We start from the raw sequence: 56220 nt of genomic DNA on the forward strand, positions 1-56220 counted from the left end.
GCCAACCCCTTGCCTTGCGCCGTGGAGACCAGTGCCCAGCCGGCTTCGGGGACATTGCCCAGCGGCGGGGTGATTTCGCGTTGATAGTCGGCAAAGCCGGTATCGCCCAGATATTCGCCGGTCTGGCGATCCTCGACAGCCCAGTAGCCAAAGCCGACAGCTTGCCAATGACCGATGTAGCGCAGCAGTCTTGACCAGGTTTCAGACGGTGCGGATGGCCGGCCGAGAATGAAACGTACAACGGCCTCCTCCGCCCACATGGCAGTCATCGCCGGGAAATCCTCGACCCGATGCGCACGCATTCGCGTCCGTTCGGTCAGAATTTCCGGTGGCGACTTCAGTGGCTGCGCGACGAGATGCTGAAACAACCGCCTGTTCCTTTCCGCGAGGATGGCTTGCTGCAAGTCGCCCTCAGGTATTGATTCAACACATTGGTAAACTGATTCCGCAAACGGACCGAAGTCCCTGATGCGGAATATTTTTCGCTCATTGCCTCAATGATCAACCAAGCCATCCGGCGAGACGGTCCGTCGCCTCGATCATCTCCGCCATGGTGCCTGCATAAGACAGGCGCAGCGCCAGATGGCCATCGACAGGATCGAAATCCATGCCCGGCGTCGTCGCGACATCGATCTCGGCCAGCATTCGTTTTGCAAAGGCCATGCTGTCATTGGTGTAGCGGGTCGCATCGACATAGGCATAGAAGGCGCCATCCATCGGCGACAGCAGCGGCAGGCCGAGTTCCGGCAGGCGGCGCAGAAGAAAGTCGCGATTGGCGCGGCAGCTTTCCTTGTAGTGCTCCAGCTCTTCGGTTGCACCCAAGGCGGCGATCGCGGCGATCTGCGACAGTTCGGGCGCGGAGATGTATAGGCTCTGGGCGAGACATTCGATCGGGCGCACGAGTTCCTCCGGCAGCACCATCCAGCCGATACGCCAGCCGGTCATGCAATAATATTTGGAGAAGGAATTGATCACCACCGCCTGCTTGCCGATGGTGAGGGCGGATGCTTCTTCGGCGCCATAGGTCAGGCCATGATAGATCTCGTCGGAAATCAGCGCGATGCCATGCCCCTCGCAATAGTCGTAGACCGCCTTGAGCTGGGCGGCAGAGGTCACCGTTCCGGTCGGATTGGCCGGGCTTGCCAGCAGCACGCCTTTCAGGCGGAGACCGGCGGAAGACTGGGCCTGTTCCAGACTTTCGGGCGTCAGGGTATAGCCGGTCTCGGCGCTGACCGGCACTTCGATGACAATCAGCCCCAGGGCCGACAGGATGCTCCGATAGGCGGGATAGCCTGGACGGGCAATGGCGACCGCATCGCCGACATCGAAGAGCGAAAGGAAGGCAAGGTTGAAGCCGGCGGAAGACCCCGTGGTGATCATGATGCGACCGGCATCGACATCAATACCGTGGCGATCGCGATAGTCATCGGCCAGACCCTGGCGCAGTGCGGCAAGTCCCAAGGCATCCGTGTAGCCAATTCGACCCGCAACCAGGGCCGCCTGGGCGGCTGCCAGCGCGGCCCTGGGTGCGGGATGCCCGGGCTGGCCGACCGCCATGGAGATGACCGGCTTGCCGGCCTGGCGACGTCTTGTGGCCTCCGCGAGGATATCCATGGCATGAAAAGGCTCGACTGCGCTGCGTTTTGAAATGGAAAGCACGGAATGGACGCTCCTGTCATAGAATGCGCCTGACATTTGCCGCAAAGCTGCGGCCTTCACAATGGCGAGAGGGACAAAGGGCCGGCAATTTTGCGATTTCGCTTGCCTGAGGCAAGGGTTAGGTTACCGATGCCACCGCCCGATATCGCCTGGGCCGATTGCCGGCTGGCAGAATTCAAGACGAGGAAAGACATGGCTCTGAATTTCAAGACGATCGCCGCCACGGCACTGGTTCTCCTTCCGGCCATGCTGCCCATGCCTGCCAGCGCGCTCGACGAGACGCAGAAAAAGGAAATCGGCGAATTCGTCCGTGAATACCTGATCGAAAATCCGGAGATCATGCTGGACGTGCAGGATGCGCTGCAGAAGAAGCAGGAAGAGGCGCGGCTGAAGAAGGCCTCCTCGGCCGTTGCCGACCACAAGGACGCGCTGTTCTCGTCGGAACATGACATCGCCATCGGCAACCCGAAGGGCGATGTGACGCTGGTCGAGTTCTTCGACTACAATTGCGGCTATTGCCGCCGTGCGCATGACGACATGAGCGCACTGCTGGAGAAGGACAAGAACATCCGCTTCGTTTTGAAGGAGTTCCCGATCCTCGGACCGGAATCGGTTGCGGCCCACAAGGTATCCGATGCGGTGCGGAAGCTTTCGCCGGAAAAATATCCGGACTTTTTCCACGCGATGATGACATCGGACGGCCGCGCCTCGGAAGAGAGCGCCATTGCGATCGCCGTCGGTCTCGGCCTGACTGAAGAGGCCCTGCGTGCCAAGATGAAGGACAGCCCGAACGATGCTTCGGTGCAGGAGGCCTATCAGCTGGCAACCAGCCTCGGCATTACCGGAACTCCGTCCTATATCCTCGGGAACGAAGCCGTTTTCGGCGCCGTCGGCTCCGAAGCCCTCGAAGCCAAGGTCGCCAATATGCGCTCCTGCGGCAAGGCGACCTGCTGAGACCGCAAGCCCTCGGCTCGGGGACAACCGTTCCTGCCTTAACCCTAGTGGCATTTTCCGGGGAAGGTCCTTCGCTATTGTGGCAAAGGGCTTTCCCTGCAGGGCCGCGCGGTCTATAGGAGGCGGTTGAAAACCGACGGAACTGTAGATGACAAAGACCATTTTTGTTCTGAATGGCCCCAACCTGAATGCCCTCGGCAAGCGGGAACCGGGGATCTATGGCGGCAAGACACTCGCCGACATCGAGGCGGACTGCAAGGCAGCCGGCCTGGAACTCGGGCTTGAGGTGGACTTCCGCCAGTCGAACCATGAAGGCGTATTGATCGACTGGCTGCACGAGGCCGGCGAAAAGGCAGCTGGCGTTGCCTTCAATGCAGGCGCCTATACGCATACGTCCGTTGGCCTGCATGACGCGATCCGCGCCATCCCGGTGCCGGTGATCGAAGTGCATATCTCGAACGTGCATGCACGCGAGGAATTCCGCCACAAATCGATGATAGCGCCCGCCGTCAAAGGGGTTATCTGCGGTTTTGGACCCTTAAGTTACATCCTGGCGCTGCAGGCGCTGAAAAACATCACGCAATAACAAGAATACAGGACATCATCCATGGCTGAGAAGAAATCGGGTATCGATCAGGCGCTGATCCGTGATCTGGCGAACATCCTCAACGAAACGGATCTGACCGAGATTGAAGTCGAGCAGGACGACCTGCGCATCCGCGTTTCGCGCAACGGCACACAGGTCATGATGCCGCAGATGCAGGCCTATGCCCAGCCGGTTGCTGCCGCACCGGCGGCGGTTGCTGCTGCTGCTGCTCCGGTTGCTGCTGCGCGCGACCTGTCCAAGGCCCTGACCGCACCGATGGTCGGCACCGTCTATCTGTCGCCTGCTCCGGGTGCACGCGCCTTCGTCGAAGTGGGTGCGACCGTCAAGGAAGGCCAGACACTCCTGATCATCGAAGCGATGAAGACGATGAACCAGATCCCGGCCCCGCGTTCGGGCAAGGTTGTCGAAATCCTGGTCGAAGACGGCAGCCCGGTAGAATACGGCGAGCCGCTCGTCGTCATCGAGTAAGCCGATGACCGCTATTTCAAAGATCCTCATCGCCAATCGCGGCGAAATCGCCCTGCGCGTGCTGCGCGCCTGCAAGGAACTCGGCATCGCCACCGTTGCCGTGCATTCCACCGCTGACGCCAATGCCATGCATGTGCGCCTGGCCGACGAAAGCGTGTGCATCGGCCCGCCGCCGTCGCGCGACAGCTATCTCAACATCCATCAGATCGTCGCCGCCTGCGAAATCACCGGCGCCGACGCAGTGCATCCGGGCTACGGCTTCCTGTCGGAAAATGCCAAGTTTGCCGATATCCTCGACGCCCACGGCATCACCTTCATCGGACCGACCGCGGAACACATCCGCCTGATGGGTGACAAGATCACGGCGAAAAAGACCGCCGTCGAGCTCGGAATTCCCGTCGTTCCGGGTTCGGATGGCGAAGTCCTGCCGGAAAACGCGCTGGAAATCGCCCGCCAGATCGGCTTCCCGGTTCTGATCAAGGCAACCGCCGGTGGCGGCGGCCGCGGCATGAAGGTCGCCAAGACCGAAGAAGAGCTGGAAGAGGCCGTTTCGACGGCACGATCCGAGGCCCTGGCTGCCTTCGGCAACGACGCCGTCTACATGGAAAAATACCTCGGCAAGCCGCGCCATATCGAAGTGCAGGTGGTCGGTGACGGCGCCGGCAATGCGATCCATCTCGGTGAACGCGACTGCTCTTTGCAGCGCCGCCACCAGAAGGTCTGGGAAGAAGCCAATTCCCCTGCCCTCAATGTCGAGCAGCGGATGAAGATCGGCCAGATCTGCGCCGATGCGATGAAGAAGATGAAGTACCGGGGCGCCGGCACGATCGAATTCCTCTACGAAAACGGCGAGTTCTTCTTCATCGAGATGAACACCCGCCTGCAGGTCGAGCATCCGATCACCGAAGCGATCACCGGCATCGACCTCGTACATGAGCAGATCCGCGTCGCATCGGGCGCCGGTCTCTCGGTCACACAGGACCAGGTGGTCTTCTCGGGACACGCCATCGAATGCCGCATCAATGCCGAGGATCCGCGCACCTTCGTACCGTCGCCCGGCACGATCACGCATTTCCATGCACCGGGTGGCCTCGGCGTGCGCGTCGACAGTGGCGTCTATGCCGGCTACAAGATCCCGCCTTATTATGACAGCCTGATCGGCAAGCTGATCGTGCATGGACGCACCCGCGTCGAATGCATGATGCGCCTGCGCCGCGTGCTCGACGAATTCGTCGTCGACGGGATCAAGACGACATTGCCGCTGTTCCAGGACCTCGTGTCCAACCAGGACATCGCCAATGGCGACTACGACATCCACTGGCTGGAAAACTATCTGGCCGAAACATCGGCCACATAACCACATGGCTGGGCGGCGCAGCAGGGACCAAGGGATAACACCGGAGCTCCTGCTGCGCGCCTATTCCATCGGGCTTTTCCCGATGTCGGATTCGGCCGACGACCCCGAACTGTTCTGGGTCGAACCCGATATCCGCGGCATCCTGCCGCTGGATGATTTCCACATTTCCAAAAGTCTCGCCAAGGCGATCCGCCAGAAACCATTCGACATCCGTTTCGACACGATGTTCGACGCGGTGGTGGCCAAATGCGCCGAAGCGGCGGACGACCGTCCCAGCACCTGGATCAACCAGCAGATCCGCGATCTCTACGGCGCTCTGCACAGGCTCGGCCATGCCCACAGCGTCGAGGCGTGGGAGGGCGACGAACTGGTCGGCGGGCTTTACGGGGTGTCTTTGGGATCGGCGTTTTTCGGCGAGAGCATGTTTTCGAGGCGCACCAATGCGTCGAAGATTTGTCTCGTCTATCTGGTGGAGCGGCTGAGAGAACGCGGGTTCACGCTGCTCGACACGCAGTTCACCACCGAGCATTTGAAGACGTTCGGGGCTGTGGATATTCCCAAGGCTGCGTATGGGGTGTTGCTGGAGCGGGCGATGGAGAGTGGGGCTGTTGGGTTTTAGGGGGGTGTGGGGCCTCCGATCGCAAGATAATCTCAATTACTGATTGACCATTATACTGCACCATGCTCGTTTTCTGCGGTGGAGGAGAATGCATGGCGTACAGAAAGCTACCTTTGGCATCGTTAATCGTAAACCCCGCGAACGATCGACATGGTGAACTTGAGAACGAAACCGCGGCAATAGCGCAACTCTTTGCTTCTCATGAGCAGCATATGCGGAGTCTTGCCAAAGATATCGTCGCAAAAGGGGAGATCTTCGAGCCCCCGCTCGTGTTTCCATCAGGTGACAAGTACATTGTGGCAGACGGAAATCGCCGTACAACCTGCCTAAAGCTTCTCGCAGCGCCCCGCCGCGCGCCAACAGTCGAACTCCAGAAGTTTTTCGCAGACTGTCGTGCGGAATGGACAGGCCCCTTTCCCGACAAGATTGAATGCCAAGTCGAAAGCGACCGAGACCGCGTAGACGACATTCTTTACCGGCGACACACGGGTGTACAAGGCGGCATTGGCCAAAGCACTTGGAACGATAGGATGAAGACCAATTTCATCGATCGTACCGGCAGAGGTGGGAGCCTCAACGTAGCGGACGAGATTGAGAAGCGACTTAGGGAGGCTAAACTACTTCCTGAGCGGAAGATCCCGCGCTCGAACCTTAACCGCCTGCTATCTGCCGAGCCCCTACGAAATCGATTGGGTATCTCAGTCAGCAAGGGCAAGCTTGAAATAGTCCGCGATGAGGCGGAAACACTGTTGGCATTACAGCGGGTTGCTAACGACCTCGCGAGTCGCGCTGTAACACTGGACAACATCTGGGATACGAATTCAAAGGTAGTATATCTGGACTCTCTTGAGGTCGAAGGGGTGTTGCCGAGGGCTAAGCAAACGTCAAAGGCCGTGACGCAAGCTACAACCGAGGTGTCCCCTCCCCTTCGAGAACCGGCACCTCCGCGCCCTCGGGCCTGGCCGCATCTAATCCCAGATGTTGCTTACGAGGTAACCTGGCAGGGGCACCTTCATCGCCATCGCGCCGTTTGGGAAGAATTACAATACAAGTTGGACATGAACGAGACACCCAATGCGGTGTCTGTGTTACTACGCGTACTATTAGAACTCTCGATCGACAACTACATAAAGCGACGTCAGGTGAGTGACGTATCCGCCAATGACAAGCTCGGAATTAAAGTCACTAAAGTAGCTGACGATCTCTACCAAACAGGAAAAATAGACAAAAAATACGTTGGTGCAATCAGCAAACTAAAACAAAATGAGGATGTAGTCTCCTTGGACACTCTAAATCGATACGTCCACTCGCCGAATTTCAGTGTCTCTCCTGATCACTTGAAGATGCTGTGGGAGACGCTATCGGAACTTATCGTTCTATGCCTGCGGGCTTAGAAAATATGTACATAAACCTATTGGGTTAGACTTTTTGGCGACGGCTGTAACTCTGTGCGAGTCTATCACCTCACCCCCGCCTCGCCGCCTCAATCTTCGCCACGTCAATCTTCCCCATCTCCATCATCGCTTCAAAAGCCCGCTTCGCCTCGTCTCCGCCGGCCGACAGGGCTTCCATCAGGGTTCGGGGCGTGATCTGCCAGTTGATTGCCCATTTGTCCTTGCACCAGCCGCAGGCGCTTTCCTGGCCGCCATTGCCGACGATGGCGTTCCAGTAGCGATCGGTTTCTTCCTGGTCGTCGGTGGCGATCTGGAAGGAAAAGGCTTCCGAATGTTTGAAGGTGGGGCCGCCGTTGATGCCCATGCAGGGGATGCCGGCGACGGTGAAATCGACGGTCAGGACATCGCCGGCCTTGCCGGAGGGAAAGTCGGCTGGTGCGCGGATGACGGCCTTGACTTGGCTGTCGGGGAAGACCGTCGCGTAGAAGCGGGCGGCAACTTCGGCGTCCTTGTCGTACCAGATGCAGATGGTGTTCTTCGGCATTGCCATGGTCTTTCCTCCTCGGATGCGGACATCCCTGCATTGCACGCCTGCGGGGCGGTTGCGTCAAGGGGGCATGGTTCGGAGCGGGACAAAGGCCAGAAGCCCCCACTGGCCTGCCGGCCATCTTCCCCACAAGGGGGGAGAGGACGAGCGGATGCCGCTCATTCCTAGCGGATGAGTTCCCGTTCGACCCAGGCGCGGAGGTCGCGGCCGGTTTAAGCTCTCCCCTTTGTGGGGAGGGTTTGGGAGGGGCATCTTGGCGTCCCCGAAGACGCGTCAGTTGGTCGTCAAATCCGCCGTCTCGCCGAAGGCGATGATCAGCTTGGGGCTGGTCATGTCGCCGCTTTCCTCGTCGACCTGGATCGAATAGGCGGCGACGCCGAGGTGGCGGGCGGACATGGCAGTGGCGATCTTTTCGGCGGAGGCGGCGCTCGAGGCCTGGCGCATCTCGCCCGGCACGACATTGCCGCGGTTCTTCTTGAAGGGAAGGACGATGAATTTTTCGGAGAGGGACATGGTGGGAGAACTCCTGTTCGTTCTCTTCCTGTTCTCTATTGCCGGGGATGTCAATCGCTAAGCGTTGACGGAGGCACTGCCGCTTGCCTGAGCATTTCGGGAGGCGGACATATGGCGCATATCGCGGCGGCGGATGAAACAGCGCCTCCGGCCTGCCGGCTATCTCTGCCCGACACGGGGTGCGGATGCCGAGAAAGAAGACTGCGGCCTTTAGTAGAGGCCGGCGCCTGGGGGCGCTGTCAGGACGGGAGGCTGCGGCTGCTGCCCCTGAAACTCGGGATTGGCGTCCTGCGGGAAATCGGCGGGCGGCAGGGTTTCGCCGAAAGTCTCGTCGGGGATCTCCTGCGGCGCATCGAGCGGCGGGACAGCGCCCGGTGCGGGCTCTGCGAGTGCGGGCTCTGTCTGTGTGGGCTGTGGCGGTGTGGGCTGTGCCGCTGTGGGGTCTGGCGCTACAGCTGCTGGCGATGTGGCGGCGCCTGCATTGCCGGCGGGCTGAGCGGTGGTTGCGCCGGTCGCCGGCGTTTCAGCAGCCTTGACCGGTTCGGGGGCCGCTTGCACAGCCTTGACGCCGAGGGGGGCCGGAACCTCCGAGCTCGCCTTGCAGCCGGTCAGCCAGACGTCATAGATCGCGTGTTCGACGGCGTTCAGCGCCGGGCTGTCGGCAAACATCCAGCCGGAAAAGATCCGGCGGATCTTGCGGTCGAGGGTGATTTCGTCGACTTCGACAAAGGCGTCGATCTTCTGGGCTTCGGTCTGGTCGCGGGAATAGCAGACCTTCGGCGTGACCTGCAGCGCGCCGAACTGCACGGTCTCGTTGACATAGACATCGAAGCTGGTGATGCGGCCGGTGATCTTGTCGATGCCGGCGAATTCGGCAACCGGATTTTCAAGGCGCGCGGCATGGGCCGGTGTCGAAACGAAGACGGCGGTCAGGAGTGCCGCACCAAGGGCCGAAAGCGCCATAGCAGGCAAACCGCTGTTTCGTTCCGGACGCTTCATCTGCCGCTCTTTCACAGTCAATTCATCTCAAGGCCCAGATACGACAAGGGCCTCACGAGAGAGGCCCTAACGGCGAATTATGGCCAAATCGGGTATTCGTGGCCGGCTGATCAGTTGCCGGGCGTCCAGGCGTCGTAGTCGCCGGTGACACGCGGACGCTCGCCGGCAACGGCGATCGAACCCGGAGGACGATAGGCAGCGGAGGTGCCGGTCAGGTTCTCGCGATGCGGGAGCTGCCAATCGGCCGGCTTGTAGTTGTCCTTCGGCGGGGCGACGTCGGTGCGGTAGTGCATCCAGCCGTGCCAGCCGGCCGGGATTTTCGACGCGTCGGCATAACCCTTGTAGATCACCCAGCGGCGCGGAAGGCCGAAGGACGTGGTGCCGCCTTCATAATAGACATTGCCTGCTTCATCTTCGCCGACGCGCTTGCCGTTGCGCCAGGTGAAGAAGCGGGTACCCATGGTCTGACCATTCCACCAGGTGAAAATTTGCAACAGAAACTGCTTCATGTCGTGTCCTTGGATTTCAGCCGAAGCCCAACATACGGGCGCTCTAAACATAGGCGGCACCGTATAATATCTTCTTGCTTATGCCGCCTTGCCTTTCGCTTGTCCAGTGATTCGCGGTCGCACCCCGTCATTTCAGCTTCAACTTGAACCCCAGGTGGCTCGGCGCAAAACCGAGCCGCGCGTAGAAGCGGTGGGCATCCGTGCGCGCGGCATTCGAGGTCAGCTGAACGAGGCGCATGTGCTCGGCGCGGGCACGCTCGACGGCAAAACCGATCATGATGGCGCCGATCCCCTGCCCGCGGCAATCGGCCCGTGTCTGGACCGCCTCGATGATCATCGAGGATGATCCGCGCGCGGTCATCGTCGTAGTGACCATGGTCTGGAAGGTGCCGACGACGTCGCCGTGTTTCTCCGCCACATACAGCGTTTCGTTCGGCGAGGCGGCGATGCGGGCAAAGGCGGCAAGATAGTCCGGCAAAGCCTGCGGGTCGGTGGTATCGCCATGCCCGCCCAGCGCGTCATCGGCAAACAGCGCGGCGATCTGTGCAACGTCTTCCGCCCGCGCGACACGGATCCGCACATCTGTATCCTGCATGCAAAGTCTCTCCCGATCTCTTCAAGACGCGCAGAACTACAGTGAGGTTCGCGACAGATTGATGACGGGCAAGAGCCGAAAGCCGATTACAGCAGCGGCTTTTCCATGATCAGCGCTTCGATGCCGCTATTGGGGCCGCCGCAATTCTTCGTCCTGTCGACTTCGACAAAGCCATGCGCCTCGTAGAAGGCGACGGCGCCGAGGTTCTTCGGCTCGACTTCCAGCCGCATGATCTCGGCATCGGGAAAGCAGCTCTCGATCTCGGCGAACAGATCGCGGCCGATGCCCTGGCGCTGGCAATCGGGATGGACGTAGAGCTGGTAGAGCATAGCCGTCTTGGCGAGCTTGTCCGACATCGCGGCAAAGGCCATGCCGCCGATGCGCTTGCCATTGTCGGCGACGAGAAACTCGCCGCCCTTCTGGTGCACCCGCGCCTTGAGAGCCACCTGCGAATGCCAGCTGTCGATCAGTTCCTTGACCTTGGCCGGCCCGTAGACCGCGTCATAGGTCGCGTGGAATGTCGTTTCGAGCAGCGACCGCAGCGACTGGATATCGCCTTCACCGGCGGTGCGGACGAAATACAAGGGCCTACTCCTCGACAATGCCGAGCTTGGCCTTGACTAGCGCCTGGACCGCCTGCGGGTTGGCCTTGCCACCGGTGGACTTCATCACCTGGCCGACAAACCAGCCGGCGAGCGTCGGCTTGGCGAGCACCTTGGCAACCTGATCGGGATTGGCGGCGATGATCTCGTCAACGGCCTTTTCGATGGCGCCGGTGTCGGTGACCTGCTTCATGCCGCGGGTCTCGACGATTTCGGCCGGGTCGCCGCCTTCGTTGAAGACGATCTCGAACAGGTCCTTGGCAATCTTGCCGGAAATGGTCTCGGCCTTGATCAGGTCGATTATGCCACCGAGCTGGGCGGGGGAAACCGGAGTCTCTTCAATGCCTTTGCCGGCTTTGTTCAAGGCACCCAGCAGGTCGTTGATAACCCAGTTGGCGGCGATCTTGCCATCGCGGCCATCGGCCACGGCTTCGAAATAGTCTGCGATTGCCTTCTCAGACACCAGAACCGAGGCATCATAGATCGACAGGCCAAGCTCGGCGACGAAGCGGGCCTTCTTGTCGTCGGGCAGTTCCGGCAGATCCTTCTTCAGGTTCTCGATGAAGGCGTCGTCGAATTCGAGCGGCAGCAGGTCAGGATCGGGGAAATAGCGATAGTCATGCGCATCTTCCTTGGAGCGCATCGAGCGTGTCTCGCCCTTGCCCGGATCGAAGAGGCGGGTTTCCTGATCGATCGTGCCGCCATCCTCGATGATCGCGATCTGGCGACGGGCCTCGTATTCGATCGCCTGGCCGATGAAGCGGATCGAGTTGACGTTCTTGATTTCGCAGCGCGTGCCGAATTCGCCGCCGGGCTTGCGCACGGAGACGTTGACGTCGGCGCGCATGGAGCCCTCGTCCATGTTGCCGTCGCAGGTGCCGAGATAACGCACGATCGAGCGCAGTTTGGTCATGTAGGCCTTGGCTTCGTCGGACGAACGCATGTCGGGCTTCGAGACGATTTCCATCAGCGCGACGCCCGAGCGGTTGAGGTCGACATAGGACATGGTCGGATGCTGGTCATGCATTGACTTGCCGGCATCCTGTTCCAGGTGCAGGCGCTCGATACCGATCTCGATGTCCTCGAACTGGCCCTGACGGTCGGGGCCGAGCGAGATGATGATCTTGCCTTCACCGACGATCGGATCCTTGAACTGCGAAATCTGGTAGCCCTGCGGCAAGTCGGGATAGAAATAGTTCTTGCGGTCGAAGATCGAGCGCTTGTTGATCTGGGCTTTCAGGCCGAGACCGGTGCGCACGGCCTGGGCCACGCATTCCTCGTTGATCACAGGCAGCATGCCGGGCATGGCGGCATCGACGAGCGAGACGTTGGAATTCGGCGCATTGCCGAAGACCGTCGACGCACCCGAAAACAGCTTGGAATTGCTCATCACCTGGGCATGGACTTCCATGCCGATGACGATTTCCCAGTCGCCTGTGGCGCCGGGGATGAAGCGTTTCGGATCGGGTGTGCGCGTGTCTACCAGGGTCATCGGATGCTCGTGTCATGCGTGGGTCTATGGGCTCGTGAGGTAGAGCAAATGGGCCGACGGTGCAAGGCTTGTGACGTCCGGCCTGTCTCAGGATGATGGCAAGCCCGGTGGAGGAAATCGCTTAACCCGGGTGGAATAAGCTGCCTGCCATGGCAAGCGAAACAATCCTCACCGTGGCTGCACTTGCGGCGCTCTACAATGTCGTGGTGTTTTGCATCTACGCGTTTGACAAAATTTCTGCACGCGAGGGTGGTTGGCGGGTCAGGGAAAGCACGCTGATTTTCCTTGCCGTAACGGGCGGCGGAACCGGGGCCTTTCTCTGCCAACGCCTGTTGCGGCACAAGACGCGCAAGCCGCCGTTTCGCCTGTTGTTGCCATGCCTATTCGTCCTGCAGTCAGCGGTAGCACTGATCCTGCTGCTGGCGCCGCAACAGGTGCTCTCAGCCGCAGAACATCTGATCAAGCTGATGCCATCGCATTAGAATTCCTGCCCATAGCCCAGTGGCTCCACCGCCACCAACTGCTTCGAAAGGCCGACGGACTGGACGTCGCGGTCGAGTTTCGGATTGTAGGCAATGGTCAGCCAGTTCACCGCATAGCCATGTTTCTCGAAAAATCCGATCGCTTCGATGTTCATCGCATGGGTCTGAAGGCTAGCCTTGTCGAACCCTTGCCGCACGATCTCGGCCTCAACTGCCTCCAGCAGGGCAGATCCCAACCCCAGACGCTGCTGGTCAGGATCGATCCAGAAGTCTGTGATGTTCTCGTCGAGATCTTCGCGGGCAGCCCATCCGGCAGCAAAACCGCCCCTGTCGGCCACCATGATCGTCACCCATCCCTTGTGGGTAAAATGACGGAAGGAGGCGCGGGCATTGTCCACCATCGACCGCGTATCGCCGACCGTGATCATCGCCTTTTCCCAGGCGCGAACGCCGATCTCGGCCAGCAGATCCGCTTCTTCCAGCCTTGCGCTCCGGATGGTGATCATCGACGCTCCACTTGTTGACGGCAGTAGACCATCCCGTGCGAGATTTTTCCAGTCTTCAAGATACAAGATGTGCCACCGCCGAATAAGCGCCTGAATGCGGTAGCATTTTGCTTGGCATATGGCCCAACCATGCGTTTCGGCTCAGCGCTGCAAAAGCCTGTACTGCGACAGTCCGATACCCACGTCCTTGAACCCAGACGCATCTACGTCACAACTCTCATCTGCGAGCAGATAGTTCATGTCGTCGGTGAGAACAGGCGCCAGACTCAATTTATGGCTGCGCTGTAAATAGGCATGCAGAGCCCAGTTTTGCCAAACTTCGCCACACGTTGATATAACTCTGGAACAAAGCCTATCACTTGAGCACATGTAAGACGCTATTTTCTGGGCATCCAAAATCTGCGGGCCGTCGCGGCCTAAGCTGCCTGTCAGCGACGCGACGTACACAAGACTGGCGACCAATCCCGTATATAGCCCACGACGCGTCCAAATCATTGGAGAGCTGCCAACACCACTCAGCAGACTGATGGCTAGCGGCACACAGAGCGTGGCCAATCCGGCACCGAAATAGAGCAAAGACGGATTAAAGTAGAAACTGGACACACGAGGGCTGACCAACAATGGCAGTGATGCCGAGAATCCGACGAGCAGCAGGAAGATGGCACGCCTCGACCTAACATCTCGAAGCCTAAGCCTATGTACGTTATTTCGGGAAACCCAAGCCCATACGAAAATACCCAATGTGATCAGCAGCGGATATGCATTCACCCGCAACAAAGTCCTGGCTGCCGACCAGCCGCCACTTGTATTGCCTCGCTCACCAGAAAGGCTCGATAGGATTTGGATTGACCAATATCGCTCTACAGCCTCCCGAGGACCATCAAATTTCCACAGCACGGCAAACAGCGCTGCAATCACGGCTAAGATAATAATGCTATCAACAAGAACCTGAGAAAAAGAGGGACGCCGGAACGCGAGCCAATAGAGCCCAGGCGTTGCCAGAGGAAACAGTCCGACCGGGCCTTTTGTCATCAACGCAAGAAAGACTGCTGTCGCCGCCGCGATCATCAAACCTATACGCCGCATCCAACTGGTAACATGTGCCTCTCGATAGGCTTCCACCACCAACAATACGGCCACCGATGTAAAGACAATCAACAGGTTTTCCAGCAACCCGTTGGCGAAGGCCCAACTGACACGGCCTGCAATCAACGCAAAGATCAGCGCCAAGGGCGCTGCAAGCCTGGAAACCCAGTCATCTTCGTTCAGTCTTCGCCAAATACACAACAAAATCACTCCGCTGCCCAAGAACGTCAGCAGCGTGAAGCCTCTGTCGACAAGCGTCGTGTCCCCGAACAAGCGGAAGCCCACCGACTGGATCATCATCATCAATGGAGGATGCTCCGCAAACAGGGGAAAAAGCGTCTTGGAAAACTGGAGGTGCCAAGCGGAGCCAATACCCTCAGCCAGATTGCGAGCTATACTCGAGTAAATCGTCCCGTCGAAGAAAAAAGACTGCTGAACAAGGCGTGAAAATACCCGCAAGCAAACGAGAATGGCCAGGGTAAGCCACAGCAGTTCGCTGACACGCCTTGCGTCGTCTAATTCAATCGCATTCGCGCTGGATTTGTCCGTCATTTCCAGATGAACCGATTGGCGATAACGAATTTCCAGACGGTATCGATAGCAATCCCCGCAAGAGTGGCAATAAAGACAACATGCACAAGGCGCTCATAGGCCAAGGTTGCTGCCGACACATTCGCGACAATGCCGACGGAAGACACCGCAAGAAACTTCAGGTAACCCCAGAACTTTGCCAGACCTCGCAAGCGACGGTCCTGGAATGTCAGAAGATTGTTCAGCAGAAAATTGCTGGTTGCAGCAACCAAAGTGGCAGCCACCTGTGCCACCATGAAAGGCGCCGACATGCCCAACACCGTGTAGAGCACGGAAAAATGTATGAAGACGCCAGTGCCGCCGACAAAAAGAAATGAAATCAGATTGGGCGGCAATATGCTGCCCGTCATTTTGCTCATCAGGAAAGTAACGAACTTCCAGATAACGTGGCTGTCCAACTTGGAAGCGCCATGCATCCGTGAACCAAAATCAAACGGTACCTCAGCATGACGAAGCGACTTGTCGGAATAAAGTATGTCCAGCAACAGCTTAAATCCCGGATCTCCAAGCCTCGGCGCAACATGGAGGAAGGAGTCGCGCGTCATGAGAAAAAAACCGGTCAATGGATCGCCGAGCTTGCGCCCCAGTACGAGACCGCTAAGCCAATTGCCAAAGTGGGAAAGTTTCTGACGCATTGGCGAAAGCGCATCCGAGGAGCGATCATCGTCCAACCTCCTCGCGGCACTTACGATCTGTAGATGATCCGCATCCAGTTTTGAAATCATGTCCCGCACCACCGACGGATCATGTTGACCATCGGCGTCCATCACGCACAGCAAATCACCTTTTGCCGACAGCATCCCTTGAATGCTGGACTTCGCCAGACCTCGGTCATCCAAGCGAGTTATGACACGAATACGTGTATCATCATGTGCGTGTTCAAAAATCTTGCGAGCGGTTCCATCTGTCGAATTGTCATCGACAAACAATATTTCCCAGTCCAGTTCGTGAAGAGCAGTTTTCACGCCTTCGATGAAAGGAATTACGTTTCCAACTTCATTAAAAGTTGGGGCGATTATCGAGATTTTTCTGGAAACCACTGAAGAATACCTAAAGTTTTCGGCCACGGCCTATCAATGCCAGAATACATAACGCCTTCTGAACTTCACGATCTGCAAAAGTCATCAAAGCAGGCCAGGATCACGTAAATCCCTACCACCACTTCGCCGGTGTGAACGTGCCGGCGGCCTGTTCGATGACGTGGGCGGTCCTGAACAGGGTTTCTTCGTCGAACGGCTTGCCGATGACCTGCAGGCCGAGCGGCAGGCCCTTGGAGTCGAGGCCGGCGGGAACGGAGATGCCCGGCAGGCCGGCCATGTTCAAGGTGATGGTGAAGACGTCCTGCAGATACATCTTGACCGGATCGGCCGCCAGTTCCTTGTCGCCGATGGCAAAGGCCGATGACGGGGTGATCGGCGCGAGGATCGCATCGACGCCGGCATTGAAGACGGTCTCGAAATCGCGCTTGATCAGCGTGCGGACCTTCTGGGCCTTGAGGTAATAGGCGTCGTAATAACCGGCCGACAGGACATAGGTACCGACCATGATGCGGCGTTTGACTTCCTTGCCGAAGCCTTCGGCGCGGGTTTTTTCGTACATGTCGGCAATGTCCTTGCCGTCGACGCGCAGGCCGTAACGCACGCCATCGTAACGGGCGAGGTTGGACGAGGCTTCGGCTGGTGCGACGATGTAATAGGCCGGCAGGGCGTATTTGGTGTGCGGCAGCGAAATATCGACGATCTCGGCACCGGCATCCTTCAGCCAGGCGATACCCTGAGCCCAGAGCTTTTCGATCTCATCGGACATGCCTTCGACGCGGTATTCCTTCGGAATGCCGATCTTCATGCCCTTCAGCGATTGGCCGAGGGCTGCTTCATAATCCGGCACCGGCAGATCGACGGAAGTCGTGTCCTTGGCATCGACGCTGGCCATCGACTTCAGCAGGATTGCGGCATCACGCACGTCGCGGGCAATCGGGCCGGCCTGATCCAGCGACGACGCATAGGCGACGACGCCCCAGCGCGACACGCGGCCATAGGTCGGCTTGATGCCGACGGTGCCGGTGAAGGCGGCAGGCTGGCGGATCGAACCGCCGGTATCGGTCGCGGTCGCGCCGGCACACAGATGGGCAGCAACGGCTGCGGCCGAGCCACCGGACGAGCCGCCGGGCACGAGCTTTTCATCGGAGCCCGTGGCCTTCCATGGATTGACGACCGGACCGTAATAGGAGCTCTCGTTCGACGAGCCCATGGCGAATTCGTCCATGTTGAGCTTGCCGAGCATGACAGCGCCCGCGTCCCACAGGTTCTGGGTGACGGTCGATTCGTATTCCGGCTTGAATCCGTCGAGGATGTGGCTGCAGGCCTGGGTGTGCACGCCCTTGGTGGCGAACAGATCCTTGACGCCGAGCGGGATGCCTTCCAGCACGCCGGCCTTGCCGTCGGCGATGCGGGCATCCGAGGCCTTGGCCATGTCGAGCGCGATCTCGGGCGTCACGGCGACATAGGCGTTGATTTCAGGGTTGGCGGCCTCGATTGCCTGGATATAGGCCTGGGTCAGTTCGACGGCCTTGATCTCCTTCGCCGCCAGTTTGGCGCGGGCTTCGGCAATGGTGAGGCTGGTCAGTTCGGTCATGGTCGGTTCACTTCAGACTGTCAGCGCCTTTGACAGGCGCAATAGGGAGAGGATGCGGCAGCGGACAAGCGGCAGGCGAGGCCCGCGCTTATTCGACGACCTTCGGCACCATGAAGAAATTGCGGTCGGTCTGCGGCGCATTGGCGACGATGGCATCTGCCTTGTCGCCGTCGGTGACGACGTCATGGCGCTTTTTCATCGCCATCGGCGTCACCGATGTCATCGGCTCGATACCGGTGACATCGACTTCGGACAATTGCTCGACGAAGCCGAGAATGCCGTTCAGTTCGCCGGTCATGCGCTCTGCCTCCTCCTCGCTGACAGCGATGCGGGCAAGGCGCGCGACGCGCTTGACGGTTGCGAGATCAACGGACATCGGCATTCTCCAGATAAGCTGTTTTCTTCGCTATAATGGCCGTCAAGCGCGGGTGCAACGGGGATTTGTCAGAGCTGCAGGGCAAGACCGGCCGAAGGGGTGACAACCTTGGTGCGCGTGCCCTCCATTCCCGCGACGAATTTCTCCGGCGTCTGGTCGATAATCGGGAAGCTGCCATAGTGACAGGGAATGGCCGTCTTGAAGTCGAAGAAGCGCTGGCAGGCCAGTGCTGCAACCGCGCCGCCCATGGTGAAACGATCGCCGATCGGAACCAGACCGATGTCGGGCTGATGCAGTTCCTGGATCAGCTTCATGTCGGAGAAGATGTCGGTGTCGCCCATATGCAGCAGCGAGGCATCGCCGTCGAAATGCAGCATCAGACCATTGGCACTGCCGAGCGAATGGGAGACGCCGTCCTCGGTCAGTTGTGCTGACGAGTGCAGGGCGTTGGTGAAGGTAGCGGAAAAGCCCTCGAAATGCACGGTGCCGCCGGTGTTGCCCATCTCCAGCTTCTCGACGCCCTTGGAGCCCAGCCAGGCGGCCAGATCGGCATTGGCGAGCACAGTCGCGCCGGTGTCCTTTGCCAGGCGGATCGTATCGCCGACATGGTCGCCGTGACCGTGTGTGAGGAGAATATGGGTGATGCCGGACGCCGTGTCCTTGGCATCGAGGCCGGCGAAGCCCGGATTGCCGGTCAGAAACGGATCGATCAATATGCTCGCCTTGGAGGTGTCGAGCCGGAAGGCGGAATGGCCGAGCCAGGTGATCTTCATGAATAACTCCTAGAATAACGTCGAAAGGGTAACGGGTTCCCTCGCCATCAGATATGGCATATGCGCGTGACGGATAGTAGGCACGAGCGAGAAAGACCGGAAAACAGAAATGACGACGCTGACCTTTGAGGAACTCGCCGAAACGCTTCTGCCGAACCAGGCGATTGCCGGTCTCGATCTCGGCACCAAGACGATCGGGCTCTCTGCATCGGATCTTGGCCGGCGCTTTGCCACGCCGCGTCCGGTCATTCACCGGACAAAGTTCACACAGGATGCTGTGGTGCTGCTGGCATTTGCCGAGAAAGAAAAGATTGCAGCCTTCGTCATTGGACTGCCGACAAACATGGATGGTTCGGCGGGACCTCGGGTTCAGGCAACCCGCGCCTTTGTCCGCACGATGTCGGAAAAGACCGACATACCTTTCATCTACTGGGATGAACGGCTGTCGACCGTTGCCGCCCAACGGGCGCTTCTGGAAATGGATGTGTCACGCGCCAAGCGCAAGGAGCGGATCGATTCGGCGGCGGCCAGCTTCATTCTTCAGGGTGCACTGGACAGGCTGTCCATGCTGGCACGCGCCTCGGATGAGACCGGCTCAGACTTTTCCTGACGCGCCTTCCACCACGCGATGATCTTCTTGCGGCGGCGAAAGCCGATGATGGCAAAGAGCACGGCGCTGTCCACCACGATCGCGCGCATGACCAGCGGCGGAATGGTTTCCGGCGGAATACCCAGAACATTGCCATAGATCTGGAAGACCAGCTCATGCGCCTGTCGCGTCAACATGAAGATGCCGAAGCTCATGTCGTAGTAGGACAGACCGTACCAGGTGCCCAGAAGCACTATGGGCATGGCCCACAAAAGCAGGAATGTCTTCATGCCGTTTCTGCCTTTCGCACAGACGGCGAATCATTCGCCGCCGGCCAGTTTTCCACCAGCCATTTCAATGCCGCCATCAACGTCAGCGCGACCGCAGGAACGGCAATATCGAGTGCCAATCCCGCAAAGAAGACCATCATCATGATGGTCAAGATCAGTCGTACCGACGCGTCACCCGTCACTGCCCTGCCCTTTAACGTCTGTCCCATGGCAAAGTTGCAGCGTTCGCTCGCGCAGCGCAATGTAAACCCTTTGTTAAGGTTAACGGCGATTGGGGATAAGTCAGAGCAAGGCGTTGGCGCACGAGCGCCCATCCCCCGTTTCAGCAGTTGCCAGCCTGCGGCCCGCCCTTTAACGGTTGCGCTGCCAATTCGCGCGTCCGGACATTTTTCATGCTGATCATCTTCGAAAGCATCCTGCCGATCTTCCTGCTGGTCCTGATCGGTGTCGTGCTCAAGCGGACGCCGCTGATCAACGACAGCTTCTGGGGCGGGCTGGAGCAGTTCGGCTACTATGTGCTGTTTCCAGCACTTCTGTTCGAGACATTGGCGACAACCAATTTTTCCGCCATGAACAGCGGCAGCGTCAGCCTTGTCTCGCTGCTCGCGGTGGGCATCATGTCGGGCGTTTGTCTGGCACTCTGGCCGCTTCTGCGCAACAGAGGCATGGGCGCCCCTGCCTATACCTCGATCTTCCAGACGGCGACCCGCTGGAACGGCTTCATGGCGCTTGCCATCGGCGAAAAACTGGCCGGTCCAAGCGGCCTTGCCGTGATTGCCGTCATAATGGCGGCGATCATCGTGCCGCTCAACCTGATCAATGTCGGCATCATGGTGTGGTTTTCCGGCCGCGGTCGCAGCTTCAAGGCGTTTGCGGTCAGGATCATCACCAATCCGATCATCATCGGCTCGGCGCTGGGCGTTGTTGTCAATGTGCTTGGGATCCGGATCTACGATCCGCTGATGACCACGGTCGACCTCATCGCCGGCTCATCGCTTAGCCTCGGCCTGATCAATGTCGGCGCGGGACTTCGCATCCAGGATGCAGTGAAGCCGCAGCCGGCCGTGATCCTATCGGTTTTCCTCAAGCTCATCCTGTTTCCGGTCGTCTCGGTCAGCCTCGCGCTGCTCTTCGGCCTCAGTGGCGAGACCGTGATCATGATAGCGCTCGGTGCTGCCGTGCCCACCGCCATGAACGGCTATACGCTGGCAAGACAGATGGGCGGCGACGCCGAACTCTATGCGGCAGCGGCCACCGTGCAGACGGTCGCCGCCTTTTTCACCATTCCGACCGTGCTCTATCTGGTCGCTCAGGTGGCGGCGGGATAAAGTAGGTCCAGCACGTAGCGGGCGTCGAAACGGGCATCGAGAACGCCGTAGGTGTGACGCCAGCCTCCGGCCAGACGGGTTTCCAGAAACGCATCGGCGATCTTGCCGGCCCCGAGGCGATAAAGCTCGGCCGCACCGGCGGCCAGCGCCAGTTGCTCGATCAGGAGGCGACCGGCGCCCTCGTCGCGTTCAGCCAGAGCGGTCGCCGCACGCAGGACCTCGACGGTCTTCTTGCCGGATGCACCCAGATCGCGTTCAAGCCCGGCAAACAGGGTCTCGAAGAGATCCTTGCCGCGATTGAGCACGCGCAGCACGTCGAGCGCCATGACATTGCCGGAGCCTTCCCAGATCGCATTGACCGGCGCCTCGCGGTAGTGGCGGGCAATCGGACGCTCCTCGACATATCCGCTGCCGCCGATCGATTCCATCGCTTCATAGATCAGGCCGGGGGCGATCTTGCAGATCCAATATTTGACCACCGGCGTCATGACACGGGCATAGGCCGCATCCACCGGGTTCTCACGGGCGCGGTCGAAGCTGTCGGCAAGGCGGAAGGCGAGCGCGGTGGCTGCGGCCACATCCAAAGCCATATCGGCCAGGACACGTGTCATCAGCGGCTGATCGATCAGCTTCTTGCCGAAGACGGTACGGCCACGCACATGATGCACAGCTTCGGCCATCGAGGCACGCATCATGCCGGCGGATGCGAGCGCGCAATCGAGGCGGGTCAGGGTGACCATGTCGAGAATTGTGCGCACGCCATCGCCTGGCGTGCCGAGAAGGAAGCCGAAAGCCTCGTCGAACTCGACCTCGGAGGAGGCATTGGAGCGATTGCCGATCTTGTCCTTCAGGCGCTGGAATTCCAGACCATTGGCGGATCCGTCCTCCAGCAGGCGCGGAACGAGGAAGCAGCCCATGCCATCCCTGGTCTGGGCGAGCATGACAAAGGCATCGCTCATCGGCGCGGACATGAACCACTTGTGGCCCGAGAGGCGGTAGATGCCCTCGCCTACCCGCTCACCACTGGTGATATTGGCGCGCACATCCGTGCCGCCCTGCTTTTCCGTCATGCCCATGCCGATGGTGACGGCACTCTTCTGCATTGGCGGCTTGTTGGCCGAATCGTACTTGCGCGACAGGATCTTCGGCGTCCATTCCTTCTGCACGGCGGGCGACGCGACAAGTGCTGCCACCGAGGCGCTGGTCATGGTCAGCGGGCAAAGATGTCCGCTTTCGAGCTGAGCTGTGAGGAAGTAGCGGACGGCGCGCGCCTTGTGTTCATGACCACGGGCGTCCGTCTGGTTTTCCCAGACGGAGCAATGCAGGCCGGAGGACATGGAGCGGCGCATCAGTGCGTGATAGGCTGGATGGTATTCGGTGACATCCAACCGTTCGCCGCGCACGCCATGGGTGCGCAATTGCGGTGGGCTGGCATTGGCCATGCGGGCCAGTTCCTGCGCCTCGGGCGAGGTCACATACTTGCCGACCACATCATATTCGTCGCGAAGCGAGCGGGCGAGCGTGGAGGTCAGATCGACGAGAAGCGGATCGGATCGGTAGGCATTGACACCGGACCAAGGCTTGGGCTGGTTCAGGGCGGCGAGTTTTTCTTCAGTCCGGTTCATTATTGTCATGCCGTTCTACTAGCGCAAAGAATTTCGTTTAACATGGGGAACGCGCCGCAATCCACATAGCATATGCTTGCCCGGCCGCCTGCCAATCATTATAGACCGCGTGACATCTACGGAGGGCGTCCATGGTCTTCTTTCCCCACCGCCATCTCATCGGCATCAAAGGCCTTACCGAACAGGACATCACGTACCTGCTCGACAAGGCGGACGAAGCCGTGAAAATCAGCCGCCAGCGGGAGAAGAAGACCTCCACCTTGCGCGGTCTTACCCAGATCAATCTGTTTTTTGAAGCCTCGACGCGGACGCAATCCTCGTTCGAGCTTGCCGGCAAGCGGCTTGGCGCCGACGTGATGAACATGTCGGTCGGCAATTCGTCGGTAAAGAAGGGCGAGACGCTGATCGACACGGCGATGACACTGAACGCCATGCGGCCGGACGTGCTTGTCGTGCGCCATTCCTCGGCCGGGGCGGCAGCCCTTCTCGCCCAGAAGGTTGCCTGCTCCGTGGTCAATGCCGGCGACGGCCAGCACGAGCATCCGACGCAGGCGCTGCTCGACGCGCTGACCATCCGCCGGGCCAAGGGCAAGCTGTCGCGCATCATCGTCGCCATCTGCGGCGACGTCCTGCATTCGCGCGTTGCACGCTCCAACATCCTGCTTCTCAACGCCATGGGAGCCCGCGTCCGGGTCGTCGCTCCTGCGACATTGCTGCCGGCCGGCATTGCCGACATGAGCGTCGAAGTCTTCCACGACATGAAGGAAGGGCTGAAGGATGCCGATGTGGTGATGATGCTGCGCCTGCAGCGCGAGCGCATGGCCGGCGCCTTCGTGCCGTCGGTGCGGGAATATTTCCACTTCTACGGCCTCGACGCCGAAAAGCTGAAATATGCCAAGGAAGACGCGCTGGTGATGCATCCGGGTCCGATGAACCGTGGCGTCGAAATCGCCTCCGAAGTGGCCGACGGCCCGCAGAGCGTGATCGAGCAACAGGTTGAAATGGGGGTAGCCGTGCGCATGGCGGTGATGGAAACATTGCTGACCTCGCAAAACAACGGTCCGCGCAGCGAGGGAATGGGCGCATGATGAAACCGCTCGTCCTGAAGAATGTCCGCATCCTCGATCCTTCGCGCACGCTCGATGAGGTCGGCACGATCATCATCGGTGCGGATGGCAATATACTGGCGGCCGGTACCGATGCGCAGAACCAGGGTGCGCCTGAGGGGGCCGAGATCCGCGATTGCGGTGGGCTCACCGCCATTCCGGGTCTTGTCGATGCCCGTGTCTTCGTCGGCGAACCCGGCCATGAACATCGCGAAACGATTGCCTCTGCAAGCCGCGCGGCCGCCGCCGGTGGCATTACCTCCTTCATCATGATGCCGGAAACCGATCCTGTGATCGACGACATCGCGCTGGTCGAATTCGTCAAGAAAACGGCGCGCGATACGGCGATCGTCAATGTCTATCCGGCAGCGGCCCTGACCAAGGGCATGACCAGCGCCGAAATGACCGAGATGGGCCTGCTGCAACTGGCCGGCGCCGTCGCCTTCACCAATGGCCGTCATGGCCTGAACGACACACAGGTTCTGCGCCGGGCCATGACCTATGCGCGCGAATTCGATGCCGTCGTTGCGCTCGAGACCCGCGAGAAATATCTTGCCGCCAATGGAGTGATGAACGAAGGGCTGTTTGCCAGCTGGCTCGGTCTGTCCGGCATCCCGAAGGAAACGGAAATCATTCCGCTGGAGCGGGATCTGAGGATCGCGGCCCTGACCAAGGCCAAGTATCACGCCGCCCAGATCTCGGTGCCGGAATCGGTCGAGGCCATCCAGATGGCGCGCAAGCGTGGCGCCAAGGTCACCTGCGGCATCTCGATCAACCATCTCAGCCTGAACGAGAACGACATCGGTGAGTATCGCAGCTTCTTCAAGCTCTATCCGCCGCTGCGCTCGGAAGACGACCGCATGGGCATGGTGCAGGCTATTGCCGATGGCAGCATCGACATCATCGTGTCTTCGCACGACCCGCAAGATGTCGATACCAAGCGCCTGCCGTTCGGTGAGGCGGCCGACGGGGCAAGCGGACTGGAGACCATGTTGTCTGCAGCGCTTCGCCTGCACCATGCAGGCCATGTGCCGCTGATGCGATTGATCGACGCGATGTCGACCCGGCCCGCCGAAATCTTCGGACTGCCCGCTGGCACCCTGAAGCCGGGGGCGAGCGCCGATATCGCGCTGGTCGATCTCGACGAACCATGGCTGGTATCGAAGGATCAATTGCTCGGCCGCTCCAAGAACACGCCGTTCGAGGATGCGCGCTTCTCGGGACGGGCGGTCGCGACCTATGTTGCCGGTCGCTGCGTACACGCGCTCGCATAAGATAAAGACAAGCAGGGGGAAACACGGTGCCAAGCGTCAACTATCTCGCCATCGGTTGGCCGGCGCTCGTCGCTGTCCTTGCTCTGGGCTATCTGCTCGGCTCGATCCCGTTCGGCCTTCTTCTGACCCGGATGGCCGGTCTGGGCGACCTCCGCTCGATCGGCTCCGGCAATATCGGCGCAACCAATGTCCTGCGCACCGGTAACAAGAAGCTGGCCGCGGTGACACTTTTGCTGGACGCATTGAAAGCCACTGCGGCGGCGGTGATCGCACAGGCGATATTCGGCCAGAATGCCGGACTGCTGGCCGGCTTTGCCGCCTTCATCGGTCATCTCTTCCCGATCTGGCTCGGCTTCAAGGGCGGCAAGGGCGTGGCAACCTATATCGGCACGCTACTCGGCGTCGCACCGCTGATGGTTCTGGTCTTTGCCGCCGTATGGTTGTCGGTTGCGTTCGTCAGCCGCTTTTCTTCCCTGGCTGCACTCGTGGCCACACTTGTCATTCCGGTTGCATTGTGGATACTTGGGGTTGAAGAGGCTGCACTTGTAACAGCGGCCATGACAGCCATCACGTTTTGGCGCCACAGACCCAATATCGAACGGCTGATCGCCGGAACCGAAAGCAAGATCGGACAAAAGGGCTAGGAGAGCCATGCCGGACGATAGCGCAAGACGAAAAGGAATTGCGCTGACGGACCGGCAGAGGATTGCCTGGCTGAGACTGATCCGCAGCGACAATGTCGGTCCTGCCACCTTTCGCGACCTGATCAACCATTTCGGCTCCGCCGAAGCTGCACTCGACGCCCTACCCGAATTGTCGCGGCGGGGTGGTTCGTCCCGAAACATCCGGATCGCCAGCGTCAGCGATGCAGAGCGCGAACTGGACATCGCGCATCGTTTCGGCGCCCGCTTCATCGGCGTCGGCGAGCCGGACTATCCGCAGGCTCTGCGCCAGATCGATGGTGCCCCTCCCCTGATCGCGGCAAAGGGCGACCTTGCCGCCGCAGAGCTTCCGGCCGTCGGCATTGTCGGCTCACGCAATGCGTCGATCAGCGGTGCCAAATTTGCCGCGATGATGGCGCGCGATATCGGCCAGGCCGGGTATGCAATTGTCTCCGGCCTTGCTCGCGGCATCGATGCCTCCGCCCATCGGGCAAGCCTCGACACCGGAACGATCGCTGCAATGGCCGGCGGGCTCGACCAGCCCTATCCACCGGAAAACATCGATCTTCTGCGCGCTATCTGCGACGGTCGCGGACTGGCTATTTCAGAGATGCCGTTCGGCTGGGAACCCCGCGCTCGGGACTTCCCGCGGCGCAACCGGCTGATTGCCGGCACGGCTCTCGGCGTGGTCGTCATCGAGGCTGCCGCCCGCTCCGGCTCGCTGATCACCGCGCGGCTGGCTGGCGAATTCGGCCGGCTGGTGTTTGCGGTTCCCGGCTCACCACTCGATCCGCGCTGTGAAGGCACCAACGGCCTGTTGAAGGACGGGGCCACCGTCACGACACGGCCTGCGGATGTCCTTCAGGCGCTGGCACCTTTGTCACGGATCGATCTGTTCCGGCAGCCGGAAGCGGATGAACCTAGCAATGAAGACACCGGCCATCGGGCCATGGCGGCGCCGCCGAATGACGATGAGCGTTCGATCATCGTCGACGCGCTTGGGCCGACACCGGTCGAAATTGACGATATCATCCGGCATACAGGTCTGCCGGCATCGTCCGTCTATCTGGTCCTGCTGGAACTCGATATCGCCGGCCGGCTAGATCGGCACCCCGGGGGCTTTGTTTCGCTGGCCATGTCCGAGTGACAGCGCACGACGTCCAGACTGGACGTCACCGGCTTCGACGTAAGCCATTTCGATCAAATAGCACAGCATCTCGGCGCCCTCGCTTTCGGCTACGCCGCGCAACTCGCCCAGCATCTGCCGGATGTAGGCAATGTTCGCCATGGTGCTGGATTCGCGACCATTCATACCGATCGGCTCTCTTGCCATCCTACATTGCCCACAGTTGCAGACGGTGTCGCTGACATGCCGTCAAAGTTCCGATAAAACCACGATAGCGCAATTCTTAAAAATTGCAAATTACTACAAAGCTCTTATTGGTTGCATCACGTTGCAAACGCGGAAAATCGACTTTGCCCCTTGACCGCAGCGCTTTCGACCTCCATGTCGGAAAATCGGTATTCCAAAGCCGAGGCACTGTGCTGCCGATTAAGAGCACTGATGAAGGCGCAAAGAAGCAATGAACGTCGTAGTTGTAGAATCCCCGGCCAAGGCCAAGACGATCAACAAATACCTCGGACCGGGGTATAAAGTGCTCGCTTCGTTCGGCCATGTGCGCGATCTGCCGGCCAAGGACGGATCGGTGCTTCCCGACAACGACTTTGAAATGCTTTGGGAGGTCGACACGGCGTCTGCCAAGCGGATGAAGGACATTGCCGATGCGGTGAAGTCCTCCGACGGACTGTTTCTCGCAACCGACCCGGATCGCGAAGGTGAGGCGATTTCCTGGCATGTGCTGGACCTTCTGAAAAAGAAGAAGGTGATCGGCGACAAGCCGGTCAAGCGCGTCGTTTTCAACGCGATCACCAAGAAGGCCGTGCTCGATGCCATGGCCAATCCGCGCGATATCGATACGCCGCTGGTGGATGCCTACCTGGCCCGCCGTGCGCTCGACTATCTCGTCGGCTTCAACCTATCGCCTGTCCTCTGGCGCAAACTGCCCGGCGCCCGTTCGGCTGGCCGCGTCCAGTCGGTGGCACTGCGTCTCGTCTGCGACCGCGAAAACGAGATCGAACGCTTCGTCGCCGAAGAATACTGGAACATCTCCGCCCTTTTGAAGACACCGCGCGGCGACGATTTCGAAGCAAGGCTTGTTTCGCATCTCGGCAAGCGCATCCAGCGCAATTCGGTGACCAATGGCGACCAGGCGGCCACCATCAAAACGCTGCTCGAGGGCGCACGTTATGCCGTGGACAGCGTCGAAGCCAAGCCGGTCAAGCGCAATCCGGGCCCTCCGTTCACAACCTCTACCTTGCAGCAGGCAGCATCGTCGAAGCTCGGCTATTCGGCCTCGCGGACGATGCAGATCGCGCAGAAGCTCTATGAAGGCATCGACATCGGCGGCGAGACCGTCGGTCTGATCACCTATATGCGTACCGATGGCGTGCAGATGGCGCCGGAAGCGATCGATGCTGCGCGTGCCGCCGTTGCCGACCAGTTCGGCCCGCGTTACGTGCCGGAAAAGCCGCGCATCTATTCGACCAAGGCGAAGAACGCACAGGAAGCCCACGAAGCCATTCGCCCGACGGAATTCACCCGTTCGCCGGACAAGGTTCGCCGCTACCTCGATGCCGACCAATTGAAGCTCTATGACCTGATCTGGAAGCGCGGCATCGCCAGCCAGATGGCGTCTGCCGAGATCGAGCGCACGACGGTCGAGATCCTTGCCGACAACAATGGCGAAAAGGCCGGCCTGCGTGCCGTCGGTTCCGTCATCCGTTTCGACGGCTTCATTGCCGCCTATACCGACCAGAAGGAAGAAGGCGAACCTGTCGAGGACGGTGACGACGAGGATGGCCGCCTGCCGGAAATCAATGCCCGCGAGGCCCTGGCCAAACAGAAGGTCAATGCCAGCCAGCACTTTACCGAGCCGCCGCCGCGTTATTCGGAAGCCTCGCTGATCAAGAAGATGGAAGAACTCGGCATCGGACGTCCGTCCACCTACGCCGCAACGCTGAAGACGCTAAGCGACCGCGAATATGTGATTACCGACAAGCGCAAGCTGATCCCGCATTCGAAGGGCCGGCTGGTCACGGCCTTCCTCGAAAGCTTTTTCACCCGCTATGTTGAATATGATTTCACTGCGGATCTTGAAGAGAAGCTCGACCGGATTTCGGCCGGTGAACTTAACTGGAAGGACGTGTTGCGCGACTTCTGGACCAATTTCTTCGGCCAGATCGAGGATACCAAAGAACTGCGCGTCACCAATGTACTGGATGCGCTGAACGAAGCGCTGGCGCCGCTGGTCTTCCCGAAGCGCGAGGACGGCTCGGATCCGCGCATCTGCCAGGTCTGCGGAACCGGAAATCTGTCGCTGAAGCTCGGCAAATACGGCGCCTTCGTCGGCTGCTCGAACTATCCGGAATGCAATTTCACCCGCCAGCTTTCCTCCGAAAACGGCGCTGAGGCCGAAGCCGGTGGCAACGAACCGAAGGCTCTCGGCAAGGATCCCGTGACCGAGGAAGAGATTTCGCTGCGGTCCGGCCGGTTTGGCCCCTATGTCCAGCGCGGCGACGGCAAGGAAGCCAAGCGCTCCTCGCTGCCGAAGGGCTGGTCTCCGGGGGACATCGATTTCGACAAGGCGCAGTCGCTGCTTGCCCTGCCGCGTGAAGTCGGATTGCATCCGGAAACCGGCAAGGTGATTTCGGCAGGCCTCGGCCGCTATGGTCCCTTCGTCCTGCATGAAGGCACCTATGCCAATGTCGAGAGCATCGAGGACGTGTTCACCATCGGTCTCAATCGTGCGGTCACAGTTCTGGCTGAAAAGCAGAGTAAGGGACCGGGCGGTCGCACAGCGGCCGTGGCCCTGAAGGAACTCGGCGACCATCCCGATGGCGGCGCGATGACCGTTCGCGAAGGGCGCTATGGCCCCTATGTGAACTGGGGCAAGGTCAACGCGACCCTGCCGAAGGGCAAGGAGCCACAGGCGGTCACGGTGGAAGAGGCGCTGCTTCTCATCGCCGAGCGCATCGCCAAGGATGGCGGCGGCAAGGCCAGGGCCAAGAAGGCACCCGCCAAGGCCGGAGCCAAGACCGGTACCAAGGCAGCAGCCAAGACCGGGGCAAAAACCACAAAGACGGCGAAAGCCAAGGCTGCCGATGGCGCCGAGGCCAAGCCGGTAAAAACATCCGCCGCCAAGCCGAAGGCCAAGGCGACCAGCAAAGCGAAGAAGAGCTGACATTGACCAAACTGCCGCGTGAACATGGCCACTCGACCGGCCCCGCCAATCGCAAGGCTCGGCGGGCGGCGAACGCGGCAGCGGGTGCCGTGCACGACAAGCCGGTGATCATCCACGGCGAGGTTCCGCCACGCGATGTGCTGATGCAGTTCATCACCGACAATCCGGACCGGGCCTCCAAGCGCGAGATCGCCAAGGCATTCGGCCTGAAGGGCGAGCAGCGCGTCGAGTTGAAGCAGGCGCTGAAGGATCTCGAAAACGACGGCATGCTGACCAAGAACCGCAAGACGCTAGCGCGTCCCGGCGCGCTTCCCCCCGTGACAGTCCTCGACATCACTACCCGCGACAAGGATGGCGAACTGATCGGGCGTCCGGCGGAATGGCCGGAGGAGCTTGGCGCGGCACCTGCCGTATCCATCCGCCAGTCGAGCAGCGACCGCACCAAAGGCAAGACGCCGGTCGGCGGACTGGGCGACCGGGTGCTGGCGAAGATCTTTCCGTCCAAGGACCGGGCCGGCCCAGCCTATACGGCACGTGTCATCAAGATCATCGACAAGCAGCGCGGGGCGCTGCTCGGCGTCGTGCGCGCCATGGCAGACGGCAGCGCGCGCCTGATGCCGATCGAACGGCGCGGCGAAGAACTGCAGATCGATGCGACGGATCTTGGAGAGGCCAAGGACGGCGATCTGGTCGAAGTCGAAGTTGCGCGTTCCAGCCGCTTCGGCCTGACACGGGCCCGGGTGTTGAACGTGGTTGGATCCGTCGCCACGGAAAAGGCGATCTCGATGATCGCCATCCATGCGCATGGCATTCCCTATATCTTCCCGCAATCGGTCATTGCCGAAGCCGAAGAGGCAAAGCCGGCCTCGATGTCGCATCGCGAGGACTGGCGCGACGTGCCGCTGATCACCATCGATCCGGCCGACGCCAAGGATCACGACGATGCGGTCTATGCCGAGCCCGATCCTTCACCGGACAATCCGGGTGGCGTGATCGTCACCGTGGCGATTGCCGACGTCTCCTACTACGTGCGACCGAAGTCGGCGCTGGACCGCGAGGCACTGAAGCGCGGCAATTCGGTCTATTTCCCCGACCGCGTCGTGCCGATGCTGCCCGAGCGCATCTCCAACGATCTCTGCTCGCTGCGCGAAGGAGTCGATCGCCCGGCCCTTGCGGTGCGCATGGTCTTTTCGCACGAGGGACGCAAGGCCGGACACACGTTTCATCGCATCATGATGAAGAGTGCCGCCAAGCTCTCCTACCAGCAGGCGCAGGCAGCGATCGATGGGAAGCCTGACGACAAGGCCGGGCCGCTGCTCGAGCCCATCCTGAAGCCGCTATGGGCAGCCTATGCGACGCTGAAGCGCGGGCGAGACCGGCGCCAGCCGCTCGAACTCGACATGCCGGAGCGCAAGATCATTCTCAAGGAAGACGGCACCGTCGACCGTGTGCATGTTCCCGAACGGCTCGATGCGCACAAGCTGATCGAAGAGATGATGATCCAGGCGAACGTTGCGGCGGCCGAGACACTGGAAAAGAAGCGCCAGCCGCTGGTCTACCGCATCCATGACGCGCCGACACTCTCCAAGCAGGAGGTGCTGCGCGAATTCCTGGCGACGATCGGATTCTCGCTGGTCAAGGGCGGCAATCTGCGCTCCAACTCGTTCAACGGCATCCTGGCCAAGGCGGTCGATACGCCGCACCAGATCATGGTCAACGAGATGGTGCTGCGCAGCCAGAGCCAGGCAATCTACAGTCCTGAAAACATCGGACATTTCGGCCTCAACCTGTTGAAATATGCGCACTTCACCTCGCCGATCCGCCGCTATGCCGACCTGATCGTACATCGGGCGCTGGTCGGTTCGCTGGGTCTTGGCGAAGGCGGTATCACGCCGGAGGAAGAAGCAAGCCTCGACGATATCGCCGCCGAGATCTCGACCTTCGAGCGCCGTGCCATGGCAGCCGAACGCGACACGATCAACCGGTTGATCGCCCATCATCTCGCCGGCCGGATCGGCGAAGAATTCGATGGCCGGGTTTCCGGCGTGACCAAGGCCGGCCTGTTCATCAGCCTGCCGCAATTTGGCGCAGACGGCTTCGTGCCGGTGTCCACGCTGGGTCGCGACTATTATATATACGATGAAGCGCATCAGGCACTGGTCGGCGAACGAACCGGCCTCGGCTATCAGTTGGGTGACAGCGTCGAGGTCAAGCTGGCCGAAGCGGCACCGCTTGCCGGTGCCTTGCGGTTCGAGATGCTGAGCGAAGGCCGAAAGCTGCCGGTCGGCACCCGCTCGTTTCACAAGGCGGGTCGGCGCGGCGCGAAGACGCCCGGAACGCGGCCCAACCGCCCAAGACGGTGACATCCGTCACCATTGCGTTGACGGTGGCATCAGTCACCATGGAGATGACCGACATGACAGCAAACCAGATGGGTGGGAGCCGGATGGATACGAACCAGGCGGACAGCGTGGCCACATTCGGCGGTGGCGCCCAGGTCGAACGTCCACTCGGACGCTCAATCAAGCGCGGCATGCTGAACAGTTGCCCGGCCTGCGGCTCGGGCAAGCTGTTTCGCAACTATCTCAAGGTCGTCGACAATTGCGCGTCATGTGGCGAAGCCTATCATCACCACCGCGCCGACGATCTGCCGGCCTATCTGGTGATCCTGGTGCTCGGCCATGTGCTCGTCGGCGGGTTCATGCTGACCGACCTTGCCTTCCCTGCTCCCGGCTGGGTGCATTTCGCCATCTGGGCCCCGATCGGGGTGATTGCCTCGCTGCTCAGCCTGCAGCCGATCAAGGGCGGTGTCGTCGGCCTGCAATGGGCGCTGAGGATGCACGGATTCAGCGGCCGCGAGGACGAGGTCGAGACTCCCCTTCCGGCACGCGACGAATGATGGCCAAAGCGCCGGTATCGTCACAATAGCTTCAACCTTATGCCCGTGTTTATCGATAGAAACAGAACTGGCCGCGATCTCAAGCCGATTCGCCTTGCCGGTTGGCGACACGGCCACTTGACTTGCGCACTATTTGCGATCTGAACATGCCGCAGTCCTTATGGACATCCTCGGAGATAGATAAGCACCAATGCCATTCGACATGCCCGTTTTCCTGTTGCGCAGGCTCGACATTCCTTCTTGCACCTGCGGCGCAGTGTTTTGCTGTGGCCTGAGGGCATTGCATGTCTGAGCCGAGCAACGGCCTCAACGGCCACCGCGACGATATCCACTGGCCGTCGCTGGTTGCGGCCATCTCGGCGATTTCGGCTGTCGGCATTGCCATCGGCCTCGGCCTTCCGCTGCTCAGCATCATCCTGGAAAAACGCGGCATCTCGTCGACGCTGATCGGCTTCAATTCGGCGATGGCCGGCATCGCCGCGATGATTGCCGCGCCGATTTCCACCAAGATGGCGCATGCCTTCGGCGTCGCGCGCACCATGCTCTGGGCCGTCGTGCTGGCTGCGATCAGCGCAGTCGGCTTCTATTATGCCGAAAAGTTCTGGATGTGGTTCCCACTGCGACTGGTCTTTCACGGCACGACCACGACACTGTTCATCCTGTCAGAATTCTGGATCAATGCCGCCGCCCCACAGAGGCGCCGTGGGCTCGTGCTCGGAATTTATGCCACAGTCCTTGCGGTGGGCTTTGCATCCGGCCCCCTGCTCTTCTCCGTCATCGGCAGCGAAGGTCTGCTGCCGTTCCTGATCGGCGCGATTGCCATCCTGGCTGCGGCGATACCTATCTATATCGCCCGCAATGAAAGCCCGGTGCTGGACGAAAAACCGGAACGGCATTTTCTGCGCTATGTCTTCCTGGTTCCAAGCGCGACCGTCGCCGTGTTCGTCTTCGGCGCAGTGGAAGCCGGCGGCCTTTCGCTGTTTCCGATCTACGCCACCCGCACCGGCTTCAGCGAGACACAGGCGGCGCTGCTGCTGACCGTCATGGGCATCGGCAACATGGTGTTCCAGATCCCGCTCGGCCTGCTGTCCGACCGGATGAAGGACCGCCGACTGCTGCTGTCGGCGCTTGCCATGGTCGGCCTTACCGGATCGCTTGCCCTGCCCTGGCTGTCGTCGAACTGGCAGTTGATGGCCGTGGTGCTGTTGTTTTGGGGCGGTAGCGTCTCCGGGCTCTACACGATCGGGCTCAGCCATCTGGGATCGCGACTCACCGGCGCAGACCTTGCAGCGGCCAATGCCGCCTTCGTTTTCTGCTATGCGGTGGGGACCGTTGCTGGTCCACAAGCAATTGGCGCGGCGATCGATATCTCCGGCAATGACGGTTTTGCCTGGGCAATAGCGGGTTTCTTTGCCCTCTATGTGGTTGTTTCCCTGGGGCGTTGGCTTTTTAGGCCGAAATAGACTTGACTTTTCGGGCGCGATTTGTAGTTTCGCGCCAGATTTGCCGGGGGCCTCGTTCAGTCGTCCACGGCTTTGTTTATTAGAGGCAGGACGACCATGGCCAAGGCTACAACCATCAAGATCAAGCTTCTGTCGACGGCCGACACGGGTTTCTTCTACGTTACCACGAAGAACAGCCGTACGATGACGGATAAGATGAACAAGACGAAGTACGACCCGATCGCGCGCAAGCACGTCGAGTTCAAGGAAACCAAGATCAAGTAATTCTCGATCTCTTCCTATAAAAAAGGCGTGTCACGCGAGTGACGCGCCTTTTTCTTTTGTGCTGGCGTTGAGGGACATCTGTCGGCTCCAGACAAGCTGCTGAAACGAAAAACACCGGCCTCCTTTCGGAGACCGGTGTTTTTCAATTAGGGGGTCGGTCGGTACGCAAACACGGCACGAGGAACCGTTTTGGACGTTGCATGCCGACCGACCGACCCCACGACCCAGGAGATGCGGCGGACCTGAGCATCATGGGGTATCAAGAACCTCTTTGAGAGGTTTTGTTCCACACAGTGAAAATCACTCAACTGGAGAAAAAAATCAACACTTTATTAACCGCGAGACAGTCAGCGATTCAATTATGGTTAAATTAACTATCAAGGATTGTGCATAAACTGATCTCGGGACAATGCAGGCGGAATTTATACTTGGCCTTGACCAAGCAATTTCCGAATATATCCCAGTTGAAACATCCCAAAAACATGAATGACAACACGGATCCGATCATGGCCCGCCGTATATGCGCCAATTCTTGTAATATTATCGAACCGGATGGTTGCGCTCGACGCGCCACAGTGTGTCCTGTAGGACACTGTGAACAAATTAATAGTTGGCCACCGCCAGAAGGTCTGTTTTGTAACTGCTCAAAATCACATCAGCATTAGGAATCTATGCTCACTTGGAATGCAGACCAAAAAGCTGTGAACAATCGCATAATTGTCAATCGGCAGGGTCAACGCAACACCCTGATTTTAGTGATGGAATTTTAACCCGCAGATCGCCGCCTCACGCTGCGGCAGCGACGACCCGGTTGCGACCGGAGTTCTTCGCTTCGTAAAGCGCGCGGTCGGCCTGTTTCAGCAACTGCTCGGGTGTAACGATACCCGGCCCCATCGTAGCAATGCCCATGGAAGCAGTCAGCATCAACGACTTCTCGCCGGACCGTAGCTGGAAGGGCCGTGCCTCGATCATGCCGCGCAGGCGCTCGGCCACCACGGTAGCAACTTCGGCGGACGTATCCGGCATCACGACAACAAATTCCTCGCCGCCGTAACGGCATGCGAGGTCTGCCCCCCGCACAGTCCCGCGGATGCGTCCAGCGAATTCCTTCAGCACTTCGTCGCCCGCATCGTGGCCATGCACATCATTGACCTGCTTGAAGCGGTCGATATCGGTGATGCAGAGCGTCAGCGGCCGGCCACGCGCCATGGCGCGGGCAAATAGCGTCCGCAGGTGATTGTCGAGATAGCGTCGATTGTGGAGGCCCGTGAGGCCATCCGTGACGGCGAGTTCGACGGTCTGGCGCACGCTGTTGCGCAGTTGATCGTTGAGACGCTTGCGGCGCACCTGGGTCAGCGTACGGGCCACCAGTTCGTTGGGATCGAGCGGTCGGACGATATAGTCATTGACGCCAAGATCGAGCGCACGAATGATCATCTGCTCGTCGCCCTGCTCGGTGATCAGCAGGATAGGGATGAAACGCGTCCGCTCCAGAGTGCGCAACTGCGAGCACAGGCGAAGCGGATCATAGTCCTCGAGATTGCAGTTGACGATTACCAGATCGAAGGGGTTTTCCGCCGCTTCAAACACCGCTGCCTGGGGATCAGACATGGCGCTAACCATGGCGATCGGCTTCAGGGACTTGATGATGCGCTCCTGCGAGGCGCCGCGGCTGTCGACCAGCAGGATCTGCGCCGGCTCGTCCAGGCGCCCGTCGTGCAGACGCAGTGCGTCCTCGATGCCGGCGTGGCGCGCCTCGTCGGAGCGGATGCGTAGTTCGTCGCTGAGCGTCTTCAGGCGGACAAGGCTTTTCACTCGCGAGATCAGCTGCAGGTCATTGACCGGCTTGGTCAGGAAGTCGTCGGCACCCGCTTTCAGCCCGCGCACGCGATCGGAAGACTGATCTAGCGCCGTGACCATGACGACCGGAATATGGGCTGTGCGGGGATTGGATTTAAGCCGCTCGCAAACTTCGAAGCCATCCATCTCCGGCATCATGATGTCGAGCAAGATGACGTCCACCTGAGTGCTGTCGCAGATGTTGAGCGCGTCACGGCCATTGTCGGCAGTCAGCACTTCGAAATACTCGGCCATCAGCCGTGCTTCGAGCAGCTTCACATTCGCGGGGATATCATCGACAACGAGGATGCGCGCGGTCATTTCTGGTTTCCTTACGCGTCCCCGAGATAGGTCTTGATGGTTTCGATGAATTTTGGCACCGAAATCGGCTTGGAGACATAGGCCTCGCAACCGCCCTGACGGATGCGCTCCTCATCACCTTTCATGGCAAAGGCCGTGACCGCAATGACCGGGATCACATGCAGATCAGGATCTTCCTTCAGCCACTTTGTCACTTCAAGACCTGACACTTCCGGCAACTGAATATCCATGAGAATGAGATCGGGCTTGTGACGACGGGCAAGATCCATCGCTTCCATGCCATTGCGGGTCTGCACCGTCTCGTAGCCGGAGGCCTCGATAAGATCGCGGAAGAGCTTCATATTCAGCTCATTGTCTTCAACAATCATTACCTTTTTCGGCATTCACCCGGTCCCTTATCCCGCACCTTACAGATCTAAACGCGAGATCCGGCGGCGGGTTGCATCTTCCGTCATCACGCAAGGTAGTGCTATTTGGTTTCGAAATCGGTAATTCGACAGGCAGACAGGAAAAGACTTGATGGAAAACAGGCATATACACCAGGATGCCGAAGCAACGGCGGTGGCTGTTCTCGGCTGGCTCGCGAGCGAGCCCGACATGCTCTCTCGTTTTCTGGCGCTTTCCGGCGTGCGGCCGGACCAGATGCGCCAGGCGGTCAATGATCCCGGCTTCCTCGCCGGCATGCTGGACTTCCTGATGGCGCATGAACCGACGCTGATGGCCTTTTGCGCAGCGACCGGGACGAAGCCCGAAACCGTCATGGCCGCGGCCCAGCGCTATTCGCAGCCGACGCTCGGATCCGGCGAAATCTGATGGCAGCCGGCATCGGCAATATCCGTCTTACCGATAAACCACTGATCGTCTGCGATGTCGATGATGTCGTGCTGCAATTTGCGACGCCATTCGCTGCGTTTCTCGAAAGTCGGGGCCACCGCCTCATTCCGCGTTCGTTCAAGCTGACGGGGAATATCGTCTCCGACCTTGACGAGGCCGTTCTGGAGGCGCCCGCCGTCCAGGCGCTGATCGACGACTTCTTCATTGCCCAGGAACGCTGGCAGACGCCATTTGCCGAGGCGGTGGATGCCCTGCACAGCCTGGCCGGCACAGCGGATCTGGTATTCCTCACGGCGATGCCGCCACGACACACCGATGCCCGTCGTCGGCTGCTTGACCAGTTGACGCTTCATTATCCGCTGATCGCCGCCGATGAAGCCAAGGGGCCACTGGTGGCCGCGCTGCATGCGGACAGGTCCCTGCCCGTCGCCTTTGTCGACGACATGGCGCATAACCTGACTTCGGTCGGCGAGCATGTCCCCGCCTGCCTGCTCATCTACATGCCGCCGCCGATCGAGATCCACACATTCGCTCCGCCGCCCCAGGCACATGTGTGCAAGGTGGCCGACTGGATTGAGGCGAAAAGCATGATCACCAGGCATTTTGCCATCTGAGTCGAACCAACCCGTCCGTCAGAGCGAAAAGAGTGGGCGGCCGATATTCGGCTGTTGTGATGACTTGTACGGTGCAAAACATAGGCTACTGTGGCGATGTTCAATTTTTGTTCCTGCCATGACCCGCACCGAATCACAGTTTCCGGGCTTTTGCCGCGACTGCCTCAAGGGGCAGCCAGACGGCCGCAAGCGTTGTCACGCCTGCGGGAGCCCGAGGCTTGTCTACCACCCGGAACTCCGCCGCCTGACCCTCGCTCATGTCGACTGCGATGCCTTTTATGCGTCGATCGAAAAACGTGACAATCCGGACCTGATCGACAAGCCGGTGATCATCGGCGGCGGCAAACGTGGGGTGGTCTCGACGGCTTGTTATGTCGCGCGCATTCATGGCGTCCGCTCCGCCATGCCGATGTTCAAGGCGCTGGAAGCCTGTCCGCAGGCCGTGGTCATCCGGCCGGACATGGAAAAATATGTGCGTGTCGGGCGCGAGGTGCGGGCGCTGATGGAGGAACTGACGCCGCTGGTGCAGCCGATCTCGATTGACGAGGCTTTTCTCGAGCTCAAGGGGACGGAGCTGATGCATCACGAACCGCCGGCCATGGTGCTGGCGCGGTTTGCGCGGCGGGTCGAGCAGGAAATCGGCATCACGATCTCGGTCGGGCTTTCCTACTGCAAGTTTCTCGCCAAGGTGGCTTCCGATCTGCAGAAGCCGCGTGGCTTTTCGGTGATCGGCGAAGAAGAAGCCCTACGGTTTCTAGCAGACAAGCCGGTGACGATGATCTGGGGCGTCGGCAAGGCCTTGGCCACCACCTTGGCGCAGGACGGCATCCGCAGCATAGGCCAGTTGCAGACCATGGATGAAACGGACCTGATGCGGCGCTACGGCGTCATGGGACAGCGGCTGGCGCGGCTGTCGCGCGGGATCGACGATCGCGAGGTGCATGCCAACGAGGCCGCCAAGAGCGTTTCGGCGGAAACGACGTTTTTCGAGGATATCAGCCGGGCGGATGAGCTGATCAAACATCTGAGGGAACTGTCGGAGAAGGTGGCATGGCGATTGAAGCGGAACGGCATTGCCGGCCACACCGTCGTGCTGAAACTGAAGACATCCGACTTCAAGACGCGAACCCGCAACCGCAAGCTGGACGATCCGACGCAATTGGCGGACAGGATTTTCCGCACGGGCTTGTCCCTGCTCGAAAAGGAGACCGACGGCACGCGCTTTCGGCTGATCGGCATCGGGGTCAGCGATCTCAAGGATCCGTCCGTCGCCGATCCGCCCGACCTGGTCGATGCGCAGGCATCGAGACGGGCCGCCGCGGAGGCCGCCATGGACAAATTGCGCGACAAGTTCGGCAAGGGTACCGTGCAGACCGGTTATACCTTTCCCACCAAGCGCTCGTAGAGTGCTTGCGGCGAAGGCGCGATAGTTGCGACACTCAGTTTCAGTGATTGACGCTGTCGCGGACACAAAATGCTTCTTAGGACAACGCAATGCATACCGTTTCGGATAGCGAGAAGATAAAGGTGCGACGGCGGCGGCTCGCACGACGCAAGTCGCTGAGGATCTTTCGCATGGCGGCTTCACATCGGCGCAACACGCCGAATGACATCATGCTCGGCATGGTCTTGTCTTTCGTTGCCGGCGCGATCAATGCCGGCGGTTTCCTGGCGATCGGCCAATATACATCGCATATGACCGGCATCGTTTCGTCCATCGCCGACAATCTGGCGCTTGGGCTTGTCGGGCTCGTGGGCGTCGGTCTTGCGGCACTCGTTTTCTTCACGACCGGCGCTGCCTGCTCGGCAATCCTGATCAACTGGGCAAGGCGTCATCGGCGACACCAGCAGTATGCCTATCCGCTGGCGCTGGAATCCGGCCTGCTGATTGTCTTCGGCGCTATCGGCGCCTTTCTGCCGCATGCGCCGATCATGGCGATTTCGACGGGGCCGCTGCTGTGCTTCATCATGGGCCTGCAGAACGCCACCATCACCAAGATTTCAAGTGCTCGCATCCGCACAACCCATTTGACCGGCATGGTCACCGATATCGGCATCGAACTTGGCAAGCTCGGATATCGAAAGGTGGCGCGCATGGCGCAGCATGCCCCCATGACCGCCGACGGGAAAAAACTCGGGGTGCTGGTGCCGATCGTCACGATGTTTTTTCTTGGCGGTCTCATCGGCGCATTGGGCTTCAAGCATCTGGGCTATGGATTTTCGCTGCCGCTTGCTGCGCTGCTTCTGGCGCTGGCCTCGCCGCAGTTGCGACCCCGTGTAGCGCGTTCAGCTTGATGCAAACGTTGCGGGGCATCCACCCTGTGAATATCGCAGTGACAGACTTCACAGTCGCGTGTTTGCGCCAATCGGGCGGGCCCAGACAAAACCTTTCTTAAACTTCGCGCCCTAGGATCGGCGCCATCCAGTATTGCGTATCAATGGTCGGTCCATGTTCCAGCGTTTTGCCCTCGCCTTCGGTCTCTGTCTTGCCGCCAGCACGGCACTTGTCTCGCCAAGCCATGCCAATGGGTCGGGACCGCTGCAGATCTATGTTTCGAAGACCGACCAGACGCTGACCGTCTATGACGGTGACCAGATCGTGGCGACGTCCAAGGTTTCGACGGGCAAGGCCGGCCACACGACGCCATCCGGCGTGTTCTCGATCCTGGAGAAGCGCAAGTATCACGAGTCCAATCTCTATTCGAACGCACCGATGCCGTTCATGCAGCGACTGACCTGGTCCGGCATAGCCCTGCACGAGGGCAAGGTGCCGAACTATCCTGCCTCGCATGGCTGCGTGCGCCTGCCGACCGGATTTGCCAAATCACTGTTTTCCATGACGGAACGGGGCGCGCATGTGATCATCACCGATGAGCCGGTGATGCCGCGCACGCTGTCGCATTCGACGCTCTTCGTGCCGCGCATTCCGGTTGCCGATGGCCAGCTGCTGTCGGATGCTCAACTGCGTCCGACGACGATCGATGCATTGCTGAAGCCGGTCGAAGTGGCGATGAACCAGCTACCTCCCAAAGCAGGTGCGTCGGCCTCGCTGGTTCTCGAAGACGAAGAGCCGGCGCTGCGAATTCTCATCACCCGGCGCAGCGAGCGCGAACAGATACTCGACGTCCAGCACCTGCTGGCTGATCTCGGCTTTGACGTCGGCATTGCGGACGGCTTGCTGGGTTCCAAAACCATTGCCGCGATCAAGGGCTACAAGCGCTGGAAATCCATCGAAAAGAGTGATGCCATCCTGTCGAAGAGCTTCCTCGCCGCGCTTTACAAGTCTGCCGGCAAGGGGCCGCCTCCAGCCGGCCAGATCATGATTCGACAGCACTTCAAGCCGCTGTTCGAAGCACCGATTTCGATTGAAAGCCCGGAGCTTGCGCTCGGCACGCATTTCATCGAGGCAATCTCGGTCGACCGCTACAAGGGCAAGGCCGAATGGCGTTCGGTCACGCTGGAAAACCACCTGACGAAGCCGGCAATGAAGCGGCTCGGTATTGTCTCACCGGCAGACGATCAGGCCGTGTTCAGCGCCGAAGCCGCACTGACACGGATCGATATCCCGGGTGACATCCGCGCCAAGATCGAGACCATGCTCAGCGAGGGCACCTCGATTACAATTTCGGACATCGGCCTCGGTACGGAGACCGGCGACGGAACGGACTTCATCACCGTGACACGGCCCGCTCCTAGAAGCTGAGTGTCAGCTCACCAGTTCAACGTCAAGGACACCCGGCGTCGAGCGCATGGCAGCGGCGATCTCCGGCGAGATGCGGAATTTTTCCGTCAGTTCGACCTCAATCTCGCGCTTGCCGTCATCCTTGATGACGATGAACGAGACGAGGCCGTCTCCACGGGCGTTGAGATGCGCTGCAACGGCGCGCAATGGCCCTGAATCGCGAACATAGACGCGCATCGCCTTCTGCATGCGGATCGACTGTTCCTCCAGCGATTGCGCCGTCTGGATGCGCAGGCCGATACCTTCCGGGCGCTCTTCGGCTGCCACCGTAATGACCAGCGACTTGCCGGATTCCAGCAGATCGCGATACTGATTGAGGCCTTCGGAGAACAGCACCGCCTCATATTGCCCGGATGCATCGGAGAGCGTGACAATGCCCATCTTGTTGCCGGTGCGGGTCTTGCGTTCCTGACGGGAAATCACGGTGCCGGCCAGTCGTCCGGCGGTCGCCCCCTGCTTTACCGCGACGGAAAAATCGGCAAAATTCTGCACGCGCAGCTTGTCGAGCAGCGAGCGGTAGGCATCGAGCGGGTGTGCCGAGAGATAAAAGCCGAGCACCTGGAATTCGCGCATCAGCTTTTCGGAGGACAGGTACGGCGTGTAAGGCGCAAAGGCGATGCGTTCCGGGCCGCTCGCACCGCCGGAGCCGAACATATCGGACTGGCCGCTGACGGCATTTTCCTGGGCGCGCTGGGCATAACCCATGATCCGGTCGAGGCTGACGCTCATTTCAGCACGATCATAGCCGAAACAATCGAAGGCGCCGGCGGAAATCAGGCTTTCGAAAACGCGGCGGTTGACCTGCTTGGGATCGATGCGCAGGCAAAAATCCTCGATATCGGCAAACGGCGTATCACCCCTGACCTGCACGATGTGATCGACCGCCGCTTCACCGACGCCCTTGATCGCGGCGAGCGCGTAGAAGATCCTGTTCGGGCCGGTCTGGAAATGGCGAAACGAGGTCTGCACCGACGGCGGCACGACCTCGATGCCAAGGCGACCGGCGTCCTGGCGGAAATCAACCAGTTTTTCGGTGTTAGACATATCGAGCGTCATCGACGCTGCAAGAAACTCGACCGGGTAATGCGCCTTCATGAAGGCGGTCTGGTAGGAGACGATGGCGTAGGCGGCGGCGTGGCTCTTGTTGAAGCCGTAATTGGCGAACTTGGCCAACAGTTCGAAGATGTTGCTGGCTTGCGGCTTGGAGACGCCATTCTTCATCGCGCCGTCGACGAAACGGGCGCTCTGCTGGTCCATCTCGGCCTTGATCTTCTTGCCCATGGCGCGGCGCAGAAGATCGGCCTCGCCGAGCGAATAGCCCGACAGGACCTGGGCGATCTGCATGACCTGTTCCTGGTAGACGATAACGCCCTGGGTTTCCTTCAGCAGATAATCGATCGACGGATGGACCGTCTCGATTTCCTCTTCGCCATGCTTGCGGGCGTTGTAGGTCGGGATGTTTTCCATCGGGCCCGGACGATAGAGCGCCACCAGAGCGATGATGTCCTCGATACAGTCGGGCCGCATGCCGATCAGCGCCTTGCGCATGCCGGCACTTTCCACCTGGAAGACGCCGACCGTTTCGCCACGTGACAGCATTTCGTAGGTCGGCTGGTCGTCCAGCGGGATCGCCGCCAGATCGACCTTGTGGCCGCGCTGCTCGACGACAAAATCGACCGCGGTCTTCAGGACGGTCAGGGTCTTCAGGCCGAGAAAGTCGAACTTGACCAGGCCCGCCTGCTCGACCCATTTCATGTTGAACTGGGTGACCGGCATGTCGGAACGCGGATCGCGATACATCGGGACCAGCTTCGAAAGAGGCCGGTCACCGATGACGATGCCGGCTGCGTGGGTCGAGGCGTGGCGATACAAGCCCTCGATCTTCTGGGCAATATCGAGCAACCGACCGACGACCGGCTCCTTGTCGATCTCCTCCTGGAATTTCGGTTCTTCCTCGATCGCCTTGGACAAAGGTGTTGGATTGGCCGGGTTGTTGGGAACCAGCTTGCAGATGCGATCGACCTGGCCATAGGGCATTTCCAGAACACGACCGACATCGCGCAAGGCCGCCCGGGCCTGCAGCGAACCGAAGGTGATGATCTGTGCCACCTGCTCGCGGCCGTATTTCTGCTGGACGTAGCGAATGACCTCTTCGCGGCGATCCTGGCAGAAGTCGATGTCGAAGTCGGGCATCGAGACGCGATCCGGATTGAGGAAGCGTTCAAACAGCAAGGAGAAGCGCAGGGGATCGACGTCGGTGATCGTCAGCGCATAGGCGACCAGAGACCCTGCGCCGGAACCACGACCGGGGCCGACCGGAATGTCATGTTGTTTTGCCCATTTGATAAAGTCGGCAACGATCAGGAAGTAGCCGGGGAACTTCATGCGCTCGATGACCGAAAGCTCGAAATCGAGCCTTTCCCGATACTCGTTTTCCGCGTAGCCCTTCGCCATGCCGAGCGTTGCCAGGCGCATGTCGAGGCCTTCGACCGCCTGTCGGCGCAGTTCCAGCGCCTCCTCGCGCTCGGCCTCCAGCGGATCGTCGCTGCCGCTGGTGAAACGCGGCAGGATCGGCTTGCGCGTGTCGAGGATGAAGGAGCAGCGGCGAGCGATCTCGATCGTATTGTCGAGCGCTTCCGGCAGATCCGAAAACAGTTCGACCATTTCGGCCCGGCTCTTCAGATAATGATCCGGGGTCAAGCGGAACCGGTTGTCGTCCGAGACGATCGCATTGTGGGCAACCGCCATCAGGGCATCATGGGCGTCGTAGTCGGCCCGCGACGGGAAGAAGGCTTCGTTGGTCGCCACCAAGGGCAGGTCGTGATCATAGGCGAGCTGAACCATACGACGCTCATGGCCACGATCATAATTGCCATGGCGCTGCAGTTCGACATACAGCCGGTCGCCAAACAGCGCCTTCAGCGCCAGAAGGCGGCTCTCGGCCTGCGCCTTGTGGCCGTCCTTCAGCATCAGGTCGACAGGTCCGTCGGATGCACCGGTCAGCGCAATCAGCCCATCGGTCCCGGCTTCCTCGAGCCACGACATCTTCACGTGCACGGCATGGCCGACATCGCCACCGAGATAGGCGCGGCTGACGATGTCAACCAGACGTTCGTATCCAGCCGGGTTGGCTGCCAGAACGACGATCGACGGCAATTTCCCGACATGGCCATTGCGCTTCTCGCCGGACGAATCCTCCATCTCGATCGACAGCTGACAGCCGATGATCGGCTGGACGCCATCACCGATTGCCTTCTGGGAGAATTCGAGCGCGACGAAGAGATTATTGGTGTCGGTGATGGCAATCGCGGGCTGGCTATCGGAGACGGCCTTGCCCAGGATCTTTTTCAGCGGCAGGGCGCCTTCCAGAAGTGAAAAGGCCGAATGCACGCGAAGATGCACAAAACCCGGGCTTCCACCCAACCGATCGGAAGTTTCCTTGCCGCCGTTTGCTTCGCCCATCGGGTCCATCCTCACGCATTTTGAATCGGCGCAATTTTCAACGTTCGAAGATGCGAAGTCCAGCGGAGTTTGATCCGGCAAAGCCTCTCTCTACAGCTTTGCCGGAGGAGTGCGTCAGAGTGCCAGCATGATCAGCGACATGCTGCCAACAAACATAGCAAGGGAGGCGAATGCAGCAACGTCACGAAGTATCTCGGTCATGTCTGTCTCCTGTCTCTTTATGTTTTTATTTTGTTCTCATTACGTTCTCTTGTCAACCAAAAAAAAGCCCGCTGTCGAACGGAACACAATTCCATCCAACCGCGGGCCCTGCCTGTTCGAATTTATAATCAGGGCTGGAATTCGACGATCTTACCGTCAACCAGGGTTACGCAACGATCCATGCGTCGCGCTATCTCATGATTGTGCGTCGCGATCATCGCGGACAGTCCCGATTGGCGCACCAGCGCTTCGAGCGCCGAGAAGACGTAAGATGCGGTTTCCGGATCGAGATTGCCGGTCGGTTCGTCGGCGAGCAACACCAGCGGCGCGTTGGCGACCGCGCGCGCAATCGCGACGCGCTGCTGCTCACCACCGGACAATTCCGCCGGACGGTGCTCCGCCCGCGGACCGATGCGCATATAGTCGAGAAGCTGCTTGCCCCGTTCCTTCGCCTCCGCCTGGCTGAGGCCCGCGATCAACTGCGGCATCATCACGTTTTCCAGTGCGGTGAATTCCGGCAGGAGATGATGAAACTGGTAGACGAAACCGACGGAATTGCGCCGGATCGTCGTGCGCTGTTCATCGCCGAGCTCCTGGCAGGCAATACCGCCGACCGTGACTTCGCCGGCGTCCGGATGCTCGAGCAGGCCAGCGATATGCAGAAGCGTCGATTTACCCGTGCCGGAAGGCGCGACCAGCGCCACGGTCTCGCCGGTACGCAGGGTAAAATCGGCCCCCTTCAGGATGGAGAGCACGGTTTCGCCCTGACCGTAGTGGCGGTCGATGCCGGCAAGCGAAAGAACAACGTCGTTGGCCATCGGGTTCGGCATCCTTATTCGTAGCGCAATGCCTGCACCGGATCGAGCCGCGAGGCCCGCCAGGCAGGGAAAATGGTCGCCATGAAGGACAGGCTGAGCGCCATCACCACCACGGAAATCGTCTCGCCGACATTCATGTCCGCCGGCAACTGGCTGAGGAAATAGAGTTCCGGATCAAACAGCACCGTGCCCGAAACCCAGGAGAAGAACTGGCGGATCGATTCGATGTTCAGACAGACCAGCACACCGAGCAGGACGCCGGCAAAGGTGCCCGTCGTGCCGATGGCCGCACCCGTCATGAAGAAGATGCGCATGATCGCGCCCGATGTCGCGCCCATGGTGCGCAGGATGGCGATGTCGCTCGCCTTGTCCTTGACCAGCATGATCAGGCCGGAAATGATGTTGAGTGCCGCAACAAGCACGATCAGCGTCAGGATCATGAACATGACGTTGCGCTCGACCTGCAGCGCCGAGAAGAAAGTCTGGTTGCGCTGGCGCCAATCGGTGATGAAGATCTGTCGGCCAGCAGCCTGCTCGATCAGCGGGCGCAGGTCGTCCACCGCATCGGGATCGGAGATAAACAGCTCGATCGACTGGACGATGCCTTCGACATTGAAATAGAGTTGCGCTTCCTCGAGCGGCATATAGATGATCGAGGCGTCATATTCCGACATGCCGATCTCGAAGATGCCCGAGACCGGGTAGGACTTGACCCGTGGATTGACACCCATCGGAGTCACGTCGCCTTCAGGCGAAACGAGCGTGATCGTGTCACCGGCGCTCAGGCCCAGTTGCGCTGCCATGCGCGAACCGATCAGGACGCCCTGCCCGGCGGTGAAGCCGACCATGTCGCCGGAGCGGATGTTGCTGGAAACCACACTGAGCTTGGCAAGGTCATCCGGACGGATGCCGCGAACCAGCGCGCCGGTTCCGGCCCCTTCCCGCCCCGAGGCCAATGTCTGGCCTTCGACAAGCGGCAAAGCCATGGTCACGCCCGGAACCGCCGAAAAGCGCGTGGCGAGATCAGCATAGTCGTTCAGCGGCTGATCGATCGGCTGCACGATCATATGGCCGTTGATGCCCAGAATGCGCGACACCAGTTCGGTGCGGAAACCGTTCATCACCGCCATGACGATGATCAGTGTCGCCACGCCGAGCATGATGCCGACGAAGGAAAAGCCGGCGATCACCGAAATGAACGCCTCCTTGCGCCGCGCTCTCAGGTAGCGCCAGGCGACCATGCGTTCAAAGGCGGAAAAAGCCCGTGCGGCGGTGCCCTTTTGGGCTGTGCCCGTCTCGTTGCCAGCGGCTTTGCTCGCCATGGTGTCTCCCTGCTTTCGCCTTTAGGCAGTCAGCTTGTTGATCGCCGCTTCGATCGTCATCGTCTCGCGCGCTCCGGTCTTACGGTCCTTGAGCTCGATTTCGCCAGCAGCGACCGAGCGCGGACCGGCAATGATCTGCACCGGCACACCGATCAGGTCTGCCGTGGCGAACTTGGTGCCGGCGCGATCATCGGTGTCGTCGAGCAGAACGTCCTTGCCGGCCTTGAGCAGGGCAGCGTAGAGCGTTTCGCATGCGGCGTCGCAAGCCTCATCGCCTGCCTTCATGTTGATCACGGCAGCATCAAACGGCGCGACGGATGCCGGCCAGATGATTCCGTTGTCGTCATGCGAGGCTTCGATGATGGCGGGAACAAGGCGTGACGGACCAATGCCATAGGAACCCATGTGGACAAGGTGTTCCTTGCCGTCCGGACCCTGGACCTTGGCGCCCATCGGTTCGGAATATTTGGTGCCGAAATAGAAGATGTGGCCGACTTCGATGCCACGGGCAGACAGACGGTCACCGTCGGGGATCGCGTTGAACGCCGCCTCGTCGTGCATTTCCGATGTTGCGGCATAGACCGAAGTCCACTTGTCGAAGATCGCCTGCAGGCCGGCAACATCGTCGAAATCGGTATCTTCCGGCGGAATGTCGAAATCGACGAAAGCCTTGTGGGAAAACACTTCGGACTCGCCGGTCTCGGCCAGAATGATGAACTCGTGGCTGTGATTGCCGCCGATCGGGCCGGTATCGGCGCGCATCGGGATCGCGCGCATGCCAAGACGGGCAAAGGTGCGCAGATAGGCGGCAAACATCTTATTGTAGGAATGGATCGCATCGGCCTGGGTTAGGTCGAAGGAATAGGCATCCTTCATCAGGAATTCGCGCGAACGCATGGTGCCGAAACGCGGGCGGATCTCGTCGCGGAACTTCAGCTGGATATGGTAGAGGTTGAGCGGCAGGCTCTTGTAGGATTTGACCGACGAGCGGAAAATGTCGGTGATCATTTCCTCATTGGTCGGGCCATACAGCATCGGGCGGTCCTGACGGTCCTTGATGCGCAGCATTTCCTTGCCATAGTCCTCGTAGCGACCGCTTTCCTGCCAGAGTTCGGCCGACTGCAGGGTCGGCATCGACAATTCGATGGCGCCGGCGCGGTTCTGCTCTTCCCGAATGATCTTGTTGACCTTGTCGAGTACGCGCTTGCCAAGCGGCAGCCAGGAATAGATCCCCTGGCTCTGCTGACGGATCATTCCGGCCCGCAGCATCAGACGGTGGGAGACGATTTCGGCTTCCTTCGGGTTTTCCTTCAGGATCGGCATGAAATAGCGCGACAGACGCATAACAATTTCCAGCTGGTTGATGATCCGGCCAAGCGGCGGAATCAGCGATTGAAATGGGATATCCGGATGCGTTCATAGCTGTTTCAGCATCCGATGAAAACCCGCAAGCGATATCGTGCGACTTCGCCCACAAGCGGTTGTCCCAGCCGTTACGTAGCCTCGGAAGAGGTCGCAAATGCTGTCGTTTTATGGCAGCCGTGCGACATTTAGAGCCATGGTGATTTTTTTCGGTGACTGTAGCATTTATGCAAATTTGGGGGGTGACAACGTCCACGGATTGGGCTAGTTTCAGCCCATAAAAGAGGCAGGGAGTTCAAATTCTTGCCATTATCGCGGTAAAGTCTTGGGAGGATCAGATCTTAGGCGCGCTTGTCGCAGCCCCTTAATTGGTGAAGGATCACGCGATTATTAGAACAAGGTCTTCACAGACCTTGTTTTTTTTTGGCCTGTCGAAACAATAAAAAGAGCGACCAAAATCCGCCCTCTCTGCGAGGTTCCTGCGTTGGTGCGCTGGTTCCTACTTCCGGAACTCCGGAAGAATTCGCGGCAAGTCGTTGACGCTGATACCGAAATAGGCGCTCGCCACATACCAGCCGCCATAGATCAGCGCAGATACGACCGTCGTCGTCATCATCACGCGGAAAGCGCGAAACCTGGTCGGCGCACTGGCGACCGTGCCAAGAACCACATCGTGATCTTCCTCCTGGGTCCGAAGGCCAATCGGCAGGACGACAAACAGCGTCAGCCACCAAATGACGAAATAGACCGCCAGCGCTGAAATGATGGCCATATACCTGCTCTCCACTTGCCGCGCCTGCGGCCCCTATTGCATGGTGCATCCGAGATGGCCCCGATACCGGCACCACTGGTTGCTATAATCCCCTGATGCCTGCGGCACAAAGGACAAAGCGACGCATCAGACCTGTTCGAGTTCGATCAAAGTGCCGAAGAAGTCCTTCGGATGGAGAAAGAGAACCGGCTTTCCATGCGCGCCGATCTTCGGTTCGCCCGAACCGAGTACGCGTGCGCCAGCTTCGGTCAACTGGTCGCGCGCGGCAAGGATGTCGTCCACTTCGTAGCAGATATGGTGCATGCCGCCGCCGGGATTCTTGGCGAGAAACGCTGCGATCGGCGAATCCTCACCAAGCGGCGCCAGCAATTCCACCTTCGTATTGGGCAGTTCGACGAAAACCACCATCACGCCATGCTCCTGCAAAGCCTGCGCCTGGGATACTTTTGCACCCAGCGTGTCGCGATAACCCGCCGTTGCACTGACAAGATCAGGAACGGCGATGGCAATGTGATTGACGCGACCCAGCATGCTGCTTCTCCTCGAAAATCGATGCGGGGACATTAATGCGCCTGTCCCCGCGCCGTCCCTCAGACTTTGGTCAGGAAGACGGTGACGATCGGCTTCTTGCCCCAGGCTTCGTTGGCTGCCGAGCGCACAGCGCGCCGGACGGCTTCGCGGACCATTTCGAGTTCCTTGCGGCGGGTGCGTGGAATGCTTTCTACCGCGCCGAGCACGGCGTCATACAGCGTGTCTTCCATGTCCTCGCCCTCGATGTCGAGTTCCGGAAGGCCATAAGCCACGACATCTGGATCGCCGACGAAATCGAAACGGCTGTCGAGAAGAACGTTGACCGAGACATGACCGGCATAGGAGAGACGCTTGCGATCGGCGATGCCCATTTCTTCCAGGTCGCCAACCAGCTTGCCGTCCTTGTAGACGCGGCCGACCTGTGCCTTGCCGATCACTTCGACGGCACCCGGTGCAAGACGCAGGATGTCGCCGTTGCGAACCTTGGGAACGGTCTCGATCCCGGCCTGAAGCGCGAGCTCGCCCTGGGCGACCAGATGTGCTGCTTCACCGTGAACTGGCACAAGCACTTTCGGTCTGGTCCATTCATACATCTTCAGCAGTTCGTTGCGGCGGGGGTGGCCCGACACATGCACCAGCGCCTCGCTATCGGTGACGATGTGCACGCCCTGCTCGACGAGACCATTCTTGATGTCCTGGATGGCCTTTTCGTTGCCCGGGATAGCGCGGGAGGAGAAGACGACCGTATCGCCGGCGGCAAGCGCGACATTGCGCATTTCATCGCGTGACAGTTTGGCAAGTGCGGCGCGCGACTCGCCCTGGCTGCCGGTCAGGATGACCACGACCTTGTCGCGCGGAATGAAACCGAATTCGTCTTCGGCGATGAACGGACGCAGTCCTTCCATGATGCCGATATCATGGGCGACGGCCGTCACACGCTTCAGTGAACTGCCAAGCAGCAGCACTTCGCGACCGGCGGCTTCTGCTGCCTCGGCGATCGACCGGATACGGCCGACATTCGACGAGAAGGTAGTGATGGCGACGCGACCCTCGGCTGCCACGATGATCTTGCGCAGGCCTTCGGACACTTCCTCTTCCGACGGCGACACACCATCGCGCATCGCGTTGGTCGAATCGCACATGACGGCGAGCACGCCTTCATCGCCAACGGCGCGGAAGCGTTGCTCGTCGGTAATCGGGCCAAGCGACGGATTGTGGTCGATCTTCCAGTCGCCGGTATGGACCAGATTGCCGAGCGGCGTGCGGATGATCAGCGACATCGGCTCGGGGATCGAGTGATTGACACCGATCGCCTCGATCGAAAATGGCCCGACGTTGATCGTGTCGCCGGCCTTAAAGGGCGTGATCGGAATCTCGGCGCGACTGCCTTCGTAGGCGCGCTTGGCTTCGAGCATGCCGGCGGTGAAGCCCGAGGCATAGACCGGCACATTCAGACCCGGCCACAAATCGTTCAAGGCGCCGTAATGGTCCTCGTGGGCATGGGTAATGATGATGGCCTTTAGATTCTTCTTCTGCTTTTGGATGAAGCTGATATCGGGGAAAACCAGATCGACGCCGGGCAGATCCGGGCCGGCAAAGGTCACGCCGCAATCGACCATAATCCATTGCCGGTTTGCGGCCGGGCCGTAGCCGTAAAGCGCGAGGTTCATACCGATTTCACCCACGCCGCCAAGCGGCAGGAAAACCAGTTCGTCGTTGTTAGCCATTCTTTTTCCTGATCCAGTTTACCCGAAAAACACATCACCTGCGGCGATGGTCATGGTTCCATCGGTGCCGCGGTCGAGCAATAGAACTCCCTTATCATCGATTCCGGCAAAGATCCCGGGAATCGAGCGATCCGGCAGATTGACAGTTATTTTCTCACCAAGGCCGCAGGCCGCATGCCGCCAGCGCTTGACGATCGCGCCGATGCCCCTGCCCTGATCCCAGATCGAAATCGCATCGGCCATCTCGGCGAAAAGATGGGCAAACACCTCTTCCGGTGAGATCGACACACCTTCGTCGGCAAGCGAGGTCACCGGATAGAGCCCCTGGTCGGGACGCACGACGATGTTGATGCCGATGCCGATCACCAAGGCTGTGCGTCCATCGGCCAGTTTCTCCGCTTCCATCAGGATGCCGGAGGTCTTGCGACGGCCGATCAGCACATCGTTCGGCCACTTGATTTCCACGGGAGCGGCGCCGTGCGGCATGACCGCACGAATGGATGCGTGCACAGCCGTTGCGACTGCGAGCGGCAAGGATGACAGCTCTTCCATCGGCGCCGGATCGATCAAGAGCAGGGATGCATAGAGATTGCCGCGCTCCGAGACCCAGGTACGGCCGCGCCGGCCGCGACCACCGCTCTGGCATTTCGCCGTGATCCAGAGAAAACCAGAATCGCCCGCGCGAGCGCGGGCGAGACATTCACTGTTGGTGGACGAGACCTCGTCCAGGGATTCGTGCCGGAAGTCGTCGATCGACAAGCGGCGGGCTCTGCCGACGCCTGTCAATTAAACAGCGTCTTTGCAGCCGCTTCGGCAGCCGTGCCGAGCGGGCCGCCGAAGACGACGTAGCCGACAACAAACAGGCCGGAAAGGCCGAAGACCAGTCGCAGTTCGCCGGCCGTGCGGGCAAACTCGCCCTTAGCTTCATCGAACCACATGACCTTGACGATGCGCAGATAGTAGAAGGCACCGATGACCGAGGCCAGCACACCGATGATCGCCAGGGCATAAAGCTTGGCTTCGATGGCTGCGACAAAGACGAAGTACTTGGCGAAGAAGCCTGCCAGCGGCGGAATGCCGGCCAGCGAGAACATCAACGCTGTCAGAACAAAGGCCATGAACGGACGGGTGGTCGATAGGCCGGCGAGATCGTCGATGTTTTCGACATTGCCGCCTTCCTTCTGGCGCATCGCCATGATGCAGGCGAAGGTGCCGAGGGTCATGACGAGGTAAATCGCCATGTAGAGCAGGACACCGGACACGCCGCCGGCGGTGCCGGCTGCCAGACCAACGAGCGCATAGCCCATGTGGCCGATCGATGAATAGGCCATCAGGCGCTTGATGTTGCGCTGACCGATGGCCGCAACCGAACCCAGAACCATCGAGGCGATCGAGATGAACACGACGATCTGCTGCCACTCGGCGAAGATCGGCAGGAATGCGTCAATAACGATACGCACGAAGATCGCCATGGCACCGATCTTCGGTGCGGCTGCCAGAAAAGCAGTGACCGGGGTCGGAGCGCCTTCGTAAACGTCCGGCGTCCACATATGGAAGGGAACCGCCGAGATCTTGAAGGCAAGGCCGGCCATAATGAAGACCAGACCGAAGATCAGGCCGAGCTGCGGCTCACCTGCCGACAGGACGGCCGCGATTTCGTCGAAGCCGGTATTGCCGGTGAAACCGTAGACCAGCGACATGCCGTAAAGCAGCATGCCTGACGACAGTGCGCCGAGAACGAAATACTTGAGGCCGGCTTCGGTGGAGCGCAGGCTGTCGCGATTGATCGCAGCAACAACGTAGAGCGCAAGCGACTGAAGCTCGAGCGCCAGATAGACCGAGATCAGGTCATTGGCGGAGATCATCAGCATGATGCCGAGCGTCGCCAAAACAAGCAGGACCGGGAACTCGAACTTGTCGAGATGGTCGTTCTTGGCATGGCCGACAGCCATGATCATCGCGGTGATCGAACCGATCAGGGCCAGGATCTTCATGAAGCGCGCAAAGCCATCGGCGATATAGGCGCCGTTGAAGGCTTCGCCCTCGCCCGAGAACCAGATGACGCAGACGCCGGCCGCCAACAGTAGTGCCACGGCGAGGCCCGTGACGGTACCGGTCGCCCGATCGCCCGAAAACACGCCGATCATGAGCAACGCAAGCGCGCCGACGGCGAGGATCAGTTCCGGCGTGACCAGATGCAGGCTTGCGATGAGAGTTTCAACGGTCATATCCAAAGGATCCTGTCGTCAGTTCGCAGTCAGCGCCAGGGACTGGGCTGCTTGCAAGGCTGCGGAATAGTTGTTCACCAGATGGTCAACGGAGGCGGCGGTCACATCCATGATCGGGGCCGGATAGACGCCGAAGAAAATGGTCAGCGCGATCAGCGGGTAAAGAATGAGCTTCTCACGGCCAGACAGATCAAGCATCGCCTTGACGCTTTCCTTCTCCAGCGCACCGAAGACGACCCGGCGATAGAGCCAGAGCGAATAGCCAGCCGAGAGAATGACACCGGTGGCGGCAAACAGCGCGACCCAGGTATTGGCGCGGAAGACGCCGATCAGGGTGAGGAATTCACCGACGAAACCCGAGGTACCTGGCAGACCAACATTGGCCATGGTGAAGACCATGAAGGCAACGGCATATTTCGGCATGTTGGTGGCCAGGCCACCATAGGCGGTGATCTCGCGGGTATGCAGGCGATCATAGATGACGCCGACACAGAAGAAGAGCGCGGCCGAGACGAAGCCGTGGCTGATCATCTGGAAGATCGCACCCTGGATGCCCTGCGCGTTGGCGGCAAACGTGCCCATGGTGACGTAACCCATGTGGGCGACGGACGAATAGGCGATGACCTTCTTCATGTCATCCTGCATCATGGCCACCAGCGAGGTGTAGATGATGGCGATGACCGACAAGGTGAAGACCAACGGGGCAAAATAGTCAGAGGCCAGCGGGAACATCGGCACCGAGAAGCGCAGCAGGCCGTAGCCGCCAAGCTTCAGGAGGATGCCGGCCAGAATCATCGAACCGGCGGTCGGCGCCTGGACGTGGGCATCCGGAAGCCAGGTATGAACCGGCCACATCGGCATCTTCACCGCGAACGAGGCGAAGAAGGCCAGCCACAGCCATGTCTGCATCTGCGGCGGGAATTCATGGGCAAGCAGCTGAGAAATGTCGGTCGTGCCGGCATCCCAGTACATCGCCATGATCGCGAGCAGCATCAGCACCGAGCCGAGCAGCGTGTAGAGGAAGAACTTGTAGGAGGCGTAGACGCGGTCCTTGCCACCCCAGACGCCGATGATGATGAACATCGGGATCAGGCCTGCTTCGAAGAAGACGTAGAACAGCACGATGTCGAGCGACACGAAGACGCCGATCATCAGCGTTTCGAGCAGCAGGAAGGCGATCATGTATTCCTTGAGGCGCTTCTGGACCGAATTCCAGCTCGCCAGGATGCAGAACGGCATCAACAGCGTCGTCAGGACGACGAAGAGCATCGAGATGCCGTCGACGCCGACATGGTAGGCGATGCCGGTGCCGAGCCAGTCATGCTTTTCGACCATCTGGAAGCCGGTATTCGCATTGTCGAAGCCGATCCAGATGAACAGCGAGACGACAAAGGTGAAGACCGTGGTCAGCAGCGAGACATTGAGAATGTTGCGCCGACCAAGGGAAGTGTCACCGCGGGTGAGCAGCAGCAGTGCCACGCCAACCAGCGGCAGAAAGGTGACCGTCGAGAGAATTGGCCAGTCGGTCATCAGAAGGAACTCCCGAGCATCATCCAGGTAATAAGGGCGGCGACACCGATCAGCATCGCGAAGGCATAATGATAGAGGTAGCCGGACTGCAGGCGGACAACCCTCTGGGTCAGGCCGGCAACAGAGGCAGCAACGCCGTTCGGGCCGTAAGCGTCGATGGTGGCAACGTCACCCTTCTTCCACAGGAAGCGGCCGAGCGCCTTGGACGAACGAACGAAGAGGAAGTCGTAAAGCTCGTCGAAATACCACTTGTTGAGCAGGAACTGGTAGAGCATCCACTGCTGCTCGGCGAGCTTCTTCGGTGCCGACGGGTTCTTGATATACATGTACCAGGCGGTGACGAAGCCGATCAG

General features: G+C 59.9%; 53 protein-coding genes and 2 pseudogenes. 23 read left to right on the forward strand and 32 right to left on the reverse strand.

Annotated elements, in window-relative coordinates:
* Together PDO_RS06105 and PDO_RS06110 are read right to left on the reverse strand one after the other, a co-directional pair.
* On the reverse strand, nucleotides 1-368 hold a 368-nt coding region (locus PDO_RS06105; protein WP_037072793.1), incomplete at its 3' end, for a GNAT family N-acetyltransferase.
* A gap of 133 nt (nucleotides 369-501) precedes the next feature.
* A complete protein-coding gene (locus PDO_RS06110) occupies nucleotides 502-1659 on the reverse strand; it encodes a pyridoxal phosphate-dependent aminotransferase (protein WP_007599275.1) in 1158 nt (385 codons plus the stop codon).
* 192 nt (nucleotides 1660-1851) lie between these two features.
* On the opposite strand from PDO_RS06110, the gene PDO_RS06115 reads away from it, so the two are divergent.
* The 6 genes from PDO_RS06115 to PDO_RS06140 all read left to right on the forward strand — a co-directional run bounded on the left by PDO_RS06115 (nucleotide 1852) and on the right by PDO_RS06140 (nucleotide 7058).
* Nucleotides 1852-2613, forward strand: a complete 762-nt coding sequence (locus tag PDO_RS06115) for a DsbA family protein (RefSeq protein ID WP_007599277.1) — start codon at nucleotides 1852-1854, stop codon at nucleotides 2611-2613.
* 148 nt (nucleotides 2614-2761) lie between these two features.
* Nucleotides 2762-3199 (forward strand): type II 3-dehydroquinate dehydratase, encoded by a 438-nt coding sequence (aroQ, locus tag PDO_RS06120; RefSeq protein ID WP_007599278.1) that lies wholly within the window; start codon nucleotides 2762-2764, stop codon nucleotides 3197-3199.
* Nucleotides 3200-3220: 21 nt separating this feature from the next.
* On the forward strand, nucleotides 3221-3688 hold the full coding sequence (accB, locus tag PDO_RS06125; protein ID WP_007599279.1) for an acetyl-CoA carboxylase biotin carboxyl carrier protein: 468 nt from the start codon (nucleotides 3221-3223) through the stop codon (nucleotides 3686-3688).
* A gap of 4 nt (nucleotides 3689-3692) precedes the next feature.
* Nucleotides 3693-5045, forward strand: coding sequence for an acetyl-CoA carboxylase biotin carboxylase subunit (gene accC / locus PDO_RS06130; protein ID WP_007599280.1), 1353 nt, complete (start codon nucleotides 3693-3695; stop codon nucleotides 5043-5045).
* Between the two features lie 4 nt (nucleotides 5046-5049).
* On the forward strand, nucleotides 5050-5664 hold the full coding sequence (gene aat, locus PDO_RS06135; RefSeq protein ID WP_037072780.1) for a leucyl/phenylalanyl-tRNA--protein transferase: 615 nt from the start codon (nucleotides 5050-5052) through the stop codon (nucleotides 5662-5664).
* 92 nt (nucleotides 5665-5756) lie between these two features.
* Nucleotides 5757-7058 carry a ParB N-terminal domain-containing protein gene (locus PDO_RS06140; RefSeq protein WP_007599282.1) on the forward strand — a complete coding sequence of 434 codons (1302 nt, stop codon included), beginning with the start codon at nucleotides 5757-5759 and terminating at the stop codon, nucleotides 7056-7058.
* Nucleotides 7059-7128: 70 nt separating this feature from the next.
* On the opposite strand, the gene PDO_RS06145 is transcribed toward PDO_RS06140, so the two are convergent.
* From PDO_RS06145 to gatB, 7 genes and pseudogenes are all read right to left on the reverse strand, one after another.
* Nucleotides 7129-7602 (reverse strand): VOC family protein, encoded by a 474-nt coding sequence (locus PDO_RS06145; protein WP_085995751.1) that lies wholly within the window; start codon nucleotides 7600-7602, stop codon nucleotides 7129-7131.
* 276 nt (nucleotides 7603-7878) lie between these two features.
* The gene (locus PDO_RS06150; RefSeq protein ID WP_007599287.1) at nucleotides 7879-8118 is read right to left on the reverse strand and encodes a hypothetical protein; all 240 of its coding nucleotides are present in this window, start codon (nucleotides 8116-8118) and stop codon (nucleotides 7879-7881) included.
* 558 nt (nucleotides 8119-8676) lie between these two features.
* A pseudogene (locus PDO_RS28955) lies at nucleotides 8677-9081 on the reverse strand (DUF2155 domain-containing protein); the annotation flags it as partial.
* 146 nt (nucleotides 9082-9227) lie between these two features.
* Complete coding sequence (locus PDO_RS06160; protein WP_007599291.1) at nucleotides 9228-9626, reverse strand: NADH:ubiquinone oxidoreductase subunit NDUFA12; 399 nt, start codon at nucleotides 9624-9626, stop codon at nucleotides 9228-9230.
* A gap of 127 nt (nucleotides 9627-9753) precedes the next feature.
* On the reverse strand, nucleotides 9754-10221 hold the full coding sequence (locus PDO_RS06165; RefSeq protein ID WP_007599293.1) for a GNAT family N-acetyltransferase: 468 nt from the start codon (nucleotides 10219-10221) through the stop codon (nucleotides 9754-9756).
* An 86-nt stretch (nucleotides 10222-10307) separates the two neighbouring features.
* Nucleotides 10308-10805 carry a GNAT family N-acetyltransferase gene (locus PDO_RS06170; RefSeq protein WP_007599294.1) on the reverse strand — a complete coding sequence of 166 codons (498 nt, stop codon included), beginning with the start codon at nucleotides 10803-10805 and terminating at the stop codon, nucleotides 10308-10310.
* 4 nt (nucleotides 10806-10809) lie between these two features.
* A complete protein-coding gene (gatB, locus tag PDO_RS06175; RefSeq protein WP_007599296.1) occupies nucleotides 10810-12315 on the reverse strand; it encodes an Asp-tRNA(Asn)/Glu-tRNA(Gln) amidotransferase subunit GatB in 1506 nt (501 codons plus the stop codon).
* Nucleotides 12316-12464: 149 nt separating this feature from the next.
* Between gatB and PDO_RS06180 the strand changes: the two genes are divergently transcribed.
* Entirely contained in the window at nucleotides 12465-12797 is a 333-nt protein-coding gene (locus PDO_RS06180; protein ID WP_007599298.1) for a DUF1294 domain-containing protein, read from the forward strand.
* Here PDO_RS06180 and PDO_RS06185 read toward each other — a convergent pair.
* The 6 genes from PDO_RS06185 to PDO_RS06210 form a co-directional block, all read right to left on the reverse strand.
* Nucleotides 12794-13303, reverse strand: a complete 510-nt coding sequence (locus PDO_RS06185; protein WP_007599299.1) for a GNAT family N-acetyltransferase — start codon at nucleotides 13301-13303, stop codon at nucleotides 12794-12796. The genes PDO_RS06180 and PDO_RS06185 overlap by 4 nt on opposite strands.
* 141 nt (nucleotides 13304-13444) lie before the next feature.
* Entirely contained in the window at nucleotides 13445-14941 is a 1497-nt protein-coding gene (locus PDO_RS06190; protein ID WP_007599302.1) for an ArnT family glycosyltransferase, read from the reverse strand.
* Complete coding sequence (locus PDO_RS06195) at nucleotides 14938-16047, reverse strand: glycosyltransferase (RefSeq protein ID WP_244426364.1); 1110 nt, start codon at nucleotides 16045-16047, stop codon at nucleotides 14938-14940. Before PDO_RS06195 ends, PDO_RS06190 begins: the two co-directional genes overlap by 4 nt.
* 85 nt (nucleotides 16048-16132) lie before the next feature.
* A complete protein-coding gene (gene gatA, locus PDO_RS06200) occupies nucleotides 16133-17614 on the reverse strand; it encodes an Asp-tRNA(Asn)/Glu-tRNA(Gln) amidotransferase subunit GatA (protein WP_007599306.1) in 1482 nt (493 codons plus the stop codon).
* 88 nt (nucleotides 17615-17702) lie between these two features.
* The gene (gatC, locus tag PDO_RS06205) at nucleotides 17703-17990 is read right to left on the reverse strand and encodes an Asp-tRNA(Asn)/Glu-tRNA(Gln) amidotransferase subunit GatC (RefSeq protein ID WP_007599308.1); all 288 of its coding nucleotides are present in this window, start codon (nucleotides 17988-17990) and stop codon (nucleotides 17703-17705) included.
* A 68-nt stretch (nucleotides 17991-18058) separates the two neighbouring features.
* The gene (locus tag PDO_RS06210; RefSeq protein ID WP_007599310.1) at nucleotides 18059-18763 is read right to left on the reverse strand and encodes a metal-dependent hydrolase; all 705 of its coding nucleotides are present in this window, start codon (nucleotides 18761-18763) and stop codon (nucleotides 18059-18061) included.
* Nucleotides 18764-18872: 109 nt separating this feature from the next.
* Here PDO_RS06210 and ruvX point away from each other — a divergent pair, with 109 nt between their 5' ends.
* The gene (gene ruvX, locus PDO_RS06215) at nucleotides 18873-19373 is read left to right on the forward strand and encodes a Holliday junction resolvase RuvX (protein WP_007599312.1); all 501 of its coding nucleotides are present in this window, start codon (nucleotides 18873-18875) and stop codon (nucleotides 19371-19373) included.
* Here ruvX and PDO_RS06220 read toward each other — a convergent pair.
* Nucleotides 19304-19642, reverse strand: a complete 339-nt coding sequence (locus PDO_RS06220) for a DUF6105 family protein (RefSeq protein WP_007599314.1) — start codon at nucleotides 19640-19642, stop codon at nucleotides 19304-19306. The genes ruvX and PDO_RS06220 overlap by 70 nt on opposite strands.
* Nucleotides 19639-19956 carry a hypothetical protein gene (locus PDO_RS06225; protein ID WP_141649827.1) on the reverse strand — a complete coding sequence of 106 codons (318 nt, stop codon included), beginning with the start codon at nucleotides 19954-19956 and terminating at the stop codon, nucleotides 19639-19641. Before PDO_RS06225 ends, PDO_RS06220 begins: the two co-directional genes overlap by 4 nt.
* Nucleotides 19957-20034: 78 nt before the next feature.
* Between PDO_RS06225 and PDO_RS06230 the strand changes: the two genes are divergently transcribed.
* On the forward strand, nucleotides 20035-20970 hold the full coding sequence (locus PDO_RS06230) for an AEC family transporter (protein WP_007599318.1): 936 nt from the start codon (nucleotides 20035-20037) through the stop codon (nucleotides 20968-20970).
* Here PDO_RS06230 and PDO_RS06235 read toward each other — a convergent pair.
* The gene (locus PDO_RS06235) at nucleotides 20952-22604 is read right to left on the reverse strand and encodes an acyl-CoA dehydrogenase family protein (RefSeq protein ID WP_007599320.1); all 1653 of its coding nucleotides are present in this window, start codon (nucleotides 22602-22604) and stop codon (nucleotides 20952-20954) included. The two genes, PDO_RS06230 and PDO_RS06235, sit on opposite strands and share 19 nt — an antisense overlap.
* A gap of 122 nt (nucleotides 22605-22726) precedes the next feature.
* On the opposite strand from PDO_RS06235, the gene PDO_RS06240 reads away from it, so the two are divergent.
* The 4 genes from PDO_RS06240 to dprA are packed head-to-tail and all read left to right on the forward strand — an operon-like array spanning nucleotide 22727 to nucleotide 26784.
* A complete protein-coding gene (locus PDO_RS06240; protein WP_007599322.1) occupies nucleotides 22727-23683 on the forward strand; it encodes an aspartate carbamoyltransferase catalytic subunit in 957 nt (318 codons plus the stop codon).
* Nucleotides 23680-24975 (forward strand): dihydroorotase, encoded by a 1296-nt coding sequence (locus tag PDO_RS06245; protein WP_007599324.1) that lies wholly within the window; start codon nucleotides 23680-23682, stop codon nucleotides 24973-24975. The genes PDO_RS06240 and PDO_RS06245 overlap by 4 nt, the downstream gene beginning before the upstream one ends.
* Nucleotides 24976-25001: 26 nt before the next feature.
* On the forward strand, nucleotides 25002-25619 hold the full coding sequence (gene plsY, locus PDO_RS06250) for a glycerol-3-phosphate 1-O-acyltransferase PlsY (protein WP_007599325.1): 618 nt from the start codon (nucleotides 25002-25004) through the stop codon (nucleotides 25617-25619).
* Nucleotides 25620-25626: 7 nt separating this feature from the next.
* Complete coding sequence (dprA, locus tag PDO_RS06255; protein WP_007599326.1) at nucleotides 25627-26784, forward strand: DNA-processing protein DprA; 1158 nt, start codon at nucleotides 25627-25629, stop codon at nucleotides 26782-26784.
* Here dprA and PDO_RS06260 read toward each other — a convergent pair.
* A complete protein-coding gene (locus tag PDO_RS06260; protein WP_037072785.1) occupies nucleotides 26737-26970 on the reverse strand; it encodes a hypothetical protein in 234 nt (77 codons plus the stop codon). The genes dprA and PDO_RS06260 overlap by 48 nt on opposite strands.
* A gap of 250 nt (nucleotides 26971-27220) precedes the next feature.
* Between PDO_RS06260 and topA the strand changes: the two genes are divergently transcribed.
* From topA to rpmG, 5 genes are all read left to right on the forward strand, one after another.
* Nucleotides 27221-29938, forward strand: a complete 2718-nt coding sequence (gene topA, locus PDO_RS06265; protein ID WP_007599335.1) for a type I DNA topoisomerase — start codon at nucleotides 27221-27223, stop codon at nucleotides 29936-29938.
* An 89-nt stretch (nucleotides 29939-30027) separates the two neighbouring features.
* Complete coding sequence (rnr, locus tag PDO_RS06270; RefSeq protein ID WP_244426365.1) at nucleotides 30028-32301, forward strand: ribonuclease R; 2274 nt, start codon at nucleotides 30028-30030, stop codon at nucleotides 32299-32301.
* Between the two features lie 83 nt (nucleotides 32302-32384).
* Nucleotides 32385-32837, forward strand: coding sequence for a DUF983 domain-containing protein (locus PDO_RS06275; protein WP_037072800.1), 453 nt, complete (start codon nucleotides 32385-32387; stop codon nucleotides 32835-32837).
* Between the two features lie 284 nt (nucleotides 32838-33121).
* Nucleotides 33122-34300, forward strand: a complete 1179-nt coding sequence (locus PDO_RS06280) for an MFS transporter (protein WP_007599339.1) — start codon at nucleotides 33122-33124, stop codon at nucleotides 34298-34300.
* A gap of 96 nt (nucleotides 34301-34396) precedes the next feature.
* Nucleotides 34397-34564, forward strand: a complete 168-nt coding sequence (gene rpmG, locus PDO_RS06285) for a 50S ribosomal protein L33 (RefSeq protein ID WP_007599340.1) — start codon at nucleotides 34397-34399, stop codon at nucleotides 34562-34564.
* Nucleotides 34565-35350: 786 nt separating this feature from the next.
* Here rpmG and PDO_RS06290 read toward each other — a convergent pair.
* A complete protein-coding gene (locus tag PDO_RS06290) occupies nucleotides 35351-36724 on the reverse strand; it encodes a PleD family two-component system response regulator (protein ID WP_007599341.1) in 1374 nt (457 codons plus the stop codon).
* An 11-nt stretch (nucleotides 36725-36735) separates the two neighbouring features.
* On the reverse strand, nucleotides 36736-37107 hold the full coding sequence (locus tag PDO_RS06295) for a response regulator (RefSeq protein ID WP_007599342.1): 372 nt from the start codon (nucleotides 37105-37107) through the stop codon (nucleotides 36736-36738).
* 136 nt (nucleotides 37108-37243) lie between these two features.
* Between PDO_RS06295 and PDO_RS06300 the strand changes: the two genes are divergently transcribed.
* The 5 genes from PDO_RS06300 to PDO_RS06320 all read left to right on the forward strand — a co-directional run bounded on the left by PDO_RS06300 (nucleotide 37244) and on the right by PDO_RS06320 (nucleotide 41875).
* On the forward strand, nucleotides 37244-37537 hold the full coding sequence (locus PDO_RS06300; RefSeq protein WP_007599369.1) for a DUF3572 domain-containing protein: 294 nt from the start codon (nucleotides 37244-37246) through the stop codon (nucleotides 37535-37537).
* Nucleotides 37537-38172, forward strand: coding sequence for a hypothetical protein (locus PDO_RS06305; protein WP_007599370.1), 636 nt, complete (start codon nucleotides 37537-37539; stop codon nucleotides 38170-38172). The genes PDO_RS06300 and PDO_RS06305 overlap by 1 nt, the downstream gene beginning before the upstream one ends.
* 118 nt (nucleotides 38173-38290) lie before the next feature.
* The gene (locus tag PDO_RS06310) at nucleotides 38291-39577 is read left to right on the forward strand and encodes a DNA polymerase IV (RefSeq protein ID WP_007599371.1); all 1287 of its coding nucleotides are present in this window, start codon (nucleotides 38291-38293) and stop codon (nucleotides 39575-39577) included.
* Nucleotides 39578-39747: 170 nt separating this feature from the next.
* Nucleotides 39748-40467: a YoaK family protein gene (locus PDO_RS06315; RefSeq protein ID WP_141649828.1), complete on the forward strand. Its 720-nt coding sequence runs from the start codon at nucleotides 39748-39750 to the stop codon at nucleotides 40465-40467.
* Between the two features lie 154 nt (nucleotides 40468-40621).
* The gene (locus PDO_RS06320) at nucleotides 40622-41875 is read left to right on the forward strand and encodes a L,D-transpeptidase family protein (protein ID WP_007599373.1); all 1254 of its coding nucleotides are present in this window, start codon (nucleotides 40622-40624) and stop codon (nucleotides 41873-41875) included.
* A gap of 3 nt (nucleotides 41876-41878) precedes the next feature.
* On the opposite strand, the gene dnaE is transcribed toward PDO_RS06320, so the two are convergent.
* From dnaE to PDO_RS06375, 11 genes and pseudogenes are all read right to left on the reverse strand, one after another.
* Nucleotides 41879-45376, reverse strand: coding sequence for a DNA polymerase III subunit alpha (gene dnaE, locus PDO_RS06325; protein WP_007599374.1), 3498 nt, complete (start codon nucleotides 45374-45376; stop codon nucleotides 41879-41881).
* 329 nt (nucleotides 45377-45705) lie between these two features.
* The gene (locus tag PDO_RS06330; protein ID WP_007599375.1) at nucleotides 45706-46395 is read right to left on the reverse strand and encodes an ABC transporter ATP-binding protein; all 690 of its coding nucleotides are present in this window, start codon (nucleotides 46393-46395) and stop codon (nucleotides 45706-45708) included.
* Nucleotides 46396-46409: 14 nt separating this feature from the next.
* The gene (locus tag PDO_RS06335; RefSeq protein ID WP_007599382.1) at nucleotides 46410-47717 is read right to left on the reverse strand and encodes a lipoprotein-releasing ABC transporter permease subunit; all 1308 of its coding nucleotides are present in this window, start codon (nucleotides 47715-47717) and stop codon (nucleotides 46410-46412) included.
* 21 nt (nucleotides 47718-47738) lie between these two features.
* Complete coding sequence (gene proS, locus PDO_RS06340; protein ID WP_007599384.1) at nucleotides 47739-49061, reverse strand: proline--tRNA ligase; 1323 nt, start codon at nucleotides 49059-49061, stop codon at nucleotides 47739-47741.
* Nucleotides 49062-49578: 517 nt separating this feature from the next.
* Nucleotides 49579-49851, reverse strand: a complete 273-nt coding sequence (locus tag PDO_RS06345; protein ID WP_007599386.1) for a DUF1467 family protein — start codon at nucleotides 49849-49851, stop codon at nucleotides 49579-49581.
* Between the two features lie 126 nt (nucleotides 49852-49977).
* On the reverse strand, nucleotides 49978-50382 hold the full coding sequence (gene mce, locus PDO_RS06350) for a methylmalonyl-CoA epimerase (RefSeq protein WP_007599387.1): 405 nt from the start codon (nucleotides 50380-50382) through the stop codon (nucleotides 49978-49980).
* Between the two features lie 59 nt (nucleotides 50383-50441).
* A complete protein-coding gene (locus PDO_RS06355; RefSeq protein ID WP_007599389.1) occupies nucleotides 50442-52109 on the reverse strand; it encodes a ribonuclease J in 1668 nt (555 codons plus the stop codon).
* An 18-nt stretch (nucleotides 52110-52127) separates the two neighbouring features.
* Nucleotides 52128-52895: a biotin--[acetyl-CoA-carboxylase] ligase gene (locus tag PDO_RS06360; RefSeq protein ID WP_037072788.1), complete on the reverse strand. Its 768-nt coding sequence runs from the start codon at nucleotides 52893-52895 to the stop codon at nucleotides 52128-52130.
* Nucleotides 52892-54337: an NADH-quinone oxidoreductase subunit NuoN gene (gene nuoN / locus PDO_RS06365; RefSeq protein WP_007599394.1), complete on the reverse strand. Its 1446-nt coding sequence runs from the start codon at nucleotides 54335-54337 to the stop codon at nucleotides 52892-52894. Before nuoN ends, PDO_RS06360 begins: the two co-directional genes overlap by 4 nt.
* Before the next feature lie 18 nt (nucleotides 54338-54355).
* The gene (locus PDO_RS06370) at nucleotides 54356-55867 is read right to left on the reverse strand and encodes an NADH-quinone oxidoreductase subunit M (protein ID WP_007599396.1); all 1512 of its coding nucleotides are present in this window, start codon (nucleotides 55865-55867) and stop codon (nucleotides 54356-54358) included.
* Nucleotides 55867-56220: pseudogene (locus tag PDO_RS06375) on the reverse strand (NADH-quinone oxidoreductase subunit L); the annotation flags it as partial. The gene PDO_RS06370 and the pseudogene PDO_RS06375, both read right to left, overlap by 1 nt.

The sequence above is a fragment of the Rhizobium sp. PDO1-076 genome, from assembly GCF_000247475.1.
Classification (GTDB): Bacteria; Pseudomonadota; Alphaproteobacteria; order Rhizobiales; family Rhizobiaceae; genus Allorhizobium.

What these genes read in the sequence shown, in the direction of transcription:
- accC (WP_007599280.1), top strand. Translation starts at nt 3,693, where the DNA reads ATGACCGCTATTTCAAAGATCCTCATCGCCAATCGCGGCGAAATCGCC.
- PDO_RS06300 (WP_007599369.1), top strand. Translation starts at nt 37,244, where the DNA reads ATGGAAAACAGGCATATACACCAGGATGCCGAAGCAACGGCGGTGGCT.
- aat (WP_037072780.1), top strand. Translation starts at nt 5,050, where the DNA reads ATGGCTGGGCGGCGCAGCAGGGACCAAGGGATAACACCGGAGCTCCTG.
- gatC (WP_007599308.1), bottom strand. Translation starts at nt 17,990, where the DNA reads ATGTCCGTTGATCTCGCAACCGTCAAGCGCGTCGCGCGCCTTGCCCGC.
- PDO_RS06295 (WP_007599342.1), bottom strand. Translation starts at nt 37,107, where the DNA reads ATGCCGAAAAAGGTAATGATTGTTGAAGACAATGAGCTGAATATGAAG.
- PDO_RS06335 (WP_007599382.1), bottom strand. Translation starts at nt 47,717, where the DNA reads ATGGCGAGCAAAGCCGCTGGCAACGAGACGGGCACAGCCCAAAAGGGC.
- PDO_RS06190 (WP_007599302.1), bottom strand. Translation starts at nt 14,941, where the DNA reads ATGACGGACAAATCCAGCGCGAATGCGATTGAATTAGACGACGCAAGG.
- PDO_RS06140 (WP_007599282.1), top strand. Translation starts at nt 5,757, where the DNA reads ATGGCGTACAGAAAGCTACCTTTGGCATCGTTAATCGTAAACCCCGCG.
- PDO_RS06235 (WP_007599320.1), bottom strand. Translation starts at nt 22,604, where the DNA reads ATGACAATAATGAACCGGACTGAAGAAAAACTCGCCGCCCTGAACCAG.
- PDO_RS06355 (WP_007599389.1), bottom strand. Translation starts at nt 52,109, where the DNA reads ATGGCTAACAACGACGAACTGGTTTTCCTGCCGCTTGGCGGCGTGGGT.
- PDO_RS06160 (WP_007599291.1), bottom strand. Translation starts at nt 9,626, where the DNA reads ATGAAGCAGTTTCTGTTGCAAATTTTCACCTGGTGGAATGGTCAGACC.
- gatB (WP_007599296.1), bottom strand. Translation starts at nt 12,315, where the DNA reads ATGACCCTGGTAGACACGCGCACACCCGATCCGAAACGCTTCATCCCC.
- accB (WP_007599279.1), top strand. Translation starts at nt 3,221, where the DNA reads ATGGCTGAGAAGAAATCGGGTATCGATCAGGCGCTGATCCGTGATCTG.
- PDO_RS06280 (WP_007599339.1), top strand. Translation starts at nt 33,122, where the DNA reads ATGTCTGAGCCGAGCAACGGCCTCAACGGCCACCGCGACGATATCCAC.
- PDO_RS06210 (WP_007599310.1), bottom strand. Translation starts at nt 18,763, where the DNA reads ATGAAGATCACCTGGCTCGGCCATTCCGCCTTCCGGCTCGACACCTCC.
- PDO_RS06330 (WP_007599375.1), bottom strand. Translation starts at nt 46,395, where the DNA reads ATGGCCAACGACGTTGTTCTTTCGCTTGCCGGCATCGACCGCCACTAC.
- dprA (WP_007599326.1), top strand. Translation starts at nt 25,627, where the DNA reads ATGCCGGACGATAGCGCAAGACGAAAAGGAATTGCGCTGACGGACCGG.
- PDO_RS06165 (WP_007599293.1), bottom strand. Translation starts at nt 10,221, where the DNA reads ATGCAGGATACAGATGTGCGGATCCGTGTCGCGCGGGCGGAAGACGTT.
- PDO_RS06150 (WP_007599287.1), bottom strand. Translation starts at nt 8,118, where the DNA reads ATGTCCCTCTCCGAAAAATTCATCGTCCTTCCCTTCAAGAAGAACCGC.
- PDO_RS06115 (WP_007599277.1), top strand. Translation starts at nt 1,852, where the DNA reads ATGGCTCTGAATTTCAAGACGATCGCCGCCACGGCACTGGTTCTCCTT.
- mce (WP_007599387.1), bottom strand. Translation starts at nt 50,382, where the DNA reads ATGCTGGGTCGCGTCAATCACATTGCCATCGCCGTTCCTGATCTTGTC.
- PDO_RS06315 (WP_141649828.1), top strand. Translation starts at nt 39,748, where the DNA reads ATGGCGGCTTCACATCGGCGCAACACGCCGAATGACATCATGCTCGGC.
- PDO_RS06345 (WP_007599386.1), bottom strand. Translation starts at nt 49,851, where the DNA reads ATGGCCATCATTTCAGCGCTGGCGGTCTATTTCGTCATTTGGTGGCTG.
- PDO_RS06260 (WP_037072785.1), bottom strand. Translation starts at nt 26,970, where the DNA reads ATGGCAAGAGAGCCGATCGGTATGAATGGTCGCGAATCCAGCACCATG.
- aroQ (WP_007599278.1), top strand. Translation starts at nt 2,762, where the DNA reads ATGACAAAGACCATTTTTGTTCTGAATGGCCCCAACCTGAATGCCCTC.
- PDO_RS06220 (WP_007599314.1), bottom strand. Translation starts at nt 19,642, where the DNA reads ATGAAGACATTCCTGCTTTTGTGGGCCATGCCCATAGTGCTTCTGGGC.
- PDO_RS06370 (WP_007599396.1), bottom strand. Translation starts at nt 55,867, where the DNA reads ATGACCGACTGGCCAATTCTCTCGACGGTCACCTTTCTGCCGCTGGTT.
- nuoN (WP_007599394.1), bottom strand. Translation starts at nt 54,337, where the DNA reads ATGACCGTTGAAACTCTCATCGCAAGCCTGCATCTGGTCACGCCGGAA.
- PDO_RS06225 (WP_141649827.1), bottom strand. Translation starts at nt 19,956, where the DNA reads ATGGGCGCTCGTGCGCCAACGCCTTGCTCTGACTTATCCCCAATCGCC.
- PDO_RS06245 (WP_007599324.1), top strand. Translation starts at nt 23,680, where the DNA reads ATGATGAAACCGCTCGTCCTGAAGAATGTCCGCATCCTCGATCCTTCG.
- PDO_RS06230 (WP_007599318.1), top strand. Translation starts at nt 20,035, where the DNA reads ATGCTGATCATCTTCGAAAGCATCCTGCCGATCTTCCTGCTGGTCCTG.
- rpmG (WP_007599340.1), top strand. Translation starts at nt 34,397, where the DNA reads ATGGCCAAGGCTACAACCATCAAGATCAAGCTTCTGTCGACGGCCGAC.
- topA (WP_007599335.1), top strand. Translation starts at nt 27,221, where the DNA reads ATGAACGTCGTAGTTGTAGAATCCCCGGCCAAGGCCAAGACGATCAAC.
- proS (WP_007599384.1), bottom strand. Translation starts at nt 49,061, where the DNA reads ATGCGTCTGTCGCGCTATTTCATGCCGATCCTGAAGGAAAACCCGAAG.
- gatA (WP_007599306.1), bottom strand. Translation starts at nt 17,614, where the DNA reads ATGACCGAACTGACCAGCCTCACCATTGCCGAAGCCCGCGCCAAACTG.
- PDO_RS06185 (WP_007599299.1), bottom strand. Translation starts at nt 13,303, where the DNA reads ATGATCACCATCCGGAGCGCAAGGCTGGAAGAAGCGGATCTGCTGGCC.
- PDO_RS06240 (WP_007599322.1), top strand. Translation starts at nt 22,727, where the DNA reads ATGGTCTTCTTTCCCCACCGCCATCTCATCGGCATCAAAGGCCTTACC.
- ruvX (WP_007599312.1), top strand. Translation starts at nt 18,873, where the DNA reads ATGACGACGCTGACCTTTGAGGAACTCGCCGAAACGCTTCTGCCGAAC.
- PDO_RS06320 (WP_007599373.1), top strand. Translation starts at nt 40,622, where the DNA reads ATGTTCCAGCGTTTTGCCCTCGCCTTCGGTCTCTGTCTTGCCGCCAGC.
- PDO_RS06275 (WP_037072800.1), top strand. Translation starts at nt 32,385, where the DNA reads ATGGATACGAACCAGGCGGACAGCGTGGCCACATTCGGCGGTGGCGCC.
- PDO_RS06145 (WP_085995751.1), bottom strand. Translation starts at nt 7,602, where the DNA reads ATGCCGAAGAACACCATCTGCATCTGGTACGACAAGGACGCCGAAGTT.
- PDO_RS06310 (WP_007599371.1), top strand. Translation starts at nt 38,291, where the DNA reads ATGACCCGCACCGAATCACAGTTTCCGGGCTTTTGCCGCGACTGCCTC.
- PDO_RS06180 (WP_007599298.1), top strand. Translation starts at nt 12,465, where the DNA reads ATGGCAAGCGAAACAATCCTCACCGTGGCTGCACTTGCGGCGCTCTAC.
- dnaE (WP_007599374.1), bottom strand. Translation starts at nt 45,376, where the DNA reads ATGGGCGAAGCAAACGGCGGCAAGGAAACTTCCGATCGGTTGGGTGGA.
- PDO_RS06290 (WP_007599341.1), bottom strand. Translation starts at nt 36,724, where the DNA reads ATGACCGCGCGCATCCTCGTTGTCGATGATATCCCCGCGAATGTGAAG.
- PDO_RS06305 (WP_007599370.1), top strand. Translation starts at nt 37,537, where the DNA reads ATGGCAGCCGGCATCGGCAATATCCGTCTTACCGATAAACCACTGATC.